We start from the raw sequence: 48,066 nt of genomic DNA, 5'->3' as shown, positions 1-48,066 counted from the left end.
CGGGGTCCATGGGCCGGGCCGGCCCTGCGGATCGCACAGCACCACATTGGCGCCCAGCGCGTCATGGCCCTCGCGGAACACGGTCGCGGACACCTCGAACGTCTCCCCGACGACCGCCTTCGCCGGGCGCCTGCCGCACTCCACGGCCGGCCGGACGTCGCATATCGGGACCCTGCCTATGGCCCCAGTCGCACTCATGGGTCTCACCTCCGCCGTGCGCGAAGCCGGGCCCGGGGCCCGGCCGTGGATCCGTGGTCGGGGAACCTTCAGCGCCCCGCCGCCCTGGAACGCGGCTTCACGGGGGCGCCCGCCGGATCCCGCCCCCGGCGGCCCGCACGGTTGCCCCGCTCCCGCGGGCGGCCGCCTCGGCCGCCGCGCGGACAGCGTTCGGCGGCTTCCGCGGTCTCCCGCGCGCAGCGCCTGCCCATGAGTACGCACAGGGTGTAGCCCGCGTCCTCGAACGTGGCCCGTACCGCGAGGTCGGACGGGGCCGCGAGCATCGCGCGTTCCCCCGCCCGGTACCGTCGCAACTGCCTGGCCACCTCGGCCTTCGCGGGTATCAGCATGGCCCTGTTCACCCTCCACGTTCTCGACCGGACGCGTCTCCCGACGATCGGGTGGACTCCGGGCATGAAGCGGCACGGATCCGTTACGGCGATCGAGGCATTTCACCCATGGTGCACGCATGAGCACGCAGCGTCTTGTTGGTCCTTCAACCACCTTGGGTGGTCTCGTGTTGCACGAATGGCGTAGTGCCGCCACTGTGGATCTGACTCAGAAGCGACCAGCGCTCGACGCTCCGTGATCGGGGCCCATGCCCGTGGGGGGCGATGACGAGCGGGAGTTTCGCCGGTGAGGAGCAAGCGACGATGAAGACCGCAGTGCCCTGCTACTACCACCTCGACGTGGAAGTCAGCCCCGAGCGGGTGGGACAGGTCAGCCGCATCCTGGCCGCCCACCTTCGCTACTGGGACCTGGAGAACCTCGTGGTCCCCGTCCGCAGCGGCGCGGAACTGCTGCTGCAAGCCATCGACGAACATGCCGCGGACAAGCACGCGTCGATCGAGATGTGGTGGAACGGCCAGCACCTCATCACCGCCGTCGGTGACGACGACCGTGAGCTGCGCCCCGACCAGGATCTGCGGGCCTGCCTGGCCCGCATCGCGGCGATGAGCGACGGCTGGGGGTGCTGTGCGTCGGAGACCGGCAGCAAGATCATCTGGTTCTCGCAGCGGGCCCGTGCGGGCGAACGCGTCCCCCTGGTCCCGACGCCCCCGGCGCCCAGCCTGCGCCAGATGCGCCGGGTGCCGCGCGACATGCCGGTCGCCGCACTGGCGGCCCCGGCGGGCGCACCGATGGCCGCCCTGGAGGGCGCCCGGTGACGGCACCGAAGTCCCGGTCAGGGGTGCCCGTGTGGAGCGGGCACCCCTACCCGTTGGGTGCCGCCTTCGACGGGCAGGGCACCAACTTCGCCCTGTTCAGCGAGGTCGCCGAACGCGTCGACCTCGTCCTGGTGGACGACGCGGGCACCGAGACCCCCGTCCCGCTGACGGAGGTCGACGGGTTCGTGTGGCACGGCCATGTGCCCGGGATCGGGCCGGGCCGCCGCTACGGCTACCGCGTGCACGGCCCCTGGGACCCCGGCCTCGGCCACCGGTGCAACCCGGCGAAGCTGCTCCTCGACCCCTACGCGCGTGCCGTCGACGGACAGATCGACAACCATGCCTCGCTCTACGAGCGGGCCCCCTTCGGCCCCGCCCCGGCCGACAGCGCGGGGCACTCCATGCTGGGCGTGGTGACCGACCCGTACTTCGACTGGGGCGACGACCGCCCGCCCCGGCGGCCGTACGCCGAGACCGTCGTCTACGAGGCACACGTACGCGGACTGACGCGCACCCACCCCGATGTCCCGGAGCGGCTGCGCGGCACCTACGCCGCGCTCGCCCACCCGTCGGTCGTCGCGCACCTGACCTCGCTCGGCGTGACCGCCATCGAGTTGATGCCGGTGCACCAGTTCGTGCAGGACGGCGTGCTCCAGGACCGCGGGCTGTCCAACTACTGGGGCTACAACACGATCGGCTTCTTCGCGCCGCACGGCGCCTACGCCGCGTTCGGCACCCGCGGCCAGCAGGTCAACGAGTTCAAGGCGATGGTCAAGGCGCTGCACGCGGCCGGGCTCGAAGTGATCCTCGACGTGGTCTACAACCACACCGCCGAGGGCAACGAACACGGCCCCACGCTCTCCTTCCGCGGCATCGACAACGCCTCGTACTACCGCCTCGTGGACGGCGACTGGGCGCACTACTACGACACCACCGGCACCGGCAACAGCCTGCTGATGCGGCACCCCTACGTACTCCAGCTGATCATGGACTCGCTGCGCTACTGGGTCACCGAGATGCATGTGGACGGCTTCCGCTTCGACCTTGCGGCGACCCTGGCCCGGCAGTTCCACGAGGTGGACCGGCTGTCGGCGTTCTTCGACCTGATCCAGCAGGACCCGGTGATCAGCCGGGTCAAGCTCATCGCCGAACCCTGGGACGTGGGGGAGGGCGGCTACCAGGTCGGCAACTTCCCGCCGCTGTGGTCGGAGTGGAACGGCAAGTACCGGGACGCCGTACGGGACTTCTGGCGGGCGGAACCGGGCTCGCTCGGCGAGTTCGCCTCCCGGCTCACCGGCTCCGCGGACCTCTACGCGCACAGCAGGCGCCGGCCCCGGGCCAGCGTCAACTTCGTCACCGCGCACGACGGTTTCACGCTGCGCGACCTCGTCTCGTACAACGACAAGCACAACGAGGCCAACGGCGAGGGCAACCGGGACGGCGAGAGCGTCAACCGGTCCTGGAACTGCGGGGCCGAGGGGGACACCGACGACCCCGCGGTCCGCGAACTGCGGGCCCGTCAGCAGCGCAACCTCCTGGCGACGCTGCTGCTGTCGCAGGGCATCCCGATGCTGTGCCACGGCGACGAACTCGGCCGCACCCAGCGCGGCAACAACAACGCCTACTGCCAGGACAGCGAGATCTCCTGGATCGACTGGCGGCTGACCGAAGAGCAGCGCACGCTCGCCGACTTCACCCGGTACGTCATCGGCCTGCGCGCCGCCCACCCCGTTCTGCGCCGGCGCCGCTTCTTCCGCGGCGAGACGGCCACCCACGCCGGACAGCCGCTGCCCGACCTGGTGTGGCTGCTGCCCGACGCGGGCGAGATGACCGACCGGGACTGGCAGCGCTCCGACGCGCACTCGGTCGGCGTGTTCCTGAACGGCGACGCCATCGCCGAACGCGACCCCTACGGGCGACGGGTGATCGACGACTCGTTCCTGCTGCTCCTCAACAGCTACTGGGAACCCGTCGACTTCCGCCTGCCCGACGACACCTACGGCGAACGCTGGACCACCCTGATCGACACCGCCGACCCCGACGGGATCCCGGACGAACGCGAGCGCAAGGCAGGCACCCGGCTGCGCGTCGAGGCCCGCAGCCTGACGCTGCTGTCCCGCCCGTCGCACACCACCACCGCCTGAGCGGCGGTCCGGCGGTGCTCCGCGGGGGGCGCGGGGAACTGCGCGACCAGCCACGGTGTTGCCCGCGCCCGGGATGCTGTGCCTGGCCCTCGTGGCGGACCGTTCGGGCTGGTGCCCGTGTTGGGTTCTGTCCGTCGAGCGTGGCTGCTGGTGTGGGTGTTGGGCCGGGCGGGAGTCCACGGGGGTCTGGCGGTGCTCCGCAGGGGGCGCGGGGAACTGCGCGACCAGCCACCGTGCTGCCCGCAGCCGGGATGCCGCGCCCGGCCTTCGCGGCGGACCGCTGGCGGCAGCCTTCCGTGCGGGCACGTTCCCCGCGAAAGCGGACCGCTCAGGTCACCGCTCAGGTCACCGTCCGCGCCGCGAGGTCACCGTGAACTGCGCGCCGTCCGGGTCGCGCAGAACGGCCTCGGCGGCGTCCTCCCGCAGCACGCTGCCGCCGTGCTTCTCCGCGGCCCGGCCGCACGTCGTCACATCGGTCACGAAGAAGTGGATCTGCCAGTGCGGCCGGACCGTCGGATCGGGCGCGGCCTCCACCGCACCCGAGTCGATGCGTGCCACGACGGCACCCTGGCTGCGCAGCACGACCTCGCCGCCCTCGTACTCGACCTCGCAGCAGCCGGTGATGTCCGAGGCCCAGTCGAGGATCTCGCCGTAGAAGAGGGCCGAGTCGAAGGCGTTGCGCGTGTGCAGCCGGATGAAGGTCGGCGCCGCGCGCCGCCACGACTCCCAGTTGGAGATCAGCTGGCCCTCCCAGATCCCGAAGGTCGCGCCGTCCCGGTCGGCGAGCAGGGCCGCCCGGCCGGGCGGGAACGACAGCGGTCCGACCGCGGCCGTACCGCCGCGCTCCCGGGCCCGGCTGACGGCCAGGTCCGCGTCCCGCACCGCGAAATACGGCGTCCACGCCACCGCCATCTGCCACATGGCGGCGACCGCGGCGATCCCGGCGACCGGCACCCCGTTCGCCAGCGCGATCCGGAAGTGGTCGCCGAGCCGGATGCTGCGCCACCGCCAGCCCAGCACCGCCGAGTAGAAGTCCGCCGTGGCCTGGAGGTCACGGCTGGTGAGACTCACCCAGCACGGTGCGCCGAAGACGGAGTGCGTGGAGATGACGTCCTGCTTCCTCGTTCCGCCGGAAAGGGGTGTGTCATGGTTCATCACAGTCGCGTCCTGATCTCGGAGACCGGCGGCCACCGGTCTGTCACCAGTGTCCAACCGGAACCCCCTCCCGTGCCTGTCGAGCGGCCCGGTGGCAGGGGGCCGGGCGAGTGACGACGATGGATGAATGGGTGACGGCGACCCGGACCGGGTCTTCGAGCTTCAGGAAGAAGTCCACCAGCTGAAGGAAGCGGTCATCTCCCATGCCGTCGTGGACCAGGCCATCGGCATGGTGGTCGCGCTCGGCCGACTGAGTCCTGACCAGGGGTGGGCGGTGCTGAAGGAGGTCTCGCAGCACACGAACATCAAACTGCGCAACGTCGCCGAGCTGATCCTCATCTGGGGGCGTACGGGAAACATGCCCCCCGAGATCGGCGCCGAACTGGAGGACGCGCTCGACCGGTACGGGCCGACACAGCTGCCGGGCACGCCCGCAGAGTAGTCCTGGAGTAGTCCCGGCCCGTCCCGCGGCTCAGCCCGGCTCGGCGAGCAGCTCCTCGCGCAGCCGGTCGCAGCAGCCGCTGATCAGCCGGGAGACGTGCATCTGCGAGATGCCGAGCTGGCTGGCTATCCGGCTCTGCGTCATACCGCGGAAGAACCGCAGGTAGAGGATGGTGCGCTCGCGCTCCGGCAGCGCCTCAAGACAGGGCCGCACGGCCGCCCGGTCGACGACGAGGTCGAATCCCGGATCCGGCGCGCCGAGGGTGTCCCCGAGGGAGTGCCCGTCGGAGCCGGGCGTCTCCGCGTCCAGGGACAGCGCCGCGAAACACTCCAGGGCCTCCAGACCGGTACGTACCTCCGCCTCCGTCAGCCGTGTGTGCTCGGCGATCTCGGCGACGGTGGGCATCCGGCCGGCCGTGGCCGAGGCCAGCTCCTTGACGGCGCCGCGGACCCGGTTGCGCAGGTCCTGGACCCGGCGCGGCACATGCAGGGTCCACATGTGGTCGCGGAAGTGGCGTTTGATCTCGCCGGTGACGGTCGGCACCGCGTATGCCTCGAAGGCCCGGCCGCGCGCCGGATCGTAGTGGTCGACGGCCTTGACCAGGCCCAGCGCCGCCACCTGGTAGAGATCCTCCAGGGCCTCTCCCCGGCCGCGGAAGCGCACGGCGATCCGTTCGGCCATGGGCAGCCAGATCCGCACCAGTTCGTCGCGCAGCGCTCGGCGCTGTGGGCCCTCGGACAGTGCCGCGAGCCGTTCGAACGCCGCGGCCGTGTCGGGGGCGTCGTTGTGCGGATGGGGCTTCGCCCTGGTGGTGGTACCCATCATGGGTGCGCACCTCCCTCAGCGTGTGCCGGATGGACGGACAGCGTGGGGGACGCGCGCTCGGACCGTTCGGGAGGGTGCCGGGGCGGCCGGAGAGCCGGGTCCCCCACGGACGTGCCTCCTGTCCGAAGCACTGCCCTGCGGATTCCCGCGACCCGTCATATCGAAACAAATCCATCTAAAGCGCGATGTCAAGAGGGTCCCTCTTGACTGGTCCTTTGACTTCCCGTGAAGGAGTTATCTCTGTAACAGAGGTAATCTTTCGGAGTGGAAACGGATCGTCGGGAAGCGGAGTGTGCACAGGCCACACAGGTCGATCGTGCGCAGGTCGATCGCGCGGCGGCGGAGACCTTCTCCGAGGAACTGGCCGACGCCCTGGTCGGGATCCAGCGGCTGATCCGCCGCCGACTGCGCAGCGGGATGACCGGCCCCCTGCTGCGCGGCGCAGAGGTGGAGCTGCTCCGCCTGGTCCAGACCCGGCCGGGTATCGGCATCAAGGAGGCCGCCCGGGAACTGCACCTGGCCGGCAACTCCGTGTCGACCCTGGTCAACCAGCTCGCCAGGGACGGCTATCTGGTCCGCGAGACCGACCCGGCCGACCGGCGCGCCGCGCGCCTGCTGCTCACCGAGGCGGCCAACAAGCGGCTGCACGACTGGCAGCGGCGCCGGGCCGCCCTGGTCGACCGGCAGATGTCCCGGCTGACCGAGGCGGAACGCGGCGCCCTGCGCGCGGCGCTCCCGGCGCTGCACAGCCTGGCCGTCACCCTGCGCGAGGAGGCCGAGGAATCATGACGCGCGACACCACCGCGGGCCCGGCCGAGGCCGTCACCTGCACCGCCCTCGCCTACACCTTCGGCGAGACGAGGGCGGTGGACGGGCTCGACCTGTCCGTGCGGGAGGGCGAGGTCTTCGGACTGCTCGGCCCCAACGGCGCCGGAAAGACCACGGCGATCCGCTGCATGACCACGCTGCTGCCCGTCCCCGCAGGCCCGGTCCGCGTCTTCGGCCACGACCCCGCCGTCGAGCGCATGGCGGTGCGCCGCCTGCTCGGCTACGTCCCACAGCAGCTGTCCGCCGACGCCGGCCTCACCGGCCGGGAGAACGTCGCCCTGTTCGCCCGGGTCTTCGACATACCCCGCCGGGAACGCGCCGACCGGGTCGCCCAGGCCCTGGCCGCCGTCGGCCTCACGGACGCCGCAGACCGGCTGGCGAGCACCTACTCCGGCGGCATGGTCCGCCGACTGGAGCTGGCCCAGGCCCTGGTCAGCGCGCCCCGGCTGCTGATCCTCGACGAGCCGACGATCGGCCTCGACCCGATCGCCCGCACCGGCGTCTGGGACCACATCAACGCCGTCCGCGCGGTCACCGGCATGACCGTCCTGGTCACCACCCACTACATGGACGAGGCCGACCAGTACTGCGACCGCATCGGCCTCATGCACCGCGGCCGTATCCAGGCCCTCGGCACCCCGGCCCAACTGCGGCAGGGGCTCGCCGACCGCCGCCGGGCCGAGGGCGCTCCGGCCACGGACCGGCAGCCCACGCTGGAGGACGTCTTCCGCGACGTCGCGGGCAGCGGTCTCGACGACCAGTCAGGAGGTTTCCGCGATGTCCGAAGCACCCGCCGCACCGCACACCGCGTCGGCTGACCGCGCCCCGGACACCGGCACGGCCCTGCTGCTGCGTCCGCCCGAGCCACGGGCCGGCTGGCGGGTGCTGCCCACCCGGGTGGTCGCGATGTGCGCCGTCGAACTGCAGAAGCTGCGCCACGACCGCACCGAGCTGTACACCAGGGCGGTCCAGCCCGCACTGTGGCTGCTGATCTTCGGCCAGACCTTCACCCGGATCCGGGCGATACCCACCGGCGGCATTCCCTACATCGACTACCTGGCGCCCGGCATCATCGCCCAGTCCGCGATGTTCATCGCCATCTTCTACGGCATCCAGATCATCTGGGAACGCGACGCCGGCATCCTGAACAAGCTGTTGGTCACCCCGACCCCGCGCTCCGCGCTCATCACCGGCAAGGCGTTCGCGTCCGGTGTGAAGTCACTGATCCAGGCCGTCGTCGTCATCGTCATCGCCGCGCTGCTCGGGGTCGCGCTCACCTGGAACCCGCTGAAACTGCTCGGCGTGGCGCTGACCGTGGTCCTCGCCTCCGCCTTCTTCTCCTGCCTGTCGATGACCATCGCGGGCATCGTGCTCAGCCGCGACCGTCTGATGGGCTTCGGGCAAGCGATCACCATGCCGCTGTTCTTCGGCTCCAACGCCCTCTACCCGGTGTCCGTCATGCCCGGCTGGCTCCAGGCGGTCAGCAAGGCGAACCCGCTGACCTTCGAGGTCGACGCCCTGCGCGGCCTGCTTCTCGGCACCCCGGCGCATCCGGCGCTCGACTTCGGGGTGCTGGCCGTCGCCGCCGTCCTCGGCATCGCCGCGGCCTCGTCCCTGCTCGGCCGACTGGCCCGCTGATCTTGCCGCGGACGTGATGTGCGGCACGCGCGGCGGACCGCCCCGATGCCCGCCAGGCGGATTCCCGCTGCGCAACGCTTGATCAGCGATCAAAGCGGGCGAATCACCTGGCCACCGTGCAATCCGCTCATTTGACAGTGCGCTGAGCGCACGGATAGACAGCAGCTCTCCGAGGTCGAGAGGGGCGCTGTGTACGAGCCGAACGTGGTCGGGGACTGGCAGGAGTACGACGAACATGCCGGTCTACGGGTCCGCGTCCACCGTCTGGAGATGGGGGAGCCGCCGCGTGGACGCGACGACGCCGCCGACGGGCTGACGTACTTCAGCGTCCGGGTGACCGTCGAGAACCGTGGCGCGCGGCACTGCTCCGTGCAGCTGGAGGACGGCCAGATCGACGTCCGGGTCGGCCCCGACGGGGAGGGCGCGTTCATCGACTGGCGCAACTCCCAGTTCATCGAGGGCTTCGACGTCTACCCGCTGCGCCGGGTCACCGCCGTGCTGTACGCGGCCGGTGCCGAGGCGTCCCTGGCACAGGTGGACGTCCAGGTGCAACTGCGCGTCGACGAGGAGTGGACCGGCCGTCGGCTGTGGGCGGGCGGCATCGGGCTGGCGGAGGGTTCCCTCGCGGCGGCCCCGGCGAGCGCCGGGCAGGGTGGCCTGGCCCATCAGGTGAGCGCGTTCCTGCGGGACCAGCCGGAGCCGGGCACGGCCTGAGCGCCCCCTGGGCGTTCAGTGCGGGATGCCGTCGATGATCTCGCGGGCGCCCTGTCGCAGCAGGGACACCGCCACCGAGGTGCCGAGCGTGGCGGGGTCGAGCCGGCCGGCCCATTCGTGGGCGTTCAGCCGGGTCTTGCCGTCGGGGGTGAACACACAGGCCCGCAGGGACAGTTCGCCGCTGCGGTCGACGCGTGCGTAGCCCGCGATCGGGCTGTTGCAGTGACCCTGGAGGACATGCAGGAACATACGTTCCGCCGCCGCCTCGCGATGGGTTTCCGGGTCGCCGAGCCCGCTGACGGCGTCGATCAGGTCGGCGTCGTCCTCGCGGCACTGCAGGGCGAGGATGCCCGCGCCGATCGGCGGCATCATCGTCTCCGGTGACAGCACCTCGCTGATCATGTCGGGCCGCCCGATCCGCTCCAGCCCGGAGACCGCCAGCAGCAGCGCGTCCGCCTCGCCCGCGGCCAGCTTCGCCAGTCGCCGATTGGCGTTGCCGCGGAACGGCACGCACTCCAGGCGCGGGTGGGTGGCGGCCAGTTGGGCGACGCGACGCACCGCGGAGGTGCCGACGCGGGAGCCCGCCGGGAGTTCGTCCAGGGTCAGACCGCCCGGGTGGATGAGTGCGTCACGGATGTCGTCGCGTTTCAGGAAGGCGGCGAACACCGTGCCCGCGGGCAGCGGCCGGTCGGCGGGTACATCCTTCACACAGTGCACCGCGAGATCGGCCCGGCCGGCCAGCAGAGCGGCGTCCACCTCCTTGGTGAACGCGCCCTTGCCCTCGACCTGGGAGAGGTCGCCAAGCCATTTGTCCCCGGTCGTCTTCACCGGCACGACCTCGGTGCGCACCCGCGGGTACAGCGCCGTCAGCTCGGCACGGACGCGTGCCACCTGGGCGAGCGCCATGGGCGAATCACGGGAGACGATACGGACGAGTTCCGGGACGGCCATGGAGACACGATAGACCCTCATCACCCCACCCGACCGACCCGTTGCCCACAGACCGGCGGACTTCCCCCCCCGCCCGGCGGACCCGGTGATCACGGCGGCTCGGACAGCCGCCTTTCGGCTGACCCTGCACCAGCACGCGGTCCCTGTCGCCGACGGCGCGTCCGCATCCACCGGGTGACCGTCGGCCCCGCGGACGTCCAACGCTCGTGCGGCGTCGGCGCGATGCCCGTCCGCTCAACTTGTCGCGCAGCCCCGCCGGGTGGCCGTGTCGGCCGACCAGCGGCGGGTACTGCCCGGTGCCCTGCCCTGTGGTTCTCCGGCGGCTCGTCGTCGGAGTCGGCCGACCGGCCGGAAGCAGTGGGTGCTGATGCTGATGCCGTCCTTGCGGCGGCCGAGGTGCCGGCGAGCGCCTGGTCCTTCTTGACGTACAGGCCGTACAGGCCGGGCACCAGCCGTTGTTGCACGTGCGGCGCCAGTACGAGTAGCTGTTGGTGTTGGGTGGAGCCCGCCCGACACATGGCTCCCGGCACTACCGTCACACGGCGTCGTCGGGCAGGTCGGCGGCCGACTCCTCGGGCGTGAGGTCCGGCCGCAGCCGATACCAGGACGGCTGGCGCAGCAGCCCCGCCCGGGTACGGGTGCGGTAGCCGACCTCGCCGACCAGCCGGGGCAGCACCCAACGGGCCCCGGCGATCCGCGGGACCGGGTCGAAGGGGCACACACCGGTCTCGGCGGCCCGCAGCAGCGCGGCCAGCTCCGCCCGCTCGGCCTCGTTCCAGCCGGTGCCCACCCCGCCGACGTACCGCAGTCGGCCGGCCGCGCGCTGGCCGACGAGCACCGCGCCGGGCAGGCCGGTGAGCCGCCCCTTGCCCGGCAGCCAGCCGCCGACGACGACGTCCGCGGTGCGCATGTTGCGGATCTTGATCCAGGCGCGGGAGCGCACACCCGGTTCGTACCGCGAGTCCAGCCGCTTGCACACCAGCCCCTCCAGACCGTGCTCGCGGGTGGCCCGCAGCGCCTCGGCGCCGTGCCCGACCACGGCGGCCGGGGTGGACCAGTGGGGACCGTCGAGCCCCAGTTCCTCCAGCCGCGTCCGGCGCCGCGCGTACGGCAGCGCGAGCAGCGGGCGGCCGAGGTGTGGCACGTCGAACAGCACGAGGTGGACGGGGACCCGGGCCGCCCGGCGCGCCGCCCGGTCCGGGGCGTGCGCCAGGCCCATACGGCTCTGCAGCAACTGGAAGTCGGCGCGTCCGTGGTCGTCCAGGGCCAGCACCTCTCCGTCCAGGATCGCGGGCGTGGCGCCGAGCGCGGCGCCCAGCGGGCGCAGTTCGGGGTAGGCGCCGGTGATGTCCTCGCCCGAGCGGGCGCGCAGCAGCACGCTGCCGTCGCCGGGCAGATAGGCCATGACGCGCTGGCCGTCCTGCTTCGTCTCGTAGGCCCACCGGGTGTCCAGGGCGGCGGGCGGCAGCGTGCCGGGGGTGGCGAGCATCGGCGGGATCGTCGCAAGGGTCGCGGTCACGGCAGAAGGTGTCGACCACACCCGGCGCGCTCACGCGCCTTTCCCCGCCGGTTCCCCTGAACGGGCCCGTTCCGGCGGACCGTGCGCGGCGACACCCGGTGACCCCGACTGGCCTGCCGCCGAGACGAGTTGGGCACCCCCGAAGCCCCGTCGGCCTCGGGCGACGACCCGCGGTCGCCGACCGGCCACGCGAACCGTTCGCGGAGCGCGACGACTTCGGGGGTGATGCCGACGCGACTTCGTCGCGGTCTTGGCCCGGCGAGCCCGCCCGGCGCTCAGCCCGGCAGTCGGCAACGGTCCCCGGCCGGGCCCTCGGCCCGGGAGTTGGCAACGGTCCCCGGCCCGGCAGTCGGCCCGGCGCTCGGCCGGGGGCGGCACGCGGCGGGAGCCGTTCACCACCGGCTGACCGCTCGCCACCGGCTGACCGCTCACCGCCGTGCCATGGGGTCCGCGCCCTCGCCGGACTCGTCGGCGTCCAGGCCCGTGCAGGCCCGTCTGCCGTCCACCTCCGCGCACGCCTCCACGCCCCGGGCCGAGGGCACCGCGAGCATCGGACTGGTGTACCCGGCGGAGTCCGCGGCCGAATAGGTCGCCGACAGCAGGTCCTGGCCGGCCCGCACGGACACCTCCCGGGCCCGCGCCGAGCGCACCCGCACCTCCGACCAGGCGGTGCCGCAGGCGGGCGAGTAGCGCAGCCGTACGTCGTACCCGGTGTCCGAGACGGCGCTTTCGGTCCGCGCGTCCCGCGCGCACGCCGACGCGTCCGGCAGGGCGCCCCGGCACGACGCGGCCTGGCAGCGGGGGGACGCCATGACGTTCTGCGCCTCCTGCGGCCCGGGTCGGCCGGACACCGCGAAGGCGGCGGCCGCCGCGACGGCCACGGTCAGCAGCGCGAGCACCGACAGCGGCGGCCGCGGCAACCGCGGCCGTGCCGGGCGGAGCCGGCTGGCCGCCGATGGTGCCTGCGAGGACGACGGCGGGCCGTCGGCGGCCTCCCACAGGGCCACGACCGGGCCGGGGTCGGCGTGGGCGAGCCGGGCGAGTGCCTCGACGGCCGAGCGCGGCGGGCGCTGAAGGCCGGTCAGATACCGGTGCCAGGCGGACTTGCTGTACGGGGTGCGGGCGGCCAGCGCCGCCAGGCTCAGTCCCGTACGGTCCTTCAGAGCGCGCAGCCGCACCGCCAGCGGCTCGTCGGGTGAAGGGGGTCCGGGGGGTGGCGGCTGCCGCATGGTGCGTTCCTCGACTCCTTTTCCGCTATGGGCACTTCGCCCCTGATGTCGCAATGGCTTCCCGGCCGGGACGCGACCCAACCGGGGTGCGGCAGGAGATGGGTGAGGTGGCGACAGATCGAAGGCCCGTGCGGGAACGCGAGGTTCCCGAACGGGCCTTCGGTGGTCAGGGGGTGCGGCGGGCCGGGGTCGTCAGCACCAGGGCACGGCGGTGCCGACCCGTACGTAGTGCGCGGAGACATAGCCCGTGTGGTGGGCCAGCCGGTACCAGGTCCGGGTGCCGAGCACCCGCGAACCGTGCTTCTTGCAGGTGATCGTCACGAGCCGGTTGGTGTGCCGGTGGCCGACCACGCGGTAACCGGTGCCCGGGCCGGAACGGACGTTCAGCCGGGCATGGCGGGTGGCCACCCGTCCCGTGGTGACCAGGCCGTGCCGGTACGCGGCCTGCCGGGCGACGTGGTGCGCCCGGTGCGTGGTGCGGTGCGTGTGGTGTGTAGTGCGGTGCACGCGGTGCGTGGTCCGGTGCAGGTGGTGCCGCCGGTGCGTGGCGCGATGCCTCACCGGGGCGTGCCGCGCGGCGGCGGGCGGCTGTGACGGGAGGGCGGCCTCGGCGACGGTGGCCGGCGCGGGGAGCGGTGCGGCCTCGCCCGTATCGGCGGCCGAGGCCGCCGTGGGCAGGAGCGCGAGCACCGCGACCGCCGCCAGCAGGCCGCTCTTCACGGTCCGTCGGATCATGGAAACCTCCGGGCTGTCGACTCTCGTGACCACGAGCCGTGATCACGACAGCCAGCGTTTCCGTGACGATCGGACGGAATGCCGTTCCCGCGTCCCGCGGGACGCCCGGGACGTGCCCGGGACGGACCGCCCGTCGGTGGCGGGACGGCCGGGGCTCGTGCGGACCTGGCGAATTAATTGAGTTACGCAACGATATGGTAGTGTGGCGCGCATGTCCACAGAACCGCTGTCCGGCGCTCCCGCCGCCTCCGCGGAGGTCGTAGAGATCGAGCGCGCGCTCTCGCGCATCACGTACCTGAGCACCCGGGCCCGGCAGCACGACCGGCTGATGGCGCTGGCCGGGGTTCCGCTGGACCGCGCCGCGGTGGCGCTGCTGCGGCGGATGGTGGACACCGAGCCGCTGCGACCGGGGGAGCTGGCCCAGCGGCTCGGCGTCGAGGCGTCCCATGTGACGCGCACGGTGCAGCAACTCGAGAAGTCCGGCTATGTCAGCCGCGTCCCCGACCCGGACGACCGCCGGGCCCAGCGGATCGAGCTGACCGACGCCGGCCGGGAGGCCGTCGGCCGGGTCCGGGACGCCGGGGTCCGGGGCATGCAGATCGCCCTCGCCGACTGGACACCCGAGGAGCTGCGACAGCTGGCCACCCTCTTCCACCGCATGGTCGACGACTTCCTCGCGTACGCCGCGGAGGGTGAGCCCGCCGAGGGCAGCGGCACCTCGCAGGCCCCGGCCTGACGCGCCGCCACCCCGGCGTGCCCGGTCCCGGCCCCGAAGAGCACACCGCGGCGGCCGTCCGAACCGCTCGCCCATGGGCCCGTAACGCCGGGACCAGCCCCAGGGCCCGTGGCGCTGGGACCGGCCCCGTCACCCGCGCCTGTGGCAAGAGCCGCACCGTCCGGGCCCGATACGACGGATAGGGTCAGCGGTGACCAACTGGACGGGCGGGACGGGGACATGACGACGGACAGGGGCACGGGGCGGCGGGCGGAGCCGGTGGCCGGGGTCGAGGTGCGACCGGTCGCCGGGCACATCGGAGCCGAGATCACGGGCGTCGACCTGGCCGGCGACCTCGACGCCGCGGTGGTCGCCCTGATCCGGGAGGCGGTGCTGCGCCGGAAGGTGGTGTTCTTCCGCAGCCAGCACCTGGACCACGCCGACCATGTCGCGTTCGCGCGCCGCTTCGGCGAGCCCGTTGTCCTTGGGCGGCGCGGCAGCGCCTCGCCCCCGGACCACCCGGCGGTGGAGACCACCGCCGACCGGCTGGAGCTGGGCGGCCGGTTCGGCATGGAGCACGAGGAGTGGCTGGAACGGCGTCGGCACACCCTGCTGCGGGGCTGGCACTGCGACCACGGCGCGCGGATCGACCCGCCCGCCGCGACGATCCTGCGGGCCGAGACCGTCCCGCCGTACGGCGGCGACACCACCTGGTCCAACCTGGCCGCCGCCTACGCCGGGCTGTCCGCTCCGGTGCGTGCCTTCGTCGACACCCTGCGCGCCGAGCACCGGCTCGGCGTCGGCTACCAGTCCCGCCCGAAGGACGACGCCTATCTACGCCATCTGCTGGACCATCAGGTGGCCTCCGTGCACCCACTGGTGCGGGTGCACCCGGAGACGGGCGAGCGGGTGCTGTACGTCAACGGCTACTACGTCGAACGGATCGTGGACGTCTCCCGGCCGGAGAGCGCGGCGCTGCTGGAGCTGCTGCTGGCCCAGGCGGTCCGACCCGAGTACACGGTCCGCTTCCGCTGGGAGCCGGGCAGCGTGGCCTTCTGGGACAACCGGGCCACCATCCATCTCGCGCCGTCGGACAACACCCACCTGGACTTCCCGCGGACCATGCACCGGGTCATGCTGGCCGGTGAGGTGCCGGTGGGCGTGGACGGCAGGCCGTCCGAGCCGGTCACCGGCACCGAACCCGGCCGCTGGTGAGTCAGGCGGTGGCCGGCCGGCCGAGCGCCGGGCCCAGCAGGGTCGCCATGTCGGTGAGGATCTGCACATAGTCCTCGTGTTCGAAGCTGAACGGCAGCGCGAACGCCACCTCGTCGACCTCACGGAACGCGGCGTGCGCGTGCAGCCGTTCGGCGATCTCGGCCGAGCTGCCCACCAGGTCGGGTGCGAACAGCAGTCGCGCCGGACCCTGCGGGGAGGCCGTGCGGGGCAGGCGCCGCGCCGCGTACTCGGCGTACTTCGCGCGCTGCCCGGGCGTCGCGGAGTCGGTGGGGATCACCACCAGGCCCTGGGAGACACGGGCCGCGTCGCCGTCGGGGTGGTGGGCGCGGAACTCCCGGATGTGGGACAGCTGGATCTCGGCGAAGTCCCGGCTCTCCTCGGGATCCTCGGCCTTGACGACGCTGCTCGTCAGGAAGTTCATCCCGTGCTCGCCCGCCCAGCGCGCCGAGCGCAGGCTGCCCCCGCCGTACCAGAGGCGGTTGCCGAGCCCGGGGGAGTGCGGCTGCACCACCTCCGAGAACACTTCGAACCCCTCGACCCCGCCGAAGCCGGTGGCGGGCTTGCCGCGCACGAAGTCCAGCAGCCGACGCACCCGTTCGTACCCAAAGTCCTCGGCGTGCGCCGTGTCCGGGTACAGGGCGTCCTTCACCTGGTCGTAGTGCATCGGCGGGCCCACGCTCACCCCTGGGTTGAGGCGGCCGCCGGACAGGACGTCGACGGTCGCCAGGTCCTCGGCGAGGCGCAGCGGATTCTCCCAGCCCAGCGGGATGACCGCGGTGCCCAGCTCGATCCGGCTGGTGCGCTGCGAGGCGGCCGCCAGCACGGCGACCGGGGACGAGATGCCGTACTGCAGATGACGGTGGCGTACCCAGGCGCTGTCGAAGCCCAGCCGCTCGCCCAGCTCGATGATCTCCAGCGTGGACTCGTGGCCCCGGCCCGGATCGGCCGCGTCGAACAGGCCGATCGTGAGGAAGCCCAGCTTGCGCAGCGGGCGGGGAGTGGGCGGCACGGGCTCCTCCGGCGGTCGTACGTCAGTTCCGTGCCGATTGTGGCAGGCGAACATTGCGGGCGTGTGATCGGTGCGGCGCGACGGTGACCTCGTTCCCGACCGGCGGGTCGAGTTCCTGAGGGCGGTCGCCGGGCCGACGACCCGCAGGGTGCCGCCGGTGCGTGCCCGGCCGCACCCCGGGGCGGGCGCTCTGCCGCCGGGGCCGGCCGCGCAAGGGCAGGGGTGTCCCGCGTGCGCCGTTGACCTGCGGGACCCGCGGATAGGGAAAACCCTCGAATGACCGCGCCGTAGTGACATGGACCAGTCAAAGCTGGAATTCTCTCCTCACCCCCCACACAGGGCCCGCACGTCCCGTTCACGGGCACGGTCCCGCACAGCTCAGCTCTTCCCGGACAGCACATCCCGTCTGCCCGGTCTGTCACCGGCCGCGTCCCGGCGGCCGCAGCAGGAGGAGTACGAGTGAGACCCCTTCCCCACAGACGGACCACGGTCGGAGCCGCGCTGGTCGCCGCCGCCGCGTTCCTCGCCGTCGGCATCCAGGCCGTCCCGGCGGGCGCCCGGCCCGCCGCACCCCAGCCCAGCCCGCTGCGCACCGGCGGCCTGGAGGCCAGGCTCACCCCGTCCCAGCACCACGCGCTGATCAAGGACGCCCAGCAGAAGACCGGCCCGACGGCCCGCTCCCTCGGCCTCGGCGCCCAGGAGAAGCTGGTCGTCAAGGACGTCGTCAAGGACAACGACGGCACCCTGCACACCCGTTACCAGCGCACCTACGACGGCCTCCCCGTGCTCGGCGGCGACCTCGTCGTGCACACCCCGCCGGCCTCCCTGGCCGTCGGCACGGTGAACACCACCTTCAACACCGAGCGCACCATCGAGGTGGCCTCCACGACCGCGGCCTTCACCAAATCGGCCGCCGAGACCAAGGCGCTCAAGGCCGCCCGCGCCCTCGACGCACGACAGCCCACCACCGACGGCGCCCGCAAGGTGATCTGGGCCGGCAGCGGCACGCCCAGGCTCGCCTGGGAGACGGTGGTCGGCGGCCTCCAGGACGACGGAACCCCCAACGAGCTGCACGTCATCACCGACGCCGGCACCGGCCGGGAACTCCACCGGTACCAGGCGATCAGGACGGGCACCGGGAACACCCAGTACAGCGGCACCGTCACGCTGGGCACCACGCTGTCGGGTTCGACCTACCAGCTGTACGACACCACCCGCGGCGGTCACAAGACCTACAGCCTCAACAACGGCACCTCGGGCACCGGCGCCCTGATGACCGACGCCGACGACGTCTGGGGCACCGGGGCCGGGTCCCACACCCAGACCGCCGGCGCCGACGCCGCCTACGGCGCCCAGGAGACCTGGGACTTCTACAAGAACACCTTCGGCCGCAGCGGCATCAGGAACGACGGCGTGGCCGCCTACTCCCGCGTCCACTACAGCACGAACTACGTCAACGCCTTCTGGGACGACAGCTGCTTCTGCATGACCTACGGCGACGGCTCCGGCGGCACCCACGCGCTGACCTCGCTGGACGTGGCCGGCCACGAGATGAGCCACGGCGTCACCTCCAACACCGCGGGCCTCGAATACTCGGGTGAGTCCGGCGGGTTGAACGAGGCGACCTCCGACATCTTCGGCACCGGCGTGGAGTTCTACGCCGACAACGCCTCCGACGTCGGCGACTACCTCATCGGCGAGAAGATCGACATCAACGGTGACGGCACCCCGCTGCGCTACATGGACAAGCCCAGCAAGGACGGGGCGTCCAAGGACAACTGGTACTCGGGCATCGGCAGCCTGGACGTGCACTACTCCTCGGGCCCGGCCAACCACATGTTCTACCTGCTCTCCGAAGGCAGCGGCAGCAAGACCATCAACGGCGTCACGTACAACAGCCCGACCGCCGACGGCGTGGCCGTCACCGGCATCGGCCGGGCCGCGGCCCTGCAGATCTGGTACAAGGCGCTCACCACGTACATGACGTCGAGCACCGACTACGCCGGGGCCCGCACCGCCGCCCTCGACGCGGCCGCCGCCCTGTACGGCACGACCTCCACCCAGTACGCCGGGGTGGGCAACGCCTTCGCCGGCATCGGCGTGGGCGGTCACATCACCCCGCCCGGCAACGGGGTCACGGTGACCGACCCGGGCAACCAGACGTCCACCGTGGGCACCGCCGTGAACCTCCCGATATCGGCGAGCAGCACCAACGGCGGATCCCTGTCCTACGCCGCGACCGGACTGCCGGCCGGCCTGTCGGTCAACAGCTCGACCGGCCTGATCTCCGGCACGCCCACCACCGCAGGGACCTCCAGCACCACCGTCACGGTGACCGACTCCACGGGCGCGAAGGGCACCGCCGCCTTCACCTGGACGGTGACCTCCAGCGGCGGCGGCTGCGCCTCGGCCCAGCTGCTCGGCAACCCGGGCTTCGAGTCGGGCAACACCACCTGGACCGCGTCCAGCGGCGTGATCACCAACGCCGGCGGTCAGGCCGCGCGCACCGGCTCGTACAAGGCGTGGCTGAACGGCTACGGCAGCACGCACACCGACACGCTGTCCCAGTCGGTGACCATCCCGGCGGGCTGCAAGGCGACGTTCACCTTCTACCTGCACATCGACACCGCGGAGACCACCACCAGCACCCAGTACGACAAGCTGACGGTGACCGCCGGTTCGACGACCCTGGCGACCTACTCGAACCTCAACGCCGCCTCCGGCTACGGCCAGAAGACCTTCGACCTGTCCTCCTTCGCGGGCTCGACGGTCACCCTGAAGTTCTCCGGAGTGGAGGACTCCTTGTACCGGACCAGCTTCGTGGTGGACGACACCGCTGTCACGACCGGCTGACGCACCCCCCTCGGTGCCCCGCACGCGGAACCGCTCCGCGTGCGGGGCGCCGCCCGCGTCAACCGAGCGGATCCAGCGTGAGGTACGCCTGCTGCGGGGCGCCGTCGTGCACCAGCGATTCCTGGTTGCCGACGTCGTCGAAGGCGAACGCGTACGCCTTGCCGTCGGCCATCCGCCCGTGGACGATCCGGGCGTAGTGGTTCGTCACCCCGTCCTGGTAGAAGCCGGCCGGGTCGTGGTCGGGCTGATCGGCGTTGCTCAGCAGCGTGGACCGGTTGAATCCCGCGCACAGCGTGCGGGAGATCGGGCCGCGCACCGCGTCGTTGGGCGCGTCCAGCAGCTTGTGGCAGCCGAACACGCTGTCCGCATCCGGCTTCTGAAAGCTTGTCACCACCGTGCCGGAGCCGTCGGTGAAGTTCATGACGCCGCCCGAGACCCGGCCGTAGTACTTGGTGTGCGGCTGGTCGGCGAACGGCGTGACCGTGAGCGTCGACGTGGCGTACTTGTCCCAGACCCGGCCCACGTAGTCGTCCAGGACGGACGCGGGAAGCGCACCGGTCTCCAGGCCGTGCCCCGGCGAGAGCGCCCGCAGCACCGTGCCGTCCGAGCGGGTCTGGACCAGCCCGCCCCAGCCGCCCGGCTGACCGCGCAGCGCGTCGAACGCCCCTTTGTAGCTCCCCGGCTTGAGGTGCCCGGTGGTGGCCACGCTCCCGTCCGCGCGCCGCACGCCGACCGCGTACGGCACGGAGAACATGTCGACCTGGGGGCTGTTGAGCCACAGCCCCGCGTCGTCGAGCGTGTATTCGGACCAGTTGAAGAGGATGTCCCGGTTGGGGTCGCCGGGATTCTGCACGGCCGGCTGCACGACACCGCCGGTGGTCAGCTTGAACACCAGCTTCTGGCCGTAGGAGAAGTAGATCCGGCCGGAGAACCTGGGGATCCGGATCGTCATCGACTGCCCTGCGGCGGGGCCGGGAATCGCCGCGTCCGGGGCGGGAGTCGGCGGGTCGCCGCCCGCGGGCCAGGCGTGGAACGTGCCGTTCGCGTCGGCCCAGCCCTGCTGTCCCGTGGCGAGCCGGGTGCCGAGGTCGTAGAGGTACACCGGGTCGGTACGCCCGGAGTTGTTGGTCACCGTCAGGGCGATCGTGTCCGGCACCGCGGCGTCGGCGCGGTCTGGTGCGCCGAGCGCGAGCAGCCCGCCGACCAGGGCGGTCGCGGCCACCAGGGACAGCGCGGGGCGCGTGCGTGGTACGAGCACTCTCCACCTCCGTGTGGGGTCGGGGCTTGGTCCGTACCTTTCTGAGTGCGCTCGCAGCGTTGCGTCAGGACGCGTGCATGTCAATGTGGTGGGCGAAGTCCGTGGCCGCCCGCGGTGTCACGGGCACCCACGGCGCGGTTCAGAAGGTGCGCTCCAGCAGGTCGAGCAGCGCGGCCCAGTGCCGCTCGTCCGCCTCCCGGTCGTAGGCCGGGGTGTCGGCCTGCGTGTACCCGTGGTGGGCGCCCGGGTAGACCTCGCACCGGTGCCGTACGCCCGCGGCGGTCAGCGCGTCCTCCAGCAGCCGGATCTGCTCCGGGGGCAGTGAGGAGTCCTGGTCGGCGTGGCCGAAGTACGCCTCGCCGGTGATACGTTCGGCGACCAGGTGCGGGCTGTCGGGGTCCTCGGTGGCGAGCCGCCCGCCGTGGAACCCGGCGACCGCCGCGACCCGGTCCGGATAAGTGCCCGCGGTGAGCAGGGCCAGCCGGGCGCCCATGCAGTAGCCGATCACCGCGACCGGGCCGTCGGCCACCAGCGGGCTGTCGGCGAGGAAGCGCAGATAGGCGCCCGCGTCCCGCATCGCGAGTTCGGGCGTGAGCGACTGCATGATCGGGCCGATCCGCTGCCAGATGGCCGGGTCCTGGGCCGGGTCGATGAACTCGGGCAACTCGACGACGGGCGCGGGTCCATGCCGGTAGAAGACATGGGGCAGCAGGACCGTGTGGCCGGCCGCGGCCAGCCGCTCGGCCATCGACCGCAGATGCGGGCGCGGCCCGAACGCGTCCTGGTAGAACAGGACGGCCGGACGGGGACGCCCGTCACGGGGATGGACCAGATAGGCGTCGGCGATGCCGTCCTCGGTCGCGATGTCCACGGTCGTTCCCTGTACGGCGGTCATGGCGGGGGACCTCCCAGCGGGGGCGTCGGGGAGCGGGGCGCCCCTCGGCGGTACGTGTCCGAGCCATGCTGTCACGCGGGATCCGCGCCCGCGCAGCGGGTTCGGACCGGCGGACCGGGTGCTCCTCCGGGCTCCTCCGAAGCTCATTCGAAGCGGGTCGCATCGCCCGCTCCGCGCCGCACCACCTCGGCCTCGCCGCCGGAGAAGTCGACGACGGTGGTCGGTTCGGTGCCGCAGTCCCCGGAGTCGACCACCGCGTCCACCACGTGGTCGAGCCGGTCCTTGATCTCCCAGCCCTGGGTCAGCGGCTCGTCCTCGTCGGGCAGCAGCAGCGTGCTGGACAGCAGCGGTTCGCCGAGTTCGGCCAGCAGCGCCTGGGTGACCACGTGGTCCGGGATGCGCACGCCGACGGTCTTCTTCTTGGGGTGCAGCAGCTTGCGCGGCACCTCCCTGGTCGCCGGGAGGATGAAGGTGTAGCTGCCGGGCGTGGCGGCCTTCACCGCGCGGAACACGTCGTTGTCGACGCGGACGAACTGGCCGAGCTGCGCGAAGTCCCGGCACATCAGGGTGAAGTGGTGCCGGTCGTCGAGGCGGCGGATCGAACGGATCCGGTCCATGCCGTCACGACTGCCGAGCCGGCACCCCAGGGCGTAGCAGGAGTCGGTGGGATACGCGATGAGGGCACCCGAGCGCACGGCGTCGGCGATCTGGGCAATGCCGCGCGGCTGCGGATTCTCGGGGTGCACGTCGAAGTACTTCGCCATCCGCCGAGCTTATGCCGTCACACGGACGGCCGCCGCGCGGACGGGAGGCCGACGCGGTGTATGAGCGGTCGGTTCGTGTCGTGTGGGCGGGGGGTGTGGGGATGTGCGGTGGGGGTGTTGTGCCGGGTGGTCGGGGTGTGGGTGTGCTTTGTGCGGCCGGGAGGTCCGGCGGGGGCGCCGGTGCTCGGCGGTGTGTGCGGGGAGCCGCGTGGGTGGGGGGCTGAGTCGGCGTGTGAGCGGTCGGTTCGTGTCGTGTGGGTGAGAGTGGGTGAGCGCGCGGTCGGGGTGTGGGTCTGTGCGGACGTGAGGTGCGGCGGGGGTGTGGGCGGGGAGTGGTGGTGTGCGGAAGGCGTTTCATGAACGCCCGTACACGGCCCGTCTCATGAACGCCCGTACACAGCCGTGTCGGTGACCGGCGTGCTGTGCCTGCTGGGCGCGGGGTTTGCCACGATCGGGCTGCGCCGCGGGGCTGCGCCCGAGGCGGACCGTACCCGCGGACGGCCCGCGTTCACAGGCATGACCCGCGCCCGTCGGGGAAGCCGAAGGACAAGCCGCTCGGGCCCCTCCCCCCCCCGGGCCCCGAGTCGGCTCCCTCCGTCGGCGGTCCGTTCCCCGGGACCGCCGACGGAGACCGACGTCGGCCGGTGGGCGGCGGGCGGCCGCCGGAATCCGGGCCGTGCGTCGGGTAGCGTCCCTCTCCACAGACCGAGGTCGACGGCATGGACGGGGAGAAGCGCGAGATGGCCGGCCTGGCGGACGAGGGCCCGCACACACTGAGGACGCACGGCGAGGACGCCGCCTGGGCCGGGGAACTCCTCGACCAGCTGCGGTCCACCGGACGAGATCTGGGCCGCGTCGTCGACTGGCTCGCGCGGAACGTGGACGGCACCGTCTGCGTACGCGACGACGCCGGAGCGGTACTCGCGGGCGACCCGGTGCCGCTCGCCGCCCCGCTGGTCGCGGACGTGCTGAGCGGCCGGATCTCGTCCGCCGCGGTGGCGGACGACGGGCGGCACGTCCGCCTGGTCGCGGTGCGCCACCGCGGACCGTTCCGGGAGTCGACGGCCGTGCTGGCCGTGGCCCGCGCCACCCCGTTCGACCGGCGGAGCGCGGAGATCGTGAACCGCACCGCCCCGATCGTCGAACTCCTGCTGCGCGAACGCGAACTGACCGCCGCCGGGCGGCGGCTCAGACGCGCCACCGCCGACCTGCGGCTGGCGATCCTGCAACTGCTGATGGTGGAGGACACCGTCGCGGCCCGCCGGGTCGCCGCGGGCCTGTGGCCCGGACTGCTCGACACCGACACCGCCAGCGTGTACGTCGTCGAGGGGGCCGCCGAGGAACGGGACCGGCTCATCGACGAGTGCATCGAGGCGACCCGCGGCCGGGCCCTCGTCGTGCGCTGCCCCGCGATGGACCGGCACATCATCGTCCTCAGCCCCGCCGCCGCGGCGGGGGAGTGGCTGCGCCCGCTCGTCGACGACCGCCCCGGCACCTATCTCGGCGGCAGCGTCCGGCAGAGCCTCGCCCGGACCTCCCTCGCCTACGGTCAGGCCATCAGCGCCCTCGCCGTCGCCCATTTCCGCCCCGACCAGGCGGCCGTCTACGCCGAACGCACCCATCCGGAGACCCTGATGGACCCCGGCGCCCTGCGCATCTGGTCCGCCGACGTGCTGCGCCCGCTCGACACCCTGCCCCACCACACCCGGGCCGAACTGCTCGCCACCACCCGGCTGGGCCTGGAGTACACCGCGGTCAGCGCGGCGAAGGTGCTCGGCGTCAGCCGCAATACCGTCCGCGCCCGGATGGACCGCGTCGAGACGCTGCTGGACACCGACTTCTCCGACCTCGCCGTCCGCGCCACCGTCCACCTCGCGCTGAACACCCAGGCGGGCTGTGCCGTGCCCAGCACACCGGGCGTGTCCGCCGGGACGCCCGCCGTCCGGCTCGGCGGACTGCTCGCCGGGACCGCGATCCGCGCCTGGGCCCATGACCTCCTCGGCCGGCTGACCCACGACGGACGGGACCTGCGCGGCACCCTGCGTGCCTGGATCGGCTCCGGCGGAAACGCCGAACGGGCCGCCCAGGACCTCGGTGTGCACGCCCAGACCGTGCGCGAGCACGTCCGCAGCGCGGAACCCGTCCTGGAACGCCAACTCCTCGCCTCGGGCAGCGACCTGTACGAGGTCGTCCTGGCCCACCTGGTGGTCGGCGATCTCGCCGAGCCCGTTCTACGCCGTACGAAACAGGGCCAATCGGACTCGGCTGTGCACGGGTGAGTCCTCGCGGCGCCGCAGCGGGCACCGGCGCGATACCCCACGGCCTATCGCGCACGTAGGTTCGAACTCGGTGGGGGCCCGACCGGAACGGGGGACCGGTCGCGCCCCCACGGTCCGCTCCACTCCCTGCGGTCGGCCCGGGCGACGGCGCGCAAGACCCGCCGCTCTGCGGGCGTAACGCCGGAAGTCCCGCACGTGGCACGCCAGTTGAGCCGAGGACGGGTTCGGGCGGCCGATCGGTGCCGGGTCCCCGCAAGCGGCCGGGTGGCGGTGCCGTCGCCCGCTTTCGGGTGACCCCGGCAGCCCGGTGACCGGGAGCCGAGCGGTGGATGTCCGACGATCGCATCGGCCGGGCCGACGGGCCCGCGCCCTTGTCCGCCGGGAGAACACCGCCGGGAGATCACCGTGCACATCCTGCTCGTGGCCAGCGCCTTCAACAGCCTCACCCAACGCGTCCACGCCGAACTGCGTGACGGCGGACACACCGTCGCGGTGGAACTCGCCCTCCCCGGCGACCGTCTGACCGAGGCCGTCGACCGCCACGACCCACACCTGATCATCGCCGCGATGCTGACGACGGCGATCCCCCGCGAAGTATGGACGGTGCGGCCCTGCTTCATCGTGCACCCCGGCCCGCTCGGGGACCGCGGCCCCTCCTCGCTGGACTGGGCCATCCACGAGGGCGCCGAGGACTGGGGTGTCACGGTCCTACAGGCGCAGGAGGAGATGGACGCCGGTGCCGTGTGGGCGACGGCCGACTGCCCGCTGCCCCCGGTGGCCAAGAGCGACCTGTACCGGGGCGAGATCGCCGACGCCGCGCTGGCCGCCGTCCTGTGCGCCGTGGAACGCTTCGCCTCGGGCACCCACCGGCCCCTGCCACAGGGGAGCGGGCGCACCCGGCCCTACCTCGACCAGAGCGTCCGGCGGATCGACTGGGCCGCGGACTCCACCCTCGACGTCCTGCGCAAGCTGCGGGCCGCCGACTCGCGGCCCGGTGTACTGGACGTCCTGTACGGCGAGGAGTGGTACCTGCACGGCGGCCACCCCGAGTACCGGCTGCACGGCGCGCCGGGAGCCCTGCTGGCCACCCGGACCGGCGCGGTCTGCCGGGCCACCGCCGACGGCGCCGTGTGGATCCCCGAACTGCGTCGCAGACGGGTCCCGGGGCAGCCGCCCGCGGTGAAGCTGCCGGCGGTGACGGCCCTCGGAGACCGGCTGCCCGCTCTGCCCGAGTTCGCGCCCGCCCCGACGGCGGACGCCGACAGTTGCGACTGGAGCGACGTCCGCTACCGGGAGGACGGCGACGTCGGCTTCCTGGAGTTCTCCTTTCCCGGCGGCGCCATGAGCACCGCGCAGTGCCGGCGCCTGCTCGCCGCCTACCGGGAGGCGTGCGCCCGCCCCACCGCCGTACTGGTGCTGGGCGGCCGGCGCGACTTCTTCTCCAACGGCATCCACCTCGGCGTCATCGAGGCCGCCCCGGACCCCGCCGCCGAGTCCTGGGCGAACATCAACGCCATGGACGACCTGGTCGAGGCCGTCCTGACCACCACGGACCGGCTGGTGGTCGCCGCCCTCGCAGGCAACGCCGCCGCCGGCGGCGTGCCGCTCGCCCTCGCGGCCGACGAGGTCTGGTGCCGCTCCGGAGCCGTGCTGAACCCGCACTACCGGCTCATGGGTCTGTACGGGTCGGAGTACTGGACGTACTCGCTGCCCCGCCGGGTGGGAGCGGCGGCCGAGCGACTGATGGCTCAGGCCCTGCCGATCAGCGCCGCGGGCGCCCTGCGGGCCGGCCTCGTCGACCGGGTGATCGAGTGCGGGCCCGGGGACTTCGCCGCACGGACGGCCCAGCTGGCGGCCCGGCTCGCCACGATGCCGGGGACGCCGTCGCGGCTCGCGGCCAAGAAGGCGGAACTGGACCGCCAGGAGTCCGTGGAGCCGCTGTCCCTGTTCCGGGCGCGGGAACTGGACCGGATGCGCCGCACCTTCGACGACCCGGACGCCCCCTACCACGCGCTGCGCCGGGCCTTCGTACGCAAACAGCGCCCGTCCGGCACACCGCCATATCTAGCCCGCGCCACCGGCCCGCGCGCCGGTACGGAGCCGGGCGGGCGGCCCGGAGCCCGCGTCACTGGAACGGACCGCGCCGACCTCTCATCGCCCGCGGACGCCTGATAGCAAGAAACGTGGCAGTCGATATGTCTGCCTTCGTCCCCTACCTCCCCGAGGAGGCGGTCCCATGACTCCGGCCACGCCCAGCAGTGCCGCGACGACGCACGCCGGTGGCACGTCCGCCGACGAGACGCCCACGATCCACATCCTCTGGATCAACGCCGGGCTGAGCTGCGACGGCGACTCGGTTTCGCTGACGGCCGCCATGCAGCCGAGCATCGAACAGATCGCACTCGGCGTGCTGCCGGGGCTGCCGAAGATCGAGGTGCACTGGCCCCTCATCGACTTCGAATGCGGTCCGGTCGGCGGCGCCGACACGTTCATCGAGTGGTTCTTCAAGGGAGAGCGGGGCGAGATCGACCCCTTCGTACTGGTCGTGGAGGGATCCGTACCCAACGAGGCGATCAAGCCCGAGGGCTACTGGTGCGGCTTCGGCGACAACCCGGAGACCGGCCAGCCGGTCACCACGAGCGAGTGGATCGACCGGCTCGCGCCCAAGGCCCTCGCGGTCGTCGCCATCGGCACCTGCGCCACCTACGGCGGCATCCACGCCATGGCGGGCAACCCGACCGGCGCGATGGGCGTGCCCGACTACCTCGGCTGGAACTGGAAGTCCAAGGCGGGCATCCCCATCGTGTGCGTCCCGGGCTGCCCCATCCAGCCCGACAACTTCGCCGAGACCCTCACCTACCTGCTCTACCAGGCGGCGGGCTCCGCCCCGATGATCCCCCTGGACGACAAGCTGCGCCCGGCCTGGCTGTTCGGCGTCACCGTGCACGAGGGCTGCGACCGGGCCGGCTACTACGAGCAGGGCGACTTCGCCGAGACGTACGACTCGCCCAAGTGCTCCGTGAAGCTCGGCTGCTGGGGCCCCGTCGTGAAGTGCAACGTGCCCAAGCGGGGCTGGATGAACGGCATCGGCGGCTGCCCGAACGTCGGCGGCATCTGCATCGCCTGCACCATGCCCGGTTTCCCCGACAAGTTCATGCCGTTCATGGACCAGCCCCCCGGCGCCACCCTGTCCACCAAGGCCAGCGGCGCCTATGGCGCGGTCGTGCGCCGACTGCGCCAGGTCACCCAGCAGACCGTCGACAAGGAGCCCAAGTGGCGCCACACCGGCCGCAAGATCACCACCGGGTACCGGCCGCCGTGGTGACCACCACCAGGTACCGACCGCCGTGGTACCACCACCAGCGGCCCGCCCCCGTCCCCGACCCGTTCGCATCCCCGGCACCTCCCGCTCGCAGAAGGGCATGACTGACACGATGGCACCGACGACCAAGGCGGCCCGCGACGGAAGCGGCCTGATCGAGATGTCCTGGGATCCGATCACCCGGATCGTGGGCAGCCTGGGCATCCACACGAAGATCGACTTCAAGCGGAAGCGGGTCGCCGAGTGCTACAGCACCTCGTCCGTCTTCCGCGGCTACAGCGTCTTCATGCGCGGCAAGGACCCACGCGACGCCCACTTCATCACCAGCCGCATCTGCGGTATCTGCGGCGACAACCACGCCACCTGCTCGGTGTACGCGCAGAACATGGCCTATGGCGTGAAGCCCCCGCACCTCGGCGAATGGGTCATCAACCTGGGCGAGTCCGCGGAGTACATGTTCGACCACAACATCTTCCAGGAGAACCTGGTCGGGGTCGACTACTGCGAGAAGATGGTCAAGGAGACCAACCCGGGCGTCCTCGAACTCGCCGAGCGCACCGAGGCGCCGCACGCCGCGGAGCACGGCTACCGCACCATCGCCGACATCATGCGGTCCCTCAACCCCATGGAGGGCGACTTCTACCGCGAGGCACTCCAGGTCAGCCGCTACACCCGGGAGATGTTCTGCCTGATGGAGGGCCGCCATGTGCACCCCTCCACGCTCTACCCGGGCGGCGTCGGTACCAACGCCTCCGTACAGCTCTTCACGGACTACCTCAGCCGCCTGATGCGCTACGTGGAGTTCATGAAGCGCGTCGTCCCGCTCCACGACGACCTGTTCGACTTCTTCTACGAGGCCCTGCCCGGCTACGAGGAGGTCGGCCGGCGGCGCGTCCTGCTCGGCTGCTGGGGAGCGCTCAACGACCCCGAGTACTGCGACTTCACCTACGCCAACATGACGGACTGGGGCCGGCGGATGTTCGTCACCCCGGGCATCGTGGTCGACGGCAAGCTCATCACCACCGACCTCACCGAGATCAACCTGGGCATCCGCATCCTGCTGGGCAGCTCCTACTACGAGGACTGGCAGGGCAAGGAACAGTTCGTCACGCACGACCCGCTCGGCAACCCGGTCGACCCGCGCCACCCCTGGAACCAGCACACCATCCCCGCCCCGCAGAAGCGGAACTTCGACGACAAGTACAGCTGGGTGATGTCGCCGCGCTGGTTCGACGGCAAGGACCACCTCGCCCTGGACACCGGCGGCGGCCCCCTCGCCCGGCTGTGGACCACCGCCCTGGCCGGCCTGGTCGACACCGGCGGGGTGCGGGCCACCGGCCACAGCGTCGTCATCAACCTGCCGCGCACCATGACCCGGCCCGAGACCACCTTCGAGTGGAAGATCCCGAAGTGGAGCAACGCCCTCGAACGCAACCGGGCCCGCAGCTACTTCCAGGCATACACCGCGGCCCTCGCCCTGCACTTCGCCGAGAAGGGCCTCGAAGAGGTCCGCGCCGGACGGACCCGGACCTGGGAGAAGTTCGAGGTCCCCGACGAGAGCATCGGCGTCGGATTCTCCGAGGCGGTCCGCGGCCTCCTCTCCCACCACATGGTGATCCGCGACGGCAAGATCGCCAACTACCACCCGTACCCGCCCACCCCGTGGAACGCCAGCGTCCGGGACCCCTACGGCACGCCCGGCCCCTACGAGGACGCCGTGCAGAACACCCCCATCTTCGAGGAGAACCCGCCGGACAGCTTCAAGGGCATCGACATCATGCGCGCCGTGCGCAGCTTTGACCCCTGTCTGCCGTGCGGCGTCCACATGTACGTCGGCGACGGCCGGACCGTCGAGAAGATGCATGTGCCCACCGGCCTGAGCGGACTGGGCGGATGAGCGCCACCACGACACCCGCGCACGCGGAGCGGGCCGGCCGGCGCATCGAGGAGGTGCTCGACCGGCTGTCCGCCACCGCGGACCCGGCCGCCGTCGCCGCGGCCGAGGAACTCGTGCGCTGCCTCATGGAGTTCTACGGCGCGGGACTCGCCCGGATCCTCGAACTGCTGTCGGCCCCCGAGGACCGGCGCCGCGCCGAGGCCCTGCTCGGCGACGAACTCGTCGCGAGCCTGCTGCTCCTGCACGACCTGCACCCCGAGGACCTGAACACCCGCATCGACCGTGCCCTGCACGGCATCGACGGCGTCACCGGCGTCGGCCGCGGCGGCGCCGACCTGACCGTACTCGGCTTCGACGAGGCGACCGGAACGCTGCGGCTGCGCGCCTCGTCCGGCGGGGGCTGCGGCTGCGCCGACGGCGCACCGGACGTGCGACGGGCCGCCGAGGACACGCTCTCGTGCTTCGCCCCCGAGGTCACGGCCGTCGAGGTGCGCACCGAGCCGAGCCCCAGGGAGCCCGCGCTGCTGCAGATCGGCACCCGCCCCGGGGCCGGTGCATGACCGTGACCCCGGCCCCGGCCCCGACGGCACGGGCGGGCCGCGGCCTGCGCCGGTTCCTGACCGAACGACCCGCCGAGCCCGAACGCTGCGGACTGTGCGCGACACCAGTGGCGGACACGGACCACCGCCACCTCGTCGACACCGAGCGGCGGTCCCTGGTCTGCGCCTGCCCGGCCTGCTTCCTGCTGATGGAACGGCCGGGCGCCGCCGCAGGCCGCTTCCGCACCGTCCCCGCCCGCTGTCTCACCGACCCGGGCCACCGCCTCGACGACCGCGCCTGGGACACCCTGCGCATCCCGGTCGGCGTCGCCTTCCTCTTCCGCAACACCGCCCTCGACCGGCTCGTCGCCCTCTACCCGAGCCCGGCCGGCGCCACCGAGAGCGAACTGGAACCGGAGGCATGGACCACGGTCCTCGGCGAGAGCGCACTCGCCGGACTGCTCGAACCGGACGTCGAGGCACTGCTGCTGCGCCGCACCGACGACGGCTGCGCCTGCTACCTGGTGCCGATCGACCTCTGCTACGGACTGGTCGGCCGCATGCGGCTGTTGTGGCAGGGCTTCGACGGCGGGGCCGACGCCCGGGCCGCTCTGGACGCGTTCTTCGCCGACATCGAGCACCGGGCCCGGCCCGTCACCGCAAAGGACCGGCCATGACCGAACTCTCCTTCACCTGCACCGGGGTGCGCGCCGACCGCTACGCGGCCGGGCCGACCCTGGTGTTCCGGCTGCGCGTCACCACGCCCGGCGACGAGCCCGTGCACGCCCTGGCGCTGCGCTGCCAGATCCGTATCGAACCCGCCCGGCGCGGCTACGACCGCGCCGAGAGCGACGGGCTCGTGGACCTGTTCGGCGAGCCGTCCCGCTGGGGCAGCACCCTGCAACCGGTGCAGTTCGCACAGGTCCCGCTGATGGTGCCCGGCTTCACCCGGGAGACCGAGACCGACATCGTCGTGCCCTGCACCTACGACATGGACATCGCCGCCACCCGCTACCTCGCCGCGCTCGACGGCGGTGACGTGCCGCTGCTGATGCTGTTCTCCGGAACGGCGTTCACCGGAGCCGGCGGCTTTCGCGTCGAACCCGTCCCCTGGGACCGGGAGGCCACCTTCCGGATGCCGGTCACGACCTGGCGCGAGATGGTCGAACAGCACTTCCCCGGCTGCGGCTGGATCCGGCTGCCCCGCGCCACCATGGACGCCCTGCTGGCCCACCGCTCGCGCCGGGCCCTGCCCTCCTGGGAGGCGACCGTACGGGACCTGCTCGCCCAGGCCGCGCCCGCACCGGGATCCGCCCTCACCAGCACGACCGGAAGGACCGCTTCGTGAGCGTGACCGCGTTCGCCCCGCAGACCGAGGCGCGCCTGGCCCTCGCCCGGCAAGTGGCCGACGCCGTCCTCTTCGAGGGCTATGTGCTCTACCCCTACCGGGCCTCCGCCGCGAAGAACCGGCTGCGCTGGCAGTTCGGTGTGCTGGTGCCGCCCGGCTGGGGCGCCGAACGCGAGGAACACGCCTTCCAGCACACCGAGTGCCTGCTGGAGCCCAAGGCCGGCGCCACCCTCGCCGTGGAACTGCGCTTCCTGCGCGCCCGCCGCCGCACCGTCCAACGGGCCTGCGCGGACGGCCGGTTCGAGACCGTCCCGGAACTGCGCCTGGCGGACCGGGTGCTGGTCCCCTGGGACGAGGGGGTCGAGGAACGCGTCGAGGCGGTCGTACCGGTCGCCGACCTCCTCGCCGCGGACGTCACGGTCCCCTTCGAGCGGCCCGCGGGCACCGAGCACGAGACCGTCCTGGACCCGGCGGGCGTACCGGCCGGCCGGACCGTCCACCGGTACGAGCCGCTGACCGGCCGACTGCGGCTGTCGGCCCGCGAACTCGACGGCCCCTACCGGGTCGTGCGGCTGACCGCCGTCGTCGAGAACACCGACGACTGGACCCCACCGGACGGCCACGCCGCCGACCGCGACGCGGCACTCCCGCGCTCCCTGGTGGCCGCCCACCTCCTCATGGCCGTGGACGGGGGATCGTTCCTGTCGATGACCGACCCCCCGCAGTGGGCCAGGGACGCGGTCGCAGCCTGCCGCAATCTGCACACCTGGCCGGTCCTGGCCGGTGAACCGGGCCGCGCGGACGTGGTGCTGTCCTCGCCGATCATCCTGGAGGACCACCCGGCCATCGCCCCCGAGAGCCCCGGCACGCTCTACGACGCGACCGAGATCGACGAGATCCTCGCGCTGCGCACCGCCGCCCTCACCGACGAGGAGAAGCGCGAGGCGCGGGGCACCGACGAGCGGGCCGCCGCCGTGATCGACCTGGCCGACTCCATGCCGCCCGAGGTGCTGGAACGCCTGCACGGCGCGGTCCGCGGCCTGCGCGAGGTGACCCGCCCGGCCACCGGGACCGGATTCCCCGACGAGCACGGTGTGCCGCGGCCGGACACCCCGTGGTGGGACCCGGCGGGTGACGCCGGGTTCGACCCCGACCATGACAGTGTCCTGGTGGCCGGCCGGCCGGCGGGCGTCGGCAGCCGCCTCGTGCTGCGCCCCGGGCCGCGCCGCACCGACGCCCAGGACCTGTTCCTGCACGGGCGCACCGCGACGGTCGAGGCCGTGCTGCACGACGTGGACGGCGTGGTGCACATCGCGGTCACCCTGGACGGCGACCCGGGCGCCGACCTGCGCCGCGCACAGGGCCGCTTCCTGTACTTCCAACCGGACGAACTCGCCTGGCCCGAGGACGGCGCATGAGCGCGCGCCCCGCGACCGGCCGGGTCCTCGTCGCCGGCATCGGGAACGTCTTCCTCGGCGACGACGGCTTCGGCGTGGAGACCGCCCGCGTCCTGGCCGGCCGCCCACTGCCCCGCCATGTCGAGGTCGTGGACGTCGGGGTCCGCGGAGTGCACCTCGCCTACCAACTCCTCGACGGGTACGACACCCTGATCCTGGTGGACGCCACCGCCCGCGGCGGACCACCGGGCACCCTCTACATCATCGAGCACGACAGCGTCCCCACGGCCGACCCGGCGGGCGCCCCGCTGGACGGCCACCGCATGACCCCGGACGCCGTGCTCGCCCTGCTCGGCACCCTGTGCGCCGGCACCGGCGGACGGCCACCGCGCCGCACCCTCGTCGTGGGCTGCGAACCCGCATGTGTGGCCGAGCGGATGGGGCTGAGCGGGCCCGTGTCCGACGCCGTGCCGCAGGCCGTCCAGCTCGTCGAGGACCTGCTGGGCGCGTCCCCCGAGCCACGTCCGCTGGCCGGCGAAGCCGCGAAGTGAGGAGAGACCCATGAAGAAGATCGTCCTCGGCGCCCTGGCCGCCGTGGCCGTCGCGCTCGTCGTGCAGTCGCTGCCCGACCTCCGGCGCTATCTGCGCATCCGCAGCATGTGACGACAGGCCCCGGCGAGGCGCGCTGCGGCAAACGACGGACGCGGCCCGACCCGGCGGCGTGCCGGGCCACCGGCTCCGCACCCCGCGCCTCTAATGGGACGCGGCCGTTCGCGCACATACGCCCCGCGCTCGGTGCACGCACGGCCCGCCGGGACGGAGACAGATGCACGAGATGTCCATCGCGCTGGCGGTGATCGACCAGGTGGCGGAGGCGGCCGAACGGGCCGGCGACGTCACCGCGGTGCGCTCGGTACGGCTCCAGGTGGGCGAACTGGCCGGCGTCGTACCGGAAGCCCTGACCTTCTCCTTCGAACTGGCCTGCGCCGGGACCGTGTTGGAAGGCGCCGAACTGGTCGCCGACACGGTGCCCGGACGGGCCCGCTGCGCGCCCTGTGACCACGAATGGGCCGTCGGCATGCCGCCCCGGCTGAGCTGCCCGCGCTGCCGGGGCGCGACCGCCGACCTGCTGTCCGGCCGCGAACTGCGCATCGTCGCGGTGCGCTGGGAGGACGGCACGACGTCGGCATCCACCCGTGAACCGAGCGAGGAGCGCTGAACCATGTGTCGTGCGATGGATCTGCACCAGTCCGTGCTCGCCAGGAACGACGAGTCCGCGCACGCCCTGCGCGCCCGGCTCGCGGCCCGCGGCACCACGGTCGTCAACCTGCTCTCCAGCCCCGGCAGCGGTAAGACCGCGCTGCTGGAGCATGAACTCACCCTGGCCCGCGAGCGGTCCGTGCCGGTCGCCGCGCTCACCGCCGACCTCGCCACCGAGAACGACGCGACACGGCTCGCCCGTTCCGGCGCTCCGGTCAAGCAGATCCTCACCGACGGGCTGTGCCATCTGGAGGCCGGGATGCTCGCCCGGCACATCGAGGACTGGCTGCCCAGGCCCACGCGGCTGCTGTTCGTGGAGAACGTCGGCAACCTCGTCTGCCCGGCCTCCTACGACCTCGGCGAGACCCTGCGGGTGGTCCTCGCCTCGGTGACGGAGGGCGAGGACAAACCGCTGAAGTACCCCACCGCGTTCGGCCTCGCCCACCTGGTGGTCGTCACCAAGACCGACATCGCCGCGGCCGTCGACTTCGACGAGGCGGCGTTCCGTGCCCATGTCGAACAGGTCAACCCGGGCGTCGAGGTGGTGCTGACCTCGGTGCGCGGGCGGCGGGGGCTCGGCATCCTGCTGGCCCGGGCCCTGGCCGCCGCGGACGGCGCCCCGCCGCACACCCCCGTCATGGCCCGCAGCCCGCATGAGCATGTGGGGCATGAGCATGTGGGGCACGAGCATGTGGGGCACGAGCATGTGGGGCACGAGCACATCGGGCACGAACACGTAGGGCACGAGCACATCGGGCACGAGCACGTAGGGCACGAGCACCCAGGGCACGCCCACGCCGCGGTCCCGTCCCGCTCGTGAGCGTCACCGGGGCCCCGGGCGGGACGGTCCTGCGCCGCCGGGTCACCGTGCGCGGCGTGGTCCAGGGCGTCGGCTTCCGGCCGTACGTCCACGCCCTCGCCACCTCGCTCGGCCTGACCGGACACGTCACCAACACCCCCGACGGCGTGGTCGTCGAGATCGAGGGCGGCCCCGAGGCCGTCGACCGGTTCTGCGCCCGCCTCGCGCCGGGCGCCCCGCCGCTGGCCCGCGTCGACGGCGTCGACCACCAGGACGTGCCCGCCGCCGGCGACGGCGCGTTCACCATCCTCGCCTCCCGGTCCGGCGGCCGGCCCGGCGCGCTGATCCCCCCGGACACGGCGACCTGCCCGACGTGCCTCGGTGAACTGGCCGACCCCGCCGACCGGCGCCACCGCCACCCCTTCGTCAACTGCACCCACTGCGGGCCCCGCTTCACGATCGTGACCGGCCTGCCCTACGACCGGGCGCACACCACGATGGCCGATTTCCCGCTGTGCCCGCGCTGCGCCCGCGAGTACGCCGACCCCGCCGACCGGCGCTTCCACGCCCAGCCCGTCGCCTGCCCGGACTGCGGCCCGCGGCTGCGCCTGCTCCTTCGCCCTCCGCGGGTCGACGGCGCCATCGAGGAGAGCACGGACCCGGACCCGGTGTCCGCGGCGCGCCGACTGCTGGCCCGGGGAGCGGTCCTCGCGGTGAAGGGGCTCGGCGGCTACCACCTGGCCTGCGACGCCACCGACCCCGAGGCCGTCGCGCTGCTGCGGCGCCGCAAGGCGAGGGGCGACAAGCCGTTCGCGGTCATGGCACGCGGCCCCGACGACATCGAGCATCTGGTGTCGCTCACCGCCGCGGAGCGCGAACTGCTCGGCGGTGCGGCCCGTCCGATCGTGCTGCTGCGCCGCCGCGCCGACGCCGGGTCAGCACGATCGGGCGGACCGCGCCCGGCCGAGCAGGTCGCGCCCGGCAGCCCCGACCTCGGCGTCATGCTGCCCTACACCCCGCTGCACCACCTCCTGCTGGGCCTGCCGGGGGATCCCGAGGGCCCCCGGCTGCTCGTCCTGACCAGCGGCAACGTGTCCGGCGAACCGATCGTCACCGACGAGGGGGAGGCCCTGGAGCGGCTCGCGCACCTGGCCGACGCCTGGCTCACCCACGACCGGCCGATCCAGGTGCCGTGCGACGACTCCGTGGTGCGGCTGTGCGACGGGAAGCCGCTCATCGTGCGCCGCGCCCGGGGCTATGCGCCACTGCCGCTGGACCTGCCCGTGCCGGTGCGCCCGGCCCTCGCGGTCGGCGGCGACCTGAAGAACGCGTTCTGTCTCGGTCAGGGGCGGCGGGCCTGGCTGTCGGCCCACATCGGCGACATGGACGACCTCGCCACCCAGCGCGCCTTCACCCGTGCCGTGGCACAGCTGGAGTCGATCACGTCGGTGCGGCCCCGGCTTCTCGCGGCCGACCGGCACCCCGGCTACCGCTCCGCCCAGTGGGCCGTCCGCAACGCCGCGGGACGCGGGGTGGTCCGCGTCCAGCACCACCACGCGCACATCGCCGCCGCAATGGCGGAGCACGGACTGGACGGCACCAGGCCGGTGCTCGGCGTCGCCTTCGACGGCACCGGACACGGCGACGACGGAGCGGTGTGGGGCGGGGAGTTCCTGCTCGCGGACTACGCCGGCTTCCGCCGCCTCGGGCACCTGGCCTACGTACCCCTGCCCGGCGGCGACGCCGCCGTGCACCGGCCCTACCGCATGGCGCTTGCGCACCTGCGCGCGGCCGGGCTCGACTGGTCCGCCGACCTGCCCTGTGTGACCGCCTGCCCCTCCACCGAACTCACCGTGCTCTCCCGGCAGTTGGAGCGAGGCATCAACTGTGTGCCCACCTCCAGCATGGGCCGCCTCTTCGACGCGGTGTCGTCCCTCGCCGGCGTCTGCCACCGGGCCGGGCACGAGGCGCAGGCCGCCGTCGCACTGGAGGCCGCCGCGCTGTCCGCGCCCGGCGGGGACACCACCGCCTACGCCTTCGCCGTGCGTGAGCCCGGAGCCGGTGACGGTCCGCTGCGGGCCGACCCGGCGCCCGTCCTGGCCGCGGTCGTCGACGATCTGCGGGCCGGCCTTCCCGCGGCGTCGATCGCGGCCCGCTTCCACCGCGCCGTCGCCCGCCTCGTGCACCGCGTCTGCCTGCGGGCCCGGGACCGCCACGCGGTGGACACCGTCGCCCTCACCGGCGGCGTGTTCCTCAACTCCCTGCTCTCCTCGGCCTGCGCCGCGGCCCTCGCCGCGGACGGTCTCACCGTGCTGCGCCACCACCTGGTCCCGCCCGGCGACGGGGGACTGGCCCTCGGGCAGCTGATGGTGGCCGCCCGGGCCGGCGACCCGAGCGGGACGACCCCCTGACGACCGACGCACACCCCACAGCGAGGAGAGGCCCATGTGCCTGGCGGTACCCGGCAGAGTGCTGGACATCGACGAACGGGACGGCACCCGGGTGGCCACCGTCGACTTCGGCGGCGTGGTCAAGGAGGTGTGCCTGGAATACCTGCCCGACCTTCAGGTCGGCGAGTACGCCATCGTGCACGTCGGCTTCGCCCTGCAACGGCTCGACGAGGAGTCGGCCCGGCAGACGCTCGAACTCTTCGCCGAACTCGGCATGCTCCAGGAGGAGTTCGGCGACCCCTGGGAGGCGGCCGCGGGCGCCGCGCCCGCCGGCGAGGAGGCGCACCGGTGAAGTACATCGACGAGTTCCAGGACCCGGAGCTGGCCCGGCGGCTGCTCGACGAGATCCACGCCACAGTGAGCAGGCCATGGGCGCTGATGGAGGTCTGCGGCGGGCAGACGCACTCCATCATCCGGCATGGCATCGACCAACTCCTGCCCGAACAGGTCGAGTTGATCCATGGTCCGGGCTGCCCGGTGTGTGTCACACCGCTGGAGGTCATCGACAAGGCCCTGGAGATCGCCGCCCGCCCCGAGGTGATCTTCTGCTCCTTCGGCGACATGCTCCGGGTGCCCGGGACGGGCCGCGACCTGTACCAGGTGCGCGGGGAGGGCGGCGACGTACGGGTCGTCTACTCGCCGCTGGACGCCCTGCGGATCGCACGGCAGAACCCGGACCGCGAGGTGGTGTTCTTCGGCATCGGCTTCGAGACCACCGCGCCGCCCAACGCGATGACCGTCCACCAGGCCCGCAGGCTGGGCATCCGCAACTTCAGCCTGCTGGTCTCGCATGTGCGGGTGCCCCCGGCCATCGAGGCGATCATGGGCTCGCCGAGCTGCCGGGTGCAGGCATTCCTCGCCGCCGGGCACGTGTGCACCGTCATGGGCCTCGGCGAGTATCCCGAGCTGGCGCAGCGCCACCGCGTGCCCATCGTCGTCACCGGCTTCGAACCGCTGGACATCCTGGAAGGCGTACGCCGGACCGTGGCGCAGCTCGAACGCGGCGAGCACACCGTCGACAACGCCTACCCGCGGGCCGTGCGCGCCGAGGGCAACCCCGCCGCGAAGGCCATGCTGGAGGACGTCTTCGAGGTCACCGACCGCTCCTGGCGGGGGATCGGCGTGATCCCCGACAGCGGCTGGCGACTGTCCGGCAGATACCGCGACTACGACGCCGAACTGCGGTTCTCCGTCGACGGCATCCGCACCCAGGAACCGGCCGAGTGCCGCAGCGGCGAGGTGCTGCAGGGCCTGCTCAAGCCCCATGAGTGCGAGATGTTCGGCACCCGCTGCACCCCGCGCACCCCGCTCGGCGCCACCATGGTCTCCAGCGAGGGCGCCTGCGCCGCCTACTACCTCTATCGACGCCTTCAGACCACGCCCGCGCCCCGGGAGGCGAGCCCCGTTGCCTGACACCACCGACACCCTGGACATCACCGGCTGGACCTGCCCGGCCCCGCTGCGCGAGAGGCCCCGCGTGGTCCTGGGCCACGGCGGCGGGGGCACACTCTCCGCCGAACTGGTCGAGCAGGTCTTCGTACCCGCCTTCGGCGGGGCGGCCCTCGCCGAACTGGGCGACGCGGCCGCGCTCCGCCTGGGCGGGGTCCGGCTGGCCTTCTCCACCGACTCCTTCGTGGTGCGGCCGCTGTTCTTCCCCGGCGGCAGCATCGGCGACCTCGCCGTCAACGGCACCGTCAACGACCTCGCCATGAGCGGCGCCCGGGCCGCCTACCTCTCCTGCGGATTCATCCTGGAGGAGGGGGTGGAGATCGAGACCGTCTCCCGGGTGGCCGAGGCGCTCGGCGCCGCCGCGCGGACCGCGGGCGTGGAGGTCGCGACGGGCGACACCAAGGTGGTCGAGTCCGGGCACGGCGACGGCGTCTTCGTCAACACGGCCGGCATCGGCCTGATCCCGGCCGGTGTCGATCTGCGCCCGGCCCGGGTGGTGCCCGGTGACGTGGTGATCGTCAGCGGGCCGGTCGGGGTGCACGGCGTGGCCATCTTGAGCGTGCGCGAGGGCCTGGAGTTCGGGGTCGAGATCGTCAGCGACTGCGCGGCGCTCGGCGGCCTGGTGGCGGCCATGCTCGCCGTCACCCCCGATCTGCACGTCCTGCGCGATCCCACCCGCGGGGGGCTCGCGGCCTCCCTCAACGAGATCGCGTCCGCGTCGGGCACCGGTGTCGTCATCGCGGAACGCGATGTGCCGGTCCCGCCGGCCGTGGCCGGTGCCTGTGCCGTGCTGGGCCTCGACCCCTTCTACGTCGCCAACGAGGGCAAACTGGTGGCGTTCGTCCCGCGCGAGCACGCCGATGCAGTGCTGGCGGCGATGCGGGCCCATCCGCTGGGCGCGCAGGCCGCGATCATCGGCGAGGCGGTGGCGGAGCACCCCGGGATGGTGGTGGCCCGCACCGGTCTCGGCGGCACACGGGTGGTCGACATGCCGCTCGGGGAGCAGCTGCCGCGGATCTGCTGAGCGGCCCTTGGTGTGCGAGCCGCCGGGCTCAGTGGAAGTCCGGCGGCTGGAGGACGGCCAGTGTGCCGTGCGCCTGGCGCAGGGCCAGCTCCAGCGCGGTCGGGGCGTGCAGGGCGCCCGATCCGTCCGGCGGGACCAGCCATTCCATGAGCCCGGCCGGACGGTACGGCGGGGGCACCGCGACCCAGGCGCCTCTGCTCGCGTGCCGCAGCCCGGCCCCGACCCAGTGGCTGCCCGGATCGGGCGGCAGAAAGAAGCCGACCCGGTGGGCGCTGCCGTCCGCGAGCGTGGGGCCCGGCAGCGGCAGGGACGGGCTCCACAGCAGGTCGAGGGTGAGCAGCCCCAACTCGTCGGGGACGCTGAGCACGTCCCAGTAGCGCCCCGCCTCCAGGAGGGCGATGCCGTCGCCCTGGTCCCACTCCCGCTTGCAGGCCCGGGGGTCGCAGGAGGCCGCCGCCAGCCATTCCACGCCCCGCATCCACATCACGTCCGTCATCTGCCGCTCCGGCTGCCGGGCGCACGAGAGGGCCGCACCGTACGGCACACCAACCCGGCATATGCAGCATCCTTGTAGATATTTCTAAGCCGGGGATAGGGTGGCGCGCCCTGGCGCTTTTCGGCAGACACTCTGGTACTCGGATCGGGCGTCTCGACCTTCGATTCCACCGGCACGGTCGCTCGTCTCCACCGGTGCCGTCGCTCGTCCGAAGCTGATGCGGACGTCCGCTGCCGGCGTGACTCACCCGGAGGGCAGCGGGGTGAGGACCAGCATGGTGGCGTCGTCCCGGACGGCGTCGGTGTGGTCCAGGAGGTCCGCCCACACGCGGGCGGTCAGCGCGGCCGGGTCCTCGGCGGCGAGCGAGCGAAGCCGCTCGCCCAGCGGGTAGAAGGCGCCGGAGGCGTCCCGCGCCTCCCACACCCCGTCCGAGGCCAGGAACAGCCGGTCACCGGGCTCCAGACCCACGGTGACCTCCTTGGGCGGATCGACCCCGAACGGGCCGAGGCCCAGCGGGATCCCCGGGCTGACACCGATCTCGCGGGCCTGACCGTGGCGCAGCAGTATCGGCGGCGGATGCCCGCGGACCACGATCCGCACCGCGCGGACGTCGACGGAGAACTCCAGCAGCACGGCGGTGGCGAACATCTCGGCGTGCCGCTCGCCCGCCGAGTCCGCCGTCAGCCTGCGGTCCAGCCGGGCCGCGACCCCCTCCAGATCCGGCTGGTCGAGCACCGCCTCCCGGAAGGCTCCGAGCAACGACACCACGGTGGGCACGGTGGCCAGCCCGTGCCCCTGCACATCGGCCATCACCGCCCGTACCCCGTACGGGCCGTCGCGCACGTCGAAGAAGTCCCCGCCGACCAGCGTCCCGCGCTGGGCGGCCCGGTACAGCCCCGAACACCCGATGTCGCCGACCCGTTCCGGCAGCGGGGGCGCGATGGCCCGCTGCACGGCCCGCCCGACCGTGCGCTCGGTGACCAGTTGGGCGTCCCGCCGACCGCGCACGTAGGAGACGAACACACTCAGCAGGACGACGAAGACGATGGTGAGCAGATCGGTGTTGCCGGGCCGGTTCAGATGGGTGGCCGGCACGTTCAGCACGACGACCACCAGGGCTCCCATGACCGCCGTGGCCAGCGGCCCGTACGACAGGACGGTGAGCGGCGGGATGGCCCCCAGCAGGAAACCGATGTCGAGCGCGTTGCGGCTGAGCAGCGTGGCCGTGGTGACCGCCGCGAGCAGGGCGACCGGCAGCACCCGCACCCAGCGCGGCGGCGGCGCTCCCCGCAGCCAGCCGCGCTCGTCCCGGAACCGGCGCCGGGGCCGGCCGCGGACCGTTCTCACACGCCCACGCTACGCCCGGCCCCGGCACACGGCCGCCCGCGAGCCCCCGGGCCGCCGCCGGAGAACCGGAAAAAGCAGTGGACCCGGAGCCCGGCCGCGCCTAGCGTGGCGGCGCACGCCCGAGACACGACGAAGGAGGCGAGTGCCATGTGGTTGACCCTCACCCAGCGCTCCCTCCCCGTAGCCCCGGCGTGCCACGTCTGACCTGACCGGGAGCGCACCCTTACGTACGCATCCCGGAGGAATCCGTGACCGATCCGGTCATTCGGACGCTCGACGGGCACACCGTCCATCTCTTCGACACCCTGCCCGACCCGCTGCGCGCACGCGAGGCGCACCGGCTGACCCGGCACCGGCCCGACTGGAAGCGGGTGGCCCTGCGCGACGGCCGGGTGGTGGGGCGGACCCGACGACTCGCGGCCCCGCGTGGTCGACTGGTTCGACGTGGCCGAGGGCCAGGAGGAAGCGGGGGCCGCACTGCTGCGGACCGCGCCCTGGCAGGTCGACGACCTTGAGTTCAACCTGCCCGGCGGCTGGCGCGACGTGCCCGCAGCACGCAAGGCCGCCGCCGAGATCCGCTTCGCCGCGGCGCGGGCGGCCGGCTACCGGCACCTGGTCGAGCGCTTCGTCTACCGGTGGACGCCGCCGTGCGGACTGCCCGCACGGCCTGGACGGCTCGTCTTTGGGCCCGAACCCGACGACGCGGTGTTCTTCGACGCGCTGCGCCGCATCCACTCCGTCACCCTGGACGCACACGCCCGCAGGGCGATCGAGAAGGGCGGAGTGGAGCCGGCCGCCCAGGAGGAGATCGACTTCTTCCGGTGGTGTCCGTCGCCGCGCGCCTGGTGGCAGGTCGCGCACACCCCGCAGGGCGAGCCCGTCGGCATCCACATTCCCGCGCACAACCCCGAGGTGCTCTGCATCGGCTTCATCGGGGTACTGCCGGAGCAGCGCGGACACGGATACGCCTACGACCTGCTCGCCGAGTGCACCCACTACCTGGTCGAGCGCGGCGCCACGGCCATCGCCGCGGCGACCGACCGGGGCAACTTCCCCATGGCCGCGCACTTCTCCCGGGCCGGATACCCCGTCGTACGCGAACGGGTCCATTTCCATCGCCATCCCCAGGCCGATGTCAGGGGCGAGTGACATCCTTACGACGGGCTGAACTGGGCTGAACAGGGCTGAACTGGGCTGAACGACGAAGGACGGCGGAGGCGGGCATGGGGTTCGACGGCGATGTCTGGTACGTGCGCGGCGGGGACGAGGCGGTCGGCGAGATCCTGATCGACGAAGCCGACTTCCCGTGGCTGTCCGGGCGGTTCACCCCCGGGCCGGCCTTCGCCTCAGTCCGTGATCTGTTCGCCCGCGAACTCGCCCTGACCGACGAGGACGACGAGGGACACCGGGAGCGTTGGGAGGGCGTCCAGGACGAGATCCGCCGACGGGTCCGACTGATCTCCCCGGACGGCCCGGTCCCCGAGTTCCTGCTGCACATCGAGGGGGACCGGGCCTGGTTCCGCTGGAGCGACGAGCCGTTCGAGAAGGAGGGGGAGGACAGGGCCTAGGCCCGGTCGGCGGTCCGGTCGCCGCGCAGGGAGTCGGCGGCGGCGAGGATCTCGGTCACGGTCAGGGCGAAGGCGGCGTCACACGGGTGCGGACGGCCCGTGCGCGCGGCGTCCAGCAGCGCGTCCACGGCCCGGCCGTAGGCCGACAGGGCGTCGCCCGCGCTCTGAGGCAGCGTGCTCACTCCCGCATCGCCCCGCAGTTCGACGGTGGCGCCCGCCGCCGCCGGCGGGGCGGTCAGGCTCAGCGTCAACGTGCTGGAGGCGCCGCCGAGATGGTCGAGGACCACATGCGCGGTGTCACCGGGCCCGTGCGCCGCCGCGGTCACCCGGCGCACCTCGCCCAGTACCGGCAGCAGCACGGACAGCGCATGCGGCCCGACATCCCAGAGGGCGCCCTTCTCCCGGCGCCACGGCGACGCCCCGAACGGGCTGTCCGTCGTCAGCACCGAGCCCAGCCACTGCGCCCGCGCGGTGAACCAGCCGCCCCTGCCCGCCTGTTCGGCGATCCAGGCGTCGGCCTCGGGCTGGAACCGGATGGTGAAGAACACCACGGAGGCGACCTGGGCCTCCCGAGCGGCCTCGACCACCTCGCGGCCGTGCGCCACCGTGGCGGCGAGCGGCTTGTCGAGCAGCAGATGGCGCCCCGCGCGGGCCGCCCGCGCGGCGAGCACGGCCTGGACATCCGGCGGGAGCGCGACGGCGACCGCGTCCACGTCGGCGAGCAGGTCGTCCACGTCGTCGTAGGCCCGGGTGCCGTGCCGGTCCGCCAGCTCGGCGGCGGCTTCCGCGCGCCGTCCCCACACTCCGGTGAACTCCACCTCGCCGTGCCCGCTCAGGGCGGGGGCGTGGACCATCTGTGCCCAAGGGCCGGTGCCGAGCAGTCCGATGCGCATCGCGCTGCCTCTCCAGGGGGCGGAGCGTGACGACCGGCGCGGGTCGCCGGTCCTGGGTGAGGGTTTCACAGATCGTCCGTGTGTGGGCTTACCGCGAGCACGGCACAGTCCCTAGGATGTACTCCCTGTTATCACCGGCCAGTTGACACGGTACGTACCGGGGGAACGATGCACACGGGAAGCCAGCCGTCCAGGGAGATCGACCCCACCGTGCCGACGGCCGCGCGGATGTACGACCACTACCTCGGCGGCAAGGACAACTACGCGGCCGACCGGGCGGCGTGCGAAGAGCTGGACAAGGTGGTGCCGAGCACCCGGCGGCTCGCCGTCAACAACCGCCGCTTCCTGCAACGCGTCGTGCGGACCCTCGCCCGGGACCACGGCATCCGGCAGTTCCTCGACCACGGTTCCGGGCTGCCCACCCAGGACAATGTGCACCAGGTCGCGCAGTCCGTCGACCCCACGTCCCATGTCGTCTACGTCGACAACGATCCCATGGTGCTGGTGCACGGCCGGGCACTGCTGGAGCAGGACGAGCGCACCGCCGTCATCCAGGCCGACATGCGCGACACCGACGCGATCCTCGGGCACCCCGAGACCCAGCGGCTCATCGACTTCTCCCAACCGGTGGGCGTGCTCTTCGTGTCGGTCATGCACTGTCTCCCCGACAGCGACACCGACGGCCCGCCCGCCCTGTCCCGCCGGGTCGCCGAGCGCCTCGCCCCCGGCAGCTTCCTGGTGATGTGCCAGCTGGTCAGCGAGGATCCCGAGGTCCGCGCGTTCGTCACCGACTTCATGGACCGGACCACCCAGGGCAACTGGGGCCGGGTGCGGCAGGAGAAGGACGTCGCGGAACTCTTCGAGGGCCTGGAGATTCTGGAACCGGGCCTGGTCGAGGTGTCGACCTGGCGTCCGGACTCGGAGGTGGCCCCGCGCCAACTCACCCACGAGTGGATTGAGTTCGGGGGCGTCGGCCGCATCGGCTAGCCGGACATCCGCGCAAACGGAGGCGGGCCGTGCGCGCACGGCCCGACCGGTGTTCTCAGCGGCCCGGGTAACGCTCCGTCATGATCCGGCCCAGCAGGTCCACGGACTGCCGCGGCTGCAACGCCTCGTCGGCCAGCCGGTCCAGGGCCACCCGGTACTCCTCGGTCTCGTCCCGGTCCTCAAGGAAGTTGGCGCTCCTGATGTGCTCCAGATAGACCACATCGGGCAGGTCGAGCCCGCCGAACCGCAGATAGGTGACGGGGATCGAGGGCGCCGAGGCGTTCGTCACGTCCAGCGGGACGATCTGCAGGGTGACATGCGGCCGCTGCGCCGTCCGCAGCAGGTGCTCCAGTTGTTCGCGCATCACCTCGGGGCCGCCGAGGACGCGCAGCAGTACCGACTCGTCGATGATCACCCACACCTGGGGAGTATCCGGGCGCTCCAGCAACTCCGCCCTCCGCATGCGCAGTTCGACACGCCTGCGCACCTCGTTCTCGGGCGCCGTCGGAAGGCCCCGCCGCACCACCGCGCGGGCATAGGCGGGCGTCTGCAACAGCCCCGGAACATACTGGATCTCGAACGTACGGATCGCGACGGCGGCCTCCTGCAGACCGACCAGCCGGTCGAACCACTCGGGCATCAGCCGCTTGTCGTACCGCTGCCACCAGCCCGGCTCCCCGGCTCGCCCGAGCAGCCTCAGCAGGACCGCGGCCTCGTAGGCGTCCGTGCCGTACAGCGTCAGCAGGGCCCGGACATCGGCCTCGGACGGGGGCCGTCGGCCCTTGCCGGACTCGATACGGGACAGCTTCGCCGCGCTGAAGCCGACGGCCCGCGCCGCCTGCTCCTGGGCCAGCCCCGCGTCCTCACGAAACCCCGCCAGTTGGACGCCGACCAGCATTTTCAGCAAAGTCGGGGCGGGTTCGGCCCGGTCCAGATAGGGTTCGAGGCGGGAGACGCGAGGGGACTCGGCTGACATCCTTGCTCCCGGCAGACCGGCGGCGGAGACCGTCAGGCTAGCGCACGCGGCGCACCTCGGACCATGTCCCCGACATAGAGGGGACGTTGGGCTCCGGGGAGGTGCGCCGCGGGAGAGTGCGGCTACAGCAGATGGTCGAACTCGCCCTCCTTCGCGCCCGCCAGGAAGGCGGCCATCTCGGCGGGCGTGTAGACGAGCGCGGGCCCGTCCGGGTCGCGGGAGTTGCGGACCGCGACATAGCCGCCGGTCAGGGCAGCGACCTCCACACAGTTGCCCTCGGCATTGCTGCGCCTGCTCTTGATCCACCGGGCGTCCAGCGAACTGGCTCGCACCCCGTTCGGCACGGATGACATCACAGCCTCCTTGCGTGTTCATGTCCCGCCCGGGGAGCGGACAGCTCGCCTGCCGCGAGGCCGCCGGGAGCGGGACCAGGGTTCCCTACCCACTTTTCGCGCAATTTCCCGTGCAATTGCACACAGGCGCTGTTGACATGGATAATAACGACGACGTCAGCCCGTAGCCGGCCGGCGTTCATGACCTGACAGCGAATCAGGGAGATGTCGTGTCATCGCCTGCGTCCCGGACCCATCCCTTAAGCACCCGGCGGACCGAACCTGCGACGCCAGCGCTTCGGGCGCCGGCGGCCACGCCGCTGGCCGCCGTCGACGAGGTGCCCTGGCGCGAGATCAAGGACTCCACCGGATCCGCCGAGGGCATCCCGCTGCTGCTCCACGCCATCGCCGGTGCCGACGAGGACCGGGTCCGACAGGCGCTCGGCGAACTGCGGGAGCGGATCTGCCAGTACGGGTTCGTCGTGGAACAGGCCACGGCCGCCACCGTGCCCTTCCTCTGGGAACTCGCCCAACTGCCCGGCCTCGCCTGCCGCGCCCAGATCATCGAACTCCTCGGCAGTATCGCGGCGGCACGCCAGTGGGAGGACACGGCCGCCGTCTACCCCAAGCTGCTCAACCACCGGGAGAACCACGTCGTCTGGGAGCGCAACGCCCGGGAGGCGGTCCGGTCGGGCCGCGGCCTGATCCGTCACCTGCCGTCCGCCGACGGACCCGAGGTCGCCCGGGCGACCAGCGAACTGGCCCGCACACTGGGGGAGTAGCCGTCCTCCTCCCCGTCCGGCATGCCCACGGCACCGGAGTACGCGCCAGGGGCGGGCGTAGGACCGGAACGGCAGGGCAGGGAGCGCTTGCCCAACCGGTACGGCCACCGGAGAGGAACACGGTCGACGGCCTTGTCGTCGCAGAGCTCACTCGACGAAGGCATGGTCGTCGCAGAGCCCGCTCGACCACCTCCACCGCGACGAACACCCGTCGCGCACCAGGGCGTTCGTGGTGGCAGGCGGACTGCCGCTCGCCGGATGACGGCCGCACCGGCCGCCGTACGCCCCCGGCGGGAGCGCCGGTTTCACGTGCTGTGGGGGGAACGTCCACCAGGAGCGGCGCCGGTCCTTACACTCGTCAGCTGTGCCCATGTCCATGGGCCGTGCTCGGAAAGGCGCTTTGACGGGTGTTCCAGGATTCCCCCATCTACGACCGACTCGTCGCGGAACGCGGCGACATACCCGCGAGAGTGCGCAGTGAGGCCGACCGCCTGCGCAGGGAAGTGGAGGCGGTCATGCTGCCGCTGCGGTCGCCGGGGCCGCCCGGTGCCGCGCTGCCGCCGCCCCCGGCCCCGCCCTCACAGTGGCAGCGCGGGCACCCGCTGCCGGGTACCGGAGCGCCCTGAGCC

47 protein-coding genes and 2 pseudogenes are annotated in these 48,066 nt (G+C 72.7%); 31 read left to right on the top strand and 18 right to left on the bottom strand.

The genetic code is table 11. From position 1 onward, the window contains the following. The coding region (locus ACWEKM_RS28325; RefSeq protein ID WP_451624071.1) for a maltotransferase domain-containing protein at positions 1 to 198 on the bottom strand (198 nt) is incomplete at its 3' end. Between the two features lie 68 nt (positions 199 to 266). Continuing rightward, the gene (locus tag ACWEKM_RS28320; RefSeq protein ID WP_451624070.1) at positions 267 to 566 is read right to left on the bottom strand and encodes a DUF5133 domain-containing protein; all 300 of its coding nucleotides are present in this window, start codon (positions 564 to 566) and stop codon (positions 267 to 269) included. Between the two features lie 303 nt (positions 567 to 869). Here ACWEKM_RS28320 and ACWEKM_RS28315 point away from each other — a divergent pair, with 303 nt between their 5' ends. Both ACWEKM_RS28315 and glgX read left to right on the top strand, forming a co-directional pair. Further along, the gene (locus ACWEKM_RS28315) at positions 870 to 1,382 is read left to right on the top strand and encodes a pep a2 (RefSeq protein WP_451624069.1); all 513 of its coding nucleotides are present in this window, start codon (positions 870 to 872) and stop codon (positions 1,380 to 1,382) included. Positions 1,383 to 1,405: 23 nt separating this feature from the next. Then, complete coding sequence (gene glgX, locus ACWEKM_RS28310) at positions 1,406 to 3,526, top strand: glycogen debranching protein GlgX (RefSeq protein ID WP_451624077.1); 2,121 nt, start codon at positions 1,406 to 1,408, stop codon at positions 3,524 to 3,526. Between the two features lie 345 nt (positions 3,527 to 3,871). Here the strand turns inward: glgX and ACWEKM_RS28305 are convergent, their stop codons facing one another. Next, a complete protein-coding gene (locus ACWEKM_RS28305) occupies positions 3,872 to 4,681 on the bottom strand; it encodes a VOC family protein (RefSeq protein ID WP_451624068.1) in 810 nt (269 codons plus the stop codon). Positions 4,682 to 4,808: 127 nt separating this feature from the next. Between ACWEKM_RS28305 and ACWEKM_RS28300 the strand changes: the two genes are divergently transcribed. After that, positions 4,809 to 5,123: an ANTAR domain-containing protein gene (locus tag ACWEKM_RS28300; RefSeq protein ID WP_451624067.1), complete on the top strand. Its 315-nt coding sequence runs from the start codon at positions 4,809 to 4,811 to the stop codon at positions 5,121 to 5,123. A 30-nt stretch (positions 5,124 to 5,153) separates the two neighbouring features. On the opposite strand, the gene ACWEKM_RS28295 is transcribed toward ACWEKM_RS28300, so the two are convergent. After that, positions 5,154 to 5,945, bottom strand: coding sequence for an RNA polymerase sigma factor SigF (locus ACWEKM_RS28295; RefSeq protein WP_451624076.1), 792 nt, complete (start codon positions 5,943 to 5,945; stop codon positions 5,154 to 5,156). Positions 5,946 to 6,308: 363 nt separating this feature from the next. Here ACWEKM_RS28295 and ACWEKM_RS28290 point away from each other — a divergent pair, with 363 nt between their 5' ends. From ACWEKM_RS28290 to ACWEKM_RS28275, 4 genes are all read left to right on the top strand, one after another. Beyond that, positions 6,309 to 6,737, top strand: a complete 429-nt coding sequence (locus ACWEKM_RS28290) for a MarR family winged helix-turn-helix transcriptional regulator (RefSeq protein WP_451624075.1) — start codon at positions 6,309 to 6,311, stop codon at positions 6,735 to 6,737. After that, on the top strand, positions 6,734 to 7,594 hold the full coding sequence (locus tag ACWEKM_RS28285; protein WP_451624066.1) for an ABC transporter ATP-binding protein: 861 nt from the start codon (positions 6,734 to 6,736) through the stop codon (positions 7,592 to 7,594). Before ACWEKM_RS28290 ends, ACWEKM_RS28285 begins: the two co-directional genes overlap by 4 nt. Next, positions 7,554 to 8,414 (top strand): ABC transporter permease, encoded by an 861-nt coding sequence (locus ACWEKM_RS28280; protein WP_451624065.1) that lies wholly within the window; start codon positions 7,554 to 7,556, stop codon positions 8,412 to 8,414. The genes ACWEKM_RS28285 and ACWEKM_RS28280 overlap by 41 nt, the downstream gene beginning before the upstream one ends. A gap of 189 nt (positions 8,415 to 8,603) precedes the next feature. Beyond that, positions 8,604 to 9,128 (top strand): hypothetical protein, encoded by a 525-nt coding sequence (locus ACWEKM_RS28275; RefSeq protein ID WP_451624064.1) that lies wholly within the window; start codon positions 8,604 to 8,606, stop codon positions 9,126 to 9,128. Positions 9,129 to 9,143: 15 nt separating this feature from the next. Here the strand turns inward: ACWEKM_RS28275 and hemC are convergent, their stop codons facing one another. From hemC to ACWEKM_RS28250, 5 genes and pseudogenes are all read right to left on the bottom strand, one after another. After that, entirely contained in the window at positions 9,144 to 10,079 is a 936-nt protein-coding gene (gene hemC, locus ACWEKM_RS28270; RefSeq protein ID WP_451624063.1) for a hydroxymethylbilane synthase, read from the bottom strand. Positions 10,080 to 10,311: 232 nt separating this feature from the next. After that, positions 10,312 to 10,575: pseudogene (locus tag ACWEKM_RS28265) on the bottom strand (NPP1 family protein); the annotation flags it as partial. A 39-nt stretch (positions 10,576 to 10,614) separates the two neighbouring features. Next, complete coding sequence (locus ACWEKM_RS28260; RefSeq protein ID WP_451624074.1) at positions 10,615 to 11,568, bottom strand: ATP-dependent DNA ligase; 954 nt, start codon at positions 11,566 to 11,568, stop codon at positions 10,615 to 10,617. A gap of 458 nt (positions 11,569 to 12,026) precedes the next feature. Beyond that, complete coding sequence (locus tag ACWEKM_RS28255; RefSeq protein WP_451624062.1) at positions 12,027 to 12,827, bottom strand: DUF2690 domain-containing protein; 801 nt, start codon at positions 12,825 to 12,827, stop codon at positions 12,027 to 12,029. A 192-nt stretch (positions 12,828 to 13,019) separates the two neighbouring features. Continuing rightward, positions 13,020 to 13,562 (bottom strand): SH3 domain-containing protein, encoded by a 543-nt coding sequence (locus ACWEKM_RS28250; RefSeq protein ID WP_451624061.1) that lies wholly within the window; start codon positions 13,560 to 13,562, stop codon positions 13,020 to 13,022. 211 nt (positions 13,563 to 13,773) lie between these two features. Here ACWEKM_RS28250 and ACWEKM_RS28245 point away from each other — a divergent pair, with 211 nt between their 5' ends. Further along, on the top strand, positions 13,774 to 14,298 hold the full coding sequence (locus ACWEKM_RS28245) for a MarR family winged helix-turn-helix transcriptional regulator (protein WP_451624060.1): 525 nt from the start codon (positions 13,774 to 13,776) through the stop codon (positions 14,296 to 14,298). 219 nt (positions 14,299 to 14,517) lie between these two features. Then, a complete protein-coding gene (locus tag ACWEKM_RS28240; protein WP_451624059.1) occupies positions 14,518 to 15,492 on the top strand; it encodes a TauD/TfdA dioxygenase family protein in 975 nt (324 codons plus the stop codon). Position 15,493: 1 nt separating this feature from the next. Here ACWEKM_RS28240 and ACWEKM_RS28235 read toward each other — a convergent pair whose 3' ends face one another. Next, entirely contained in the window at positions 15,494 to 16,522 is a 1,029-nt protein-coding gene (locus tag ACWEKM_RS28235; protein ID WP_451624058.1) for an LLM class flavin-dependent oxidoreductase, read from the bottom strand. A 459-nt stretch (positions 16,523 to 16,981) separates the two neighbouring features. Between ACWEKM_RS28235 and ACWEKM_RS28230 the strand changes: the two genes are divergently transcribed. Beyond that, positions 16,982 to 19,375, top strand: a complete 2,394-nt coding sequence (locus ACWEKM_RS28230) for a M4 family metallopeptidase (protein ID WP_451624057.1) — start codon at positions 16,982 to 16,984, stop codon at positions 19,373 to 19,375. A gap of 58 nt (positions 19,376 to 19,433) precedes the next feature. Here the strand turns inward: ACWEKM_RS28230 and ACWEKM_RS28225 are convergent, their stop codons facing one another. The 3 genes from ACWEKM_RS28225 to ACWEKM_RS28215 form a co-directional block, all read right to left on the bottom strand. Further along, entirely contained in the window at positions 19,434 to 20,633 is a 1,200-nt protein-coding gene (locus ACWEKM_RS28225) for a glycoside hydrolase family 64 protein (protein WP_451624056.1), read from the bottom strand. Between the two features lie 139 nt (positions 20,634 to 20,772). After that, entirely contained in the window at positions 20,773 to 21,528 is a 756-nt protein-coding gene (locus ACWEKM_RS28220) for a dienelactone hydrolase family protein (RefSeq protein WP_451624055.1), read from the bottom strand. Positions 21,529 to 21,671: 143 nt separating this feature from the next. Further along, complete coding sequence (locus ACWEKM_RS28215; RefSeq protein ID WP_451624054.1) at positions 21,672 to 22,292, bottom strand: L-threonylcarbamoyladenylate synthase; 621 nt, start codon at positions 22,290 to 22,292, stop codon at positions 21,672 to 21,674. A gap of 740 nt (positions 22,293 to 23,032) precedes the next feature. Here ACWEKM_RS28215 and ACWEKM_RS28210 point away from each other — a divergent pair. From ACWEKM_RS28210 to hypE, 16 genes are all read left to right on the top strand, one after another. Then, entirely contained in the window at positions 23,033 to 24,571 is a 1,539-nt protein-coding gene (locus tag ACWEKM_RS28210) for a helix-turn-helix domain-containing protein (RefSeq protein WP_451624073.1), read from the top strand. Between the two features lie 405 nt (positions 24,572 to 24,976). Continuing rightward, complete coding sequence (locus ACWEKM_RS28205; protein ID WP_451624053.1) at positions 24,977 to 26,743, top strand: hydrogenase maturation protein; 1,767 nt, start codon at positions 24,977 to 24,979, stop codon at positions 26,741 to 26,743. A gap of 64 nt (positions 26,744 to 26,807) precedes the next feature. Further along, the gene (locus tag ACWEKM_RS28200) at positions 26,808 to 27,896 is read left to right on the top strand and encodes an NADH-quinone oxidoreductase subunit B family protein (protein ID WP_451624052.1); all 1,089 of its coding nucleotides are present in this window, start codon (positions 26,808 to 26,810) and stop codon (positions 27,894 to 27,896) included. A 109-nt stretch (positions 27,897 to 28,005) separates the two neighbouring features. Next, positions 28,006 to 29,790 (top strand): nickel-dependent hydrogenase large subunit, encoded by a 1,785-nt coding sequence (locus ACWEKM_RS28195; protein WP_451624072.1) that lies wholly within the window; start codon positions 28,006 to 28,008, stop codon positions 29,788 to 29,790. Next, positions 29,787 to 30,350 carry a hypothetical protein gene (locus tag ACWEKM_RS28190; RefSeq protein ID WP_451624051.1) on the top strand — a complete coding sequence of 188 codons (564 nt, stop codon included), beginning with the start codon at positions 29,787 to 29,789 and terminating at the stop codon, positions 30,348 to 30,350. Before ACWEKM_RS28195 ends, ACWEKM_RS28190 begins: the two co-directional genes overlap by 4 nt. Continuing rightward, the gene (locus ACWEKM_RS28185; RefSeq protein ID WP_451624050.1) at positions 30,347 to 31,006 is read left to right on the top strand and encodes a DUF5947 family protein; all 660 of its coding nucleotides are present in this window, start codon (positions 30,347 to 30,349) and stop codon (positions 31,004 to 31,006) included. Before ACWEKM_RS28190 ends, ACWEKM_RS28185 begins: the two co-directional genes overlap by 4 nt. Next, a complete protein-coding gene (locus ACWEKM_RS28180) occupies positions 31,003 to 31,677 on the top strand; it encodes a DUF6084 family protein (RefSeq protein ID WP_451624049.1) in 675 nt (224 codons plus the stop codon). The genes ACWEKM_RS28185 and ACWEKM_RS28180 overlap by 4 nt, the downstream gene beginning before the upstream one ends. Continuing rightward, positions 31,674 to 33,095, top strand: coding sequence for a hypothetical protein (locus ACWEKM_RS28175; RefSeq protein ID WP_451624048.1), 1,422 nt, complete (start codon positions 31,674 to 31,676; stop codon positions 33,093 to 33,095). Before ACWEKM_RS28180 ends, ACWEKM_RS28175 begins: the two co-directional genes overlap by 4 nt. Then, on the top strand, positions 33,092 to 33,625 hold the full coding sequence (locus ACWEKM_RS28170) for a hydrogenase maturation protease (RefSeq protein ID WP_451624047.1): 534 nt from the start codon (positions 33,092 to 33,094) through the stop codon (positions 33,623 to 33,625). Before ACWEKM_RS28175 ends, ACWEKM_RS28170 begins: the two co-directional genes overlap by 4 nt. Positions 33,626 to 33,635: 10 nt before the next feature. Beyond that, entirely contained in the window at positions 33,636 to 33,737 is a 102-nt protein-coding gene (locus tag ACWEKM_RS28165; protein WP_451624046.1) for a DUF6893 family small protein, read from the top strand. A gap of 163 nt (positions 33,738 to 33,900) precedes the next feature. Then, a complete protein-coding gene (locus ACWEKM_RS28160) occupies positions 33,901 to 34,293 on the top strand; it encodes a hydrogenase maturation nickel metallochaperone HypA/HybF (protein WP_451624045.1) in 393 nt (130 codons plus the stop codon). A 3-nt stretch (positions 34,294 to 34,296) separates the two neighbouring features. Further along, a complete protein-coding gene (hypB, locus tag ACWEKM_RS28155; RefSeq protein WP_451624044.1) occupies positions 34,297 to 35,154 on the top strand; it encodes a hydrogenase nickel incorporation protein HypB in 858 nt (285 codons plus the stop codon). Next, entirely contained in the window at positions 35,151 to 37,544 is a 2,394-nt protein-coding gene (gene hypF / locus ACWEKM_RS28150; protein ID WP_451624043.1) for a carbamoyltransferase HypF, read from the top strand. Before hypB ends, hypF begins: the two co-directional genes overlap by 4 nt. A gap of 34 nt (positions 37,545 to 37,578) precedes the next feature. After that, a complete protein-coding gene (locus ACWEKM_RS28145) occupies positions 37,579 to 37,875 on the top strand; it encodes a HypC/HybG/HupF family hydrogenase formation chaperone (RefSeq protein ID WP_451624042.1) in 297 nt (98 codons plus the stop codon). Continuing rightward, positions 37,872 to 38,996 (top strand): hydrogenase formation protein HypD, encoded by a 1,125-nt coding sequence (hypD, locus tag ACWEKM_RS28140; protein WP_451624041.1) that lies wholly within the window; start codon positions 37,872 to 37,874, stop codon positions 38,994 to 38,996. Before ACWEKM_RS28145 ends, hypD begins: the two co-directional genes overlap by 4 nt. Beyond that, positions 38,989 to 40,056 carry a hydrogenase expression/formation protein HypE gene (gene hypE, locus ACWEKM_RS28135; protein WP_451624040.1) on the top strand — a complete coding sequence of 356 codons (1,068 nt, stop codon included), beginning with the start codon at positions 38,989 to 38,991 and terminating at the stop codon, positions 40,054 to 40,056. The genes hypD and hypE overlap by 8 nt, the downstream gene beginning before the upstream one ends. Positions 40,057 to 40,084: 28 nt before the next feature. On the opposite strand, the gene ACWEKM_RS28130 is transcribed toward hypE, so the two are convergent. Both ACWEKM_RS28130 and ACWEKM_RS28125 read right to left on the bottom strand, forming a co-directional pair. Then, a complete protein-coding gene (locus ACWEKM_RS28130) occupies positions 40,085 to 40,552 on the bottom strand; it encodes a hypothetical protein (RefSeq protein ID WP_451624039.1) in 468 nt (155 codons plus the stop codon). Positions 40,553 to 40,795: 243 nt separating this feature from the next. Beyond that, positions 40,796 to 41,899 carry a PP2C family protein-serine/threonine phosphatase gene (locus tag ACWEKM_RS28125; protein ID WP_451624038.1) on the bottom strand — a complete coding sequence of 368 codons (1,104 nt, stop codon included), beginning with the start codon at positions 41,897 to 41,899 and terminating at the stop codon, positions 40,796 to 40,798. A 248-nt stretch (positions 41,900 to 42,147) separates the two neighbouring features. On the opposite strand from ACWEKM_RS28125, the pseudogene ACWEKM_RS28120 reads away from it, so the two are divergent. Further along, positions 42,148 to 43,048 (top strand): annotated as a pseudogene (locus ACWEKM_RS28120) (GNAT family N-acetyltransferase). A 74-nt stretch (positions 43,049 to 43,122) separates the two neighbouring features. Beyond that, positions 43,123 to 43,467 carry a hypothetical protein gene (locus ACWEKM_RS28115; protein ID WP_451624037.1) on the top strand — a complete coding sequence of 115 codons (345 nt, stop codon included), beginning with the start codon at positions 43,123 to 43,125 and terminating at the stop codon, positions 43,465 to 43,467. On the opposite strand, the gene ACWEKM_RS28110 is transcribed toward ACWEKM_RS28115, so the two are convergent. Then, a complete protein-coding gene (locus ACWEKM_RS28110) occupies positions 43,464 to 44,360 on the bottom strand; it encodes a Gfo/Idh/MocA family protein (protein ID WP_451624036.1) in 897 nt (298 codons plus the stop codon). The two genes, ACWEKM_RS28115 and ACWEKM_RS28110, sit on opposite strands and share 4 nt — an antisense overlap. Positions 44,361 to 44,528: 168 nt before the next feature. Between ACWEKM_RS28110 and ACWEKM_RS28105 the strand changes: the two genes are divergently transcribed. Then, positions 44,529 to 45,347 carry an SAM-dependent methyltransferase gene (locus ACWEKM_RS28105; RefSeq protein ID WP_451624035.1) on the top strand — a complete coding sequence of 273 codons (819 nt, stop codon included), beginning with the start codon at positions 44,529 to 44,531 and terminating at the stop codon, positions 45,345 to 45,347. Positions 45,348 to 45,402: 55 nt separating this feature from the next. Here the strand turns inward: ACWEKM_RS28105 and ACWEKM_RS28100 are convergent, their stop codons facing one another. Together ACWEKM_RS28100 and ACWEKM_RS28095 are read right to left on the bottom strand one after the other, a co-directional pair. Continuing rightward, complete coding sequence (locus tag ACWEKM_RS28100; RefSeq protein WP_451624034.1) at positions 45,403 to 46,323, bottom strand: helix-turn-helix domain-containing protein; 921 nt, start codon at positions 46,321 to 46,323, stop codon at positions 45,403 to 45,405. Positions 46,324 to 46,445: 122 nt separating this feature from the next. Then, positions 46,446 to 46,676 (bottom strand): DUF397 domain-containing protein, encoded by a 231-nt coding sequence (locus ACWEKM_RS28095; protein WP_451624033.1) that lies wholly within the window; start codon positions 46,674 to 46,676, stop codon positions 46,446 to 46,448. A 209-nt stretch (positions 46,677 to 46,885) separates the two neighbouring features. On the opposite strand from ACWEKM_RS28095, the gene ACWEKM_RS28090 reads away from it, so the two are divergent. After that, positions 46,886 to 47,437 (top strand): hypothetical protein, encoded by a 552-nt coding sequence (locus ACWEKM_RS28090; RefSeq protein ID WP_451624032.1) that lies wholly within the window; start codon positions 46,886 to 46,888, stop codon positions 47,435 to 47,437. 407 nt (positions 47,438 to 47,844) lie between these two features. Beyond that, positions 47,845 to 48,063 carry a hypothetical protein gene (locus ACWEKM_RS28085; RefSeq protein ID WP_451624031.1) on the top strand — a complete coding sequence of 73 codons (219 nt, stop codon included), beginning with the start codon at positions 47,845 to 47,847 and terminating at the stop codon, positions 48,061 to 48,063. Positions 48,064 to 48,066 lie beyond the last annotated feature (3 nt).

This window comes from Streptomyces sp. NPDC004752 (assembly GCF_053601275.1).
Note: the sequence above shows the minus strand (reverse complement) of the source record. Positions and strands in the feature narration are given on the sequence as shown.

What these genes read in the sequence shown, in the direction of transcription:
- ACWEKM_RS28320 (WP_451624070.1), bottom strand. Translation starts at nt 566, where the DNA reads ATGCTGATACCCGCGAAGGCCGAGGTGGCCAGGCAGTTGCGACGGTAC.
- ACWEKM_RS28315 (WP_451624069.1), top strand. Translation starts at nt 870, where the DNA reads ATGAAGACCGCAGTGCCCTGCTACTACCACCTCGACGTGGAAGTCAGC.
- ACWEKM_RS28305 (WP_451624068.1), bottom strand. Translation starts at nt 4,681, where the DNA reads ATGAACCATGACACACCCCTTTCCGGCGGAACGAGGAAGCAGGACGTC.
- ACWEKM_RS28300 (WP_451624067.1), top strand. Translation starts at nt 4,809, where the DNA reads ATGGGTGACGGCGACCCGGACCGGGTCTTCGAGCTTCAGGAAGAAGTC.
- ACWEKM_RS28295 (WP_451624076.1), bottom strand. Translation starts at nt 5,945, where the DNA reads ATGGGTACCACCACCAGGGCGAAGCCCCATCCGCACAACGACGCCCCC.
- ACWEKM_RS28285 (WP_451624066.1), top strand. Translation starts at nt 6,734, where the DNA reads ATGACGCGCGACACCACCGCGGGCCCGGCCGAGGCCGTCACCTGCACC.
- ACWEKM_RS28280 (WP_451624065.1), top strand. Translation starts at nt 7,554, where the DNA reads ATGTCCGAAGCACCCGCCGCACCGCACACCGCGTCGGCTGACCGCGCC.
- hemC (WP_451624063.1), bottom strand. Translation starts at nt 10,079, where the DNA reads ATGGCCGTCCCGGAACTCGTCCGTATCGTCTCCCGTGATTCGCCCATG.
- ACWEKM_RS28260 (WP_451624074.1), bottom strand. Translation starts at nt 11,568, where the DNA reads ATGCTCGCCACCCCCGGCACGCTGCCGCCCGCCGCCCTGGACACCCGG.
- ACWEKM_RS28255 (WP_451624062.1), bottom strand. Translation starts at nt 12,827, where the DNA reads ATGCGGCAGCCGCCACCCCCCGGACCCCCTTCACCCGACGAGCCGCTG.
- ACWEKM_RS28250 (WP_451624061.1), bottom strand. Translation starts at nt 13,562, where the DNA reads ATGATCCGACGGACCGTGAAGAGCGGCCTGCTGGCGGCGGTCGCGGTG.
- ACWEKM_RS28245 (WP_451624060.1), top strand. Translation starts at nt 13,774, where the DNA reads ATGTCCACAGAACCGCTGTCCGGCGCTCCCGCCGCCTCCGCGGAGGTC.
- ACWEKM_RS28240 (WP_451624059.1), top strand. Translation starts at nt 14,518, where the DNA reads ATGACGACGGACAGGGGCACGGGGCGGCGGGCGGAGCCGGTGGCCGGG.
- ACWEKM_RS28220 (WP_451624055.1), bottom strand. Translation starts at nt 21,528, where the DNA reads ATGACCGCCGTACAGGGAACGACCGTGGACATCGCGACCGAGGACGGC.
- ACWEKM_RS28215 (WP_451624054.1), bottom strand. Translation starts at nt 22,292, where the DNA reads ATGGCGAAGTACTTCGACGTGCACCCCGAGAATCCGCAGCCGCGCGGC.
- ACWEKM_RS28210 (WP_451624073.1), top strand. Translation starts at nt 23,033, where the DNA reads ATGGCCGGCCTGGCGGACGAGGGCCCGCACACACTGAGGACGCACGGC.
- ACWEKM_RS28200 (WP_451624052.1), top strand. Translation starts at nt 26,808, where the DNA reads ATGACTCCGGCCACGCCCAGCAGTGCCGCGACGACGCACGCCGGTGGC.
- ACWEKM_RS28195 (WP_451624072.1), top strand. Translation starts at nt 28,006, where the DNA reads ATGGCACCGACGACCAAGGCGGCCCGCGACGGAAGCGGCCTGATCGAG.
- ACWEKM_RS28190 (WP_451624051.1), top strand. Translation starts at nt 29,787, where the DNA reads ATGAGCGCCACCACGACACCCGCGCACGCGGAGCGGGCCGGCCGGCGC.
- ACWEKM_RS28185 (WP_451624050.1), top strand. Translation starts at nt 30,347, where the DNA reads ATGACCGTGACCCCGGCCCCGGCCCCGACGGCACGGGCGGGCCGCGGC.
- ACWEKM_RS28180 (WP_451624049.1), top strand. Translation starts at nt 31,003, where the DNA reads ATGACCGAACTCTCCTTCACCTGCACCGGGGTGCGCGCCGACCGCTAC.
- ACWEKM_RS28170 (WP_451624047.1), top strand. Translation starts at nt 33,092, where the DNA reads ATGAGCGCGCGCCCCGCGACCGGCCGGGTCCTCGTCGCCGGCATCGGG.
- ACWEKM_RS28165 (WP_451624046.1), top strand. Translation starts at nt 33,636, where the DNA reads ATGAAGAAGATCGTCCTCGGCGCCCTGGCCGCCGTGGCCGTCGCGCTC.
- ACWEKM_RS28160 (WP_451624045.1), top strand. Translation starts at nt 33,901, where the DNA reads ATGCACGAGATGTCCATCGCGCTGGCGGTGATCGACCAGGTGGCGGAG.
- hypB (WP_451624044.1), top strand. Translation starts at nt 34,297, where the DNA reads ATGTGTCGTGCGATGGATCTGCACCAGTCCGTGCTCGCCAGGAACGAC.
- ACWEKM_RS28145 (WP_451624042.1), top strand. Translation starts at nt 37,579, where the DNA reads ATGTGCCTGGCGGTACCCGGCAGAGTGCTGGACATCGACGAACGGGAC.
- ACWEKM_RS28130 (WP_451624039.1), bottom strand. Translation starts at nt 40,552, where the DNA reads ATGACGGACGTGATGTGGATGCGGGGCGTGGAATGGCTGGCGGCGGCC.
- ACWEKM_RS28115 (WP_451624037.1), top strand. Translation starts at nt 43,123, where the DNA reads ATGGGGTTCGACGGCGATGTCTGGTACGTGCGCGGCGGGGACGAGGCG.
- ACWEKM_RS28110 (WP_451624036.1), bottom strand. Translation starts at nt 44,360, where the DNA reads ATGCGCATCGGACTGCTCGGCACCGGCCCTTGGGCACAGATGGTCCAC.
- ACWEKM_RS28105 (WP_451624035.1), top strand. Translation starts at nt 44,529, where the DNA reads ATGCACACGGGAAGCCAGCCGTCCAGGGAGATCGACCCCACCGTGCCG.
- ACWEKM_RS28100 (WP_451624034.1), bottom strand. Translation starts at nt 46,323, where the DNA reads ATGTCAGCCGAGTCCCCTCGCGTCTCCCGCCTCGAACCCTATCTGGAC.
- ACWEKM_RS28095 (WP_451624033.1), bottom strand. Translation starts at nt 46,676, where the DNA reads ATGTCATCCGTGCCGAACGGGGTGCGAGCCAGTTCGCTGGACGCCCGG.